The organism is Xanthomonas hortorum (genome assembly GCF_011305375.1).
Classification (GTDB): domain Bacteria; phylum Pseudomonadota; class Gammaproteobacteria; order Xanthomonadales; family Xanthomonadaceae; genus Xanthomonas; species Xanthomonas hortorum_E.
The window spans coordinates 57672-114682 of sequence record NZ_VCME01000011.1 but is presented as its reverse complement, the minus strand read 5'-3'; the positions used below and the strand labels follow the sequence as shown (position 1 = coordinate 114682).

General features: G+C 64.8%; 49 protein-coding genes (2 of these 49 cut by a window edge). 15 read left to right on the top strand and 34 right to left on the bottom strand.

Annotated features, from left to right (window positions below; all coding sequences use genetic code 11):
- Together mmuP and mmuM are read left to right on the top strand one after the other, a co-directional pair.
- Positions 1-1014, top strand: the 3' portion of a protein-coding gene (gene mmuP / locus FFY45_RS11915; protein ID WP_176340586.1) for an S-methylmethionine permease. 384 nt of this gene lie to the left of the window's left edge; the window shows 1014 of its 1398 coding nt (coding positions 385-1398); its start codon lies off the left edge, out of view; it ends in the stop codon at positions 1012-1014.
- A complete protein-coding gene (gene mmuM, locus FFY45_RS11910; protein ID WP_176340585.1) occupies positions 1011-1973 on the top strand; it encodes a homocysteine S-methyltransferase in 963 nt (320 codons plus the stop codon). Before mmuP ends, mmuM begins: the two co-directional genes overlap by 4 nt.
- 6 nt (positions 1974-1979) lie before the next feature.
- On the opposite strand, the gene FFY45_RS11905 is transcribed toward mmuM, so the two are convergent.
- The gene (locus tag FFY45_RS11905; RefSeq protein WP_176340584.1) at positions 1980-3920 is read right to left on the bottom strand and encodes a DUF885 domain-containing protein; all 1941 of its coding nucleotides are present in this window, start codon (positions 3918-3920) and stop codon (positions 1980-1982) included.
- Between the two features lie 326 nt (positions 3921-4246).
- Between FFY45_RS11905 and FFY45_RS11900 the strand changes: the two genes are divergently transcribed.
- The gene (locus FFY45_RS11900; RefSeq protein ID WP_176340583.1) at positions 4247-4978 is read left to right on the top strand and encodes an AraC family transcriptional regulator; all 732 of its coding nucleotides are present in this window, start codon (positions 4247-4249) and stop codon (positions 4976-4978) included.
- On the opposite strand, the gene FFY45_RS11895 is transcribed toward FFY45_RS11900, so the two are convergent.
- The 3 genes from FFY45_RS11895 to FFY45_RS11885 all read right to left on the bottom strand — a co-directional run bounded on the left by FFY45_RS11895 (position 4944) and on the right by FFY45_RS11885 (position 7219).
- The gene (locus FFY45_RS11895) at positions 4944-5534 is read right to left on the bottom strand and encodes a LysE family translocator (protein ID WP_176340582.1); all 591 of its coding nucleotides are present in this window, start codon (positions 5532-5534) and stop codon (positions 4944-4946) included. The genes FFY45_RS11900 and FFY45_RS11895 overlap by 35 nt on opposite strands.
- 229 nt (positions 5535-5763) lie before the next feature.
- Positions 5764-6540, bottom strand: coding sequence for a queuosine precursor transporter (locus FFY45_RS11890; RefSeq protein ID WP_176340581.1), 777 nt, complete (start codon positions 6538-6540; stop codon positions 5764-5766).
- Between the two features lie 4 nt (positions 6541-6544).
- Positions 6545-7219 carry a DUF502 domain-containing protein gene (locus tag FFY45_RS11885; protein WP_023903330.1) on the bottom strand — a complete coding sequence of 225 codons (675 nt, stop codon included), beginning with the start codon at positions 7217-7219 and terminating at the stop codon, positions 6545-6547.
- 155 nt (positions 7220-7374) lie between these two features.
- On the opposite strand from FFY45_RS11885, the gene FFY45_RS11880 reads away from it, so the two are divergent.
- Positions 7375-8742 (top strand): hypothetical protein, encoded by a 1368-nt coding sequence (locus tag FFY45_RS11880; RefSeq protein ID WP_176340580.1) that lies wholly within the window; start codon positions 7375-7377, stop codon positions 8740-8742.
- Between the two features lie 413 nt (positions 8743-9155).
- Here the strand turns inward: FFY45_RS11880 and FFY45_RS11875 are convergent, their stop codons facing one another.
- The gene (locus FFY45_RS11875) at positions 9156-10730 is read right to left on the bottom strand and encodes an alginate export family protein (RefSeq protein WP_176340579.1); all 1575 of its coding nucleotides are present in this window, start codon (positions 10728-10730) and stop codon (positions 9156-9158) included.
- A gap of 342 nt (positions 10731-11072) precedes the next feature.
- On the opposite strand from FFY45_RS11875, the gene FFY45_RS11870 reads away from it, so the two are divergent.
- Positions 11073-11435 carry a PadR family transcriptional regulator gene (locus tag FFY45_RS11870; RefSeq protein ID WP_162498259.1) on the top strand — a complete coding sequence of 121 codons (363 nt, stop codon included), beginning with the start codon at positions 11073-11075 and terminating at the stop codon, positions 11433-11435.
- Positions 11432-12343: a sensor domain-containing protein gene (locus FFY45_RS11865; RefSeq protein WP_176340578.1), complete on the top strand. Its 912-nt coding sequence runs from the start codon at positions 11432-11434 to the stop codon at positions 12341-12343. Before FFY45_RS11870 ends, FFY45_RS11865 begins: the two co-directional genes overlap by 4 nt.
- A gap of 707 nt (positions 12344-13050) precedes the next feature.
- Here the strand turns inward: FFY45_RS11865 and FFY45_RS11860 are convergent.
- Together FFY45_RS11860 and FFY45_RS11855 are read right to left on the bottom strand one after the other, a co-directional pair.
- Positions 13051-14394: a polyhydroxyalkanoate depolymerase gene (locus tag FFY45_RS11860; RefSeq protein ID WP_176340577.1), complete on the bottom strand. Its 1344-nt coding sequence runs from the start codon at positions 14392-14394 to the stop codon at positions 13051-13053.
- A 244-nt stretch (positions 14395-14638) separates the two neighbouring features.
- A complete protein-coding gene (locus tag FFY45_RS11855) occupies positions 14639-15241 on the bottom strand; it encodes a methyltransferase (protein WP_176340576.1) in 603 nt (200 codons plus the stop codon).
- Positions 15242-15314: 73 nt separating this feature from the next.
- Here FFY45_RS11855 and FFY45_RS11850 point away from each other — a divergent pair, with 73 nt between their 5' ends.
- Complete coding sequence (locus FFY45_RS11850) at positions 15315-15761, top strand: CopD family protein (protein ID WP_023903422.1); 447 nt, start codon at positions 15315-15317, stop codon at positions 15759-15761.
- A 74-nt stretch (positions 15762-15835) separates the two neighbouring features.
- Here FFY45_RS11850 and FFY45_RS11845 read toward each other — a convergent pair whose 3' ends face one another.
- The 8 genes from FFY45_RS11845 to lpxD all read right to left on the bottom strand — a co-directional run bounded on the left by FFY45_RS11845 (position 15836) and on the right by lpxD (position 25996).
- Complete coding sequence (locus FFY45_RS11845) at positions 15836-16591, bottom strand: tetratricopeptide repeat protein (protein WP_176340575.1); 756 nt, start codon at positions 16589-16591, stop codon at positions 15836-15838.
- A gap of 73 nt (positions 16592-16664) precedes the next feature.
- Positions 16665-17624, bottom strand: coding sequence for an acetyl-CoA carboxylase carboxyltransferase subunit alpha (locus FFY45_RS11840; RefSeq protein WP_023903424.1), 960 nt, complete (start codon positions 17622-17624; stop codon positions 16665-16667).
- 159 nt (positions 17625-17783) lie between these two features.
- Positions 17784-21374, bottom strand: a complete 3591-nt coding sequence (gene dnaE, locus FFY45_RS11835; protein ID WP_176340574.1) for a DNA polymerase III subunit alpha — start codon at positions 21372-21374, stop codon at positions 17784-17786.
- A gap of 295 nt (positions 21375-21669) precedes the next feature.
- Positions 21670-22398 carry a ribonuclease HII gene (gene rnhB / locus FFY45_RS11830; protein WP_176340573.1) on the bottom strand — a complete coding sequence of 243 codons (729 nt, stop codon included), beginning with the start codon at positions 22396-22398 and terminating at the stop codon, positions 21670-21672.
- Positions 22395-23714: a lipid-A-disaccharide synthase gene (lpxB, locus tag FFY45_RS11825; protein WP_217902549.1), complete on the bottom strand. Its 1320-nt coding sequence runs from the start codon at positions 23712-23714 to the stop codon at positions 22395-22397. The genes rnhB and lpxB overlap by 4 nt, the downstream gene beginning before the upstream one ends.
- Positions 23711-24502 (bottom strand): acyl-ACP--UDP-N-acetylglucosamine O-acyltransferase, encoded by a 792-nt coding sequence (gene lpxA / locus FFY45_RS11820; RefSeq protein ID WP_074057046.1) that lies wholly within the window; start codon positions 24500-24502, stop codon positions 23711-23713. The genes lpxB and lpxA overlap by 4 nt, the downstream gene beginning before the upstream one ends.
- A 25-nt stretch (positions 24503-24527) precedes the next feature.
- Positions 24528-24986, bottom strand: a complete 459-nt coding sequence (gene fabZ / locus FFY45_RS11815) for a 3-hydroxyacyl-ACP dehydratase FabZ (RefSeq protein WP_006452824.1) — start codon at positions 24984-24986, stop codon at positions 24528-24530.
- Complete coding sequence (lpxD, locus tag FFY45_RS11810; RefSeq protein ID WP_176340572.1) at positions 24983-25996, bottom strand: UDP-3-O-(3-hydroxymyristoyl)glucosamine N-acyltransferase; 1014 nt, start codon at positions 25994-25996, stop codon at positions 24983-24985. The genes fabZ and lpxD overlap by 4 nt, the downstream gene beginning before the upstream one ends.
- A 127-nt stretch (positions 25997-26123) precedes the next feature.
- On the opposite strand from lpxD, the gene FFY45_RS11805 reads away from it, so the two are divergent.
- Positions 26124-26315 carry a hypothetical protein gene (locus FFY45_RS11805; RefSeq protein ID WP_074057049.1) on the top strand — a complete coding sequence of 64 codons (192 nt, stop codon included), beginning with the start codon at positions 26124-26126 and terminating at the stop codon, positions 26313-26315.
- 79 nt (positions 26316-26394) lie between these two features.
- Here the strand turns inward: FFY45_RS11805 and bamA are convergent, their stop codons facing one another.
- The 16 genes from bamA to FFY45_RS11725 all read right to left on the bottom strand — a co-directional run bounded on the left by bamA (position 26395) and on the right by FFY45_RS11725 (position 44738).
- Positions 26395-28761 carry an outer membrane protein assembly factor BamA gene (gene bamA / locus FFY45_RS11800; protein WP_176340571.1) on the bottom strand — a complete coding sequence of 789 codons (2367 nt, stop codon included), beginning with the start codon at positions 28759-28761 and terminating at the stop codon, positions 26395-26397.
- A gap of 83 nt (positions 28762-28844) precedes the next feature.
- Positions 28845-30191, bottom strand: coding sequence for an RIP metalloprotease RseP (gene rseP, locus FFY45_RS11795; protein ID WP_176340570.1), 1347 nt, complete (start codon positions 30189-30191; stop codon positions 28845-28847).
- Positions 30192-30217: 26 nt separating this feature from the next.
- Positions 30218-31408, bottom strand: coding sequence for a 1-deoxy-D-xylulose-5-phosphate reductoisomerase (locus FFY45_RS11790; RefSeq protein ID WP_176340569.1), 1191 nt, complete (start codon positions 31406-31408; stop codon positions 30218-30220).
- 2 nt (positions 31409-31410) lie between these two features.
- Positions 31411-32238: a phosphatidate cytidylyltransferase gene (locus tag FFY45_RS11785; protein ID WP_104549366.1), complete on the bottom strand. Its 828-nt coding sequence runs from the start codon at positions 32236-32238 to the stop codon at positions 31411-31413.
- Positions 32235-32996: a polyprenyl diphosphate synthase gene (gene uppS, locus FFY45_RS11780; protein WP_162498262.1), complete on the bottom strand. Its 762-nt coding sequence runs from the start codon at positions 32994-32996 to the stop codon at positions 32235-32237. The genes FFY45_RS11785 and uppS overlap by 4 nt, the downstream gene beginning before the upstream one ends.
- Positions 32997-33013: 17 nt before the next feature.
- Positions 33014-33571, bottom strand: coding sequence for a ribosome recycling factor (gene frr / locus FFY45_RS11775; RefSeq protein WP_006452832.1), 558 nt, complete (start codon positions 33569-33571; stop codon positions 33014-33016).
- A 196-nt stretch (positions 33572-33767) separates the two neighbouring features.
- Positions 33768-34490 (bottom strand): UMP kinase, encoded by a 723-nt coding sequence (gene pyrH / locus FFY45_RS11770; protein ID WP_176340568.1) that lies wholly within the window; start codon positions 34488-34490, stop codon positions 33768-33770.
- Between the two features lie 107 nt (positions 34491-34597).
- Positions 34598-36121 (bottom strand): sensor domain-containing diguanylate cyclase, encoded by a 1524-nt coding sequence (locus FFY45_RS11765; protein WP_176340567.1) that lies wholly within the window; start codon positions 36119-36121, stop codon positions 34598-34600.
- A 280-nt stretch (positions 36122-36401) separates the two neighbouring features.
- On the bottom strand, positions 36402-37307 hold the full coding sequence (gene tsf / locus FFY45_RS11760) for a translation elongation factor Ts (protein WP_439333529.1): 906 nt from the start codon (positions 37305-37307) through the stop codon (positions 36402-36404).
- Between the two features lie 143 nt (positions 37308-37450).
- The gene (gene rpsB / locus FFY45_RS11755; protein ID WP_023903440.1) at positions 37451-38290 is read right to left on the bottom strand and encodes a 30S ribosomal protein S2; all 840 of its coding nucleotides are present in this window, start codon (positions 38288-38290) and stop codon (positions 37451-37453) included.
- 660 nt (positions 38291-38950) lie between these two features.
- The gene (locus FFY45_RS11750; protein WP_176340566.1) at positions 38951-39658 is read right to left on the bottom strand and encodes a fimbrial biogenesis chaperone; all 708 of its coding nucleotides are present in this window, start codon (positions 39656-39658) and stop codon (positions 38951-38953) included.
- A gap of 2 nt (positions 39659-39660) precedes the next feature.
- Positions 39661-39987 carry a hypothetical protein gene (locus FFY45_RS11745; RefSeq protein WP_176340565.1) on the bottom strand — a complete coding sequence of 109 codons (327 nt, stop codon included), beginning with the start codon at positions 39985-39987 and terminating at the stop codon, positions 39661-39663.
- Between the two features lie 48 nt (positions 39988-40035).
- Complete coding sequence (locus tag FFY45_RS11740; protein WP_176340564.1) at positions 40036-41070, bottom strand: Csu type fimbrial protein; 1035 nt, start codon at positions 41068-41070, stop codon at positions 40036-40038.
- Entirely contained in the window at positions 41067-43418 is a 2352-nt protein-coding gene (locus FFY45_RS11735) for a fimbria/pilus outer membrane usher protein (protein WP_176340563.1), read from the bottom strand. The genes FFY45_RS11740 and FFY45_RS11735 overlap by 4 nt, the downstream gene beginning before the upstream one ends.
- A gap of 16 nt (positions 43419-43434) precedes the next feature.
- A complete protein-coding gene (locus FFY45_RS11730) occupies positions 43435-44205 on the bottom strand; it encodes a fimbrial biogenesis chaperone (protein WP_104551763.1) in 771 nt (256 codons plus the stop codon).
- 8 nt (positions 44206-44213) lie between these two features.
- A complete protein-coding gene (locus FFY45_RS11725) occupies positions 44214-44738 on the bottom strand; it encodes a Csu type fimbrial protein (RefSeq protein WP_043909063.1) in 525 nt (174 codons plus the stop codon).
- A gap of 318 nt (positions 44739-45056) precedes the next feature.
- Here FFY45_RS11725 and map point away from each other — a divergent pair, with 318 nt between their 5' ends.
- From map to dapE, 6 genes are read left to right on the top strand one after another with little or no spacing between them, the layout of a single operon-like run.
- Positions 45057-45833 carry a type I methionyl aminopeptidase gene (gene map, locus FFY45_RS11720; RefSeq protein ID WP_115038029.1) on the top strand — a complete coding sequence of 259 codons (777 nt, stop codon included), beginning with the start codon at positions 45057-45059 and terminating at the stop codon, positions 45831-45833.
- Complete coding sequence (locus FFY45_RS11715; RefSeq protein ID WP_176340562.1) at positions 45830-48439, top strand: [protein-PII] uridylyltransferase; 2610 nt, start codon at positions 45830-45832, stop codon at positions 48437-48439. Before map ends, FFY45_RS11715 begins: the two co-directional genes overlap by 4 nt.
- 17 nt (positions 48440-48456) lie before the next feature.
- Positions 48457-49656: a 2,3,4,5-tetrahydropyridine-2,6-dicarboxylate N-succinyltransferase gene (dapD, locus tag FFY45_RS11710; protein ID WP_176340561.1), complete on the top strand. Its 1200-nt coding sequence runs from the start codon at positions 48457-48459 to the stop codon at positions 49654-49656.
- A gap of 14 nt (positions 49657-49670) precedes the next feature.
- Complete coding sequence (locus tag FFY45_RS11705; protein ID WP_343204098.1) at positions 49671-50123, top strand: hypothetical protein; 453 nt, start codon at positions 49671-49673, stop codon at positions 50121-50123.
- A 1-nt stretch (position 50124) separates the two neighbouring features.
- On the top strand, positions 50125-50481 hold the full coding sequence (locus FFY45_RS11700) for an arsenate reductase (RefSeq protein ID WP_006450834.1): 357 nt from the start codon (positions 50125-50127) through the stop codon (positions 50479-50481).
- Positions 50482-50525: 44 nt separating this feature from the next.
- Entirely contained in the window at positions 50526-51653 is a 1128-nt protein-coding gene (dapE, locus tag FFY45_RS11695) for a succinyl-diaminopimelate desuccinylase (RefSeq protein WP_176340559.1), read from the top strand.
- A gap of 194 nt (positions 51654-51847) precedes the next feature.
- Here the strand turns inward: dapE and FFY45_RS11690 are convergent, their stop codons facing one another.
- The gene (locus FFY45_RS11690) at positions 51848-52720 is read right to left on the bottom strand and encodes a tetratricopeptide repeat protein (RefSeq protein ID WP_176340558.1); all 873 of its coding nucleotides are present in this window, start codon (positions 52718-52720) and stop codon (positions 51848-51850) included.
- Positions 52721-53079: 359 nt separating this feature from the next.
- On the opposite strand from FFY45_RS11690, the gene asnB reads away from it, so the two are divergent.
- Positions 53080-54774 carry an asparagine synthase B gene (asnB, locus tag FFY45_RS11685; RefSeq protein ID WP_176340557.1) on the top strand — a complete coding sequence of 565 codons (1695 nt, stop codon included), beginning with the start codon at positions 53080-53082 and terminating at the stop codon, positions 54772-54774.
- A gap of 56 nt (positions 54775-54830) precedes the next feature.
- Here the strand turns inward: asnB and hpaM are convergent, their stop codons facing one another.
- The gene (hpaM, locus tag FFY45_RS11680) at positions 54831-55880 is read right to left on the bottom strand and encodes a type III secretion-associated outer membrane-bound protein HpaM (RefSeq protein WP_176340556.1); all 1050 of its coding nucleotides are present in this window, start codon (positions 55878-55880) and stop codon (positions 54831-54833) included.
- A 243-nt stretch (positions 55881-56123) separates the two neighbouring features.
- Positions 56124-57011, bottom strand: partial view of a TonB-dependent siderophore receptor gene (locus FFY45_RS11675; protein WP_176340555.1) — the end only. The gene runs 1254 nt beyond the window's last position; the window shows 888 of its 2142 coding nt (coding positions 1255-2142); its start codon lies beyond the right edge, outside the window — the gene reads right to left on this strand; its stop codon occupies positions 56124-56126.

The following is a 57011-nucleotide window of genomic DNA, read 5'->3' as shown; positions in this document are numbered from 1 at the left end:
GCATGGCCGTGGTGTCTTTTGTTCTGCGCGCTGATCTTCGGCTTGAACACGGTGTCGGCGCGCTGGTTTGCCGAAGGCGAATTCTGGTTTTCGTTGATCAAGGTGATCACCATTCTGGTGTTCATCGTGCTCGGTGGTGCTGCGGTGGTCGGCGTGTTGCCGTTGGCAGATGGTTCGCCGGCCCCCGGGCTGCGCCACCTGCGCGCCGATGGCTGGTTTGCACAGGGCACCTTGCCGATTTTGATGACGATGGTGGCGGTGAACTTCGCTTTCTCCGGCACCGAGTTGATCGGTGTTGCCGCCGGCGAAACCGCGCAGCCGGCACGTGCGATTCCGCTGGCGATCCGCACCACGCTGGTCCGGTTGGTGGTGTTGTTCGTTGGCACCGTGCTGGTGCTGGCCGCACTGTTACCGGCCGAGCAGGCAGCAGTGGAGACCAGCCCGTTCGTGCGCGCGTTCGAGTTGCTGGGCATTCCGTATGCGGCCGACATCTTGAATGCAGTGATCCTCACCGCGATCCTGTCGGCGGCCAATTCCGGCCTGTACGCAGCCGCGCGCATGCTGTGGTCGCTGGCCAACGAAGGCACGCTGCCGGCGCGGCTGGCGCGCCTGACCCGGCGCGGCATCCCGTTGCCGGCATTGGCGTTGAGCATGCTCGGTGGTCTGTTGGCGCTGCTCACCGGCGTGTACGCGGCCGACACCGTGTTCGTTGCGATCTCGGCAGTATCGGGTTTTGCGGTGGTAGTGGTGTGGCTGAGCATCTGCGCCTCGCATTACTTTTTTCGGCGCCAGTTGCTGCGCGACGGCATCGCGCCGGAGAGCCTGGCGTATCGCGCGCCGTGGTATCCGTGGACGCCGATCCTGGGGTTTTCGCTGTGTCTGCTGGCCTGTATCGGGCTGGCATTCGATCCGCAGCAACGCATCGCGCTGTGGTGCGGCATCCCGTTTGTGGCGCTGTGCTACGGCGCCTACGCACTCACACAATGGCTTGCGGCCCGGAGACAGCACGCATGACGATTCTTCCCCGCCGGCCGCGTGCCGACGCACCTTTCAGCCAGGCCCTGCAGCACGATGGCTATGTGCTGCTCGATGGCGCGCTAGCTACCGAACTGGAACAACGTGGCTGCGATCTCAACGATGCGCTGTGGTCGGCGCGCGTGCTGATGGAGCAGCCGGAGCTGATCTATCAAGTGCATCGCGACTATTTCGCCGCCGGCGCGCAGTGCGCCATCACCGCCAGTTACCAGGCCACACCGTTGGGCTTTGCCGCGCGCGGGCTGGACCTGGCGCAGTCGCAAGCACTGATCGCACGCAGCGTGGCATTGGCCGCGCAGGCGCGCACCGATCATCTGCTTGCCCATCCACAGGACGCGCCGTTATGGGTGGCCGGGTCGGTCGGGCCGTATGGCGCGTATCTGGCTGATGGTTCGGAATACCGTGGCGACTACGCTCTGCCGTTGGCACAGCTGATGGACTTTCATCGTCCACGTATCGCCGCGTTGGCCGAGGCGGGTGTGGATGTCCTGGCCTGCGAGACGCTGCCGTCTGCCAACGAGATCGTCGCGCTGCGCCTGCTGCTGGAAGAATTTCCACAGCTGCATGCATGGTTTTCCTTCACCTTGCGCGATGCCGCGCATCTGAGCGACGGCACGCCGTTGGCACAGGTCATCCCGGCGCTGGATGCTTGCAAGCAAGTGATTGCAGTGGGCATCAACTGCATTGCACTGGAACACGTCACCGCCGCCTTGCAGACGCTGTCCGCGCTGACAGCGCTGCCGCTGGTGGTGTATCCCAATTCGGGCGAGCACTACGATGCCAGCGACAAGCGCTGGCACGCAGGAAGCACGACGGCATGCAGCTTGGCCGACCAGCACGCACAGTGGCTGGCGGCCGGTGCGCGGTTGATCGGCGGTTGCTGCCGCACCACGCCGCGCGACATCGCCGCGTTGGCGGCTGCGCGCACGGCGGGCTGAGCTGCCTCAGCCTTTTTGCGTGGCGATCCAGCGCTGGATCTTGTCCTGCAGGATCTCCAGCGGCACCGAGCCATCCTTGAGCACTTCGGTGTGGAAGGCGCGCACGTCGAAGCGTGGCCCAAGTTCGCGTTGCGCCTGTTCGCGCAGCTGCGCGATCTTCATCTCGCCGACCTTGTAGGCCAGCGCCTGGCCGGGGATGGCCATGTAGCGGTCCACCTCGGCTTCGGCATCGGTGCGGCTCATGCCCGAGTTGTCCAGCATGTAGTCGATCGCCTGGGTGCGGCTCCAGCCCTTGCTGTGCAGGCCGGTGTCAGCCACCAGGCGAATCGAGCGCCACAGCGCGTTCTGCAGATAACCGTAGGTGTTGTACGGATCCTGATACAGCCCCAGCTCGCGCCCCAGCGACTCCGCGTACAGGCCCCAGCCTTCGATATACGCCGTCTCGCCGCCCAGGCGGCGGAACTTGGGCAGATCGGTCAGCTGCTGCTGTAGCCCGAGCTGGTAGTGATGGCCGGGAATGGCCTCGTGCAGATACAGGCTCTCGGCCTCCCAGGTCTTGCGCGAGGGCAGGTCGGAGGTGTTGACGTAGAAGATGCCCGGCGTGCTGCCGTCGCCGTTGGGGCGCATGTACGAGCCACTGGCGGCCGCCTGCGCGCGCTGCGCTTCCACCACACGCACTTCCAGCGCTGGCATGCCCTGGACATTGAACAGGCGCGGCACCGCCAGCTGTACGCGGCCCTGCAGCCCACGGTAATAACCCAGCAATTCGGTGTCGCTGCGGAACGCGAAGCGCCTGTCGGTCTGCATGAACTTGTAGAACTTGGGCAGGTTGCCGCGGAACTTGACCTGCTTGGCCAGCGCGGCGATCTCGCCCTGCAGGCGCGCCACCTCATCCAGCCCGATCTGATGGATCTGGTCCGGGGTCAGCTCGGAGGTGGTGCTCTGACGCACGTCGTAGGCGTACCAGGCCGCGCCATTGGGCAGCGCCGTCAGTCCGTCGGTATCGCGGCAGGCCGGCAGGTATTCGGTGGCGATGAAGCCGCGCAGCTCCCGGTAGGCCGGCATGATGCGCACTTCGATCAAACGCTTGTATTCGGCGGTGATGCGCTGCTTGTCGGCCTCGGGCATGTCTGCCGGCAGGTTGCGCACCGGGCCCCAGAACAGGCTGTCTTCGGCATTGCGCGCGATGATCGCGTCCAGCTGCGGCAGCACTTTTTGCATCAGCACCTTCGGCTGCACCACGCCGGCCTGCATGCCGGCGCGCATATTGGTGATCGCCTGGTCGAACAGCTCGGGAATGCCGACCGCACGCCGCGACCAGTTGTCGTAGTCCTTGACCGTCTTGAACGGCTGCGCACCGGTGCCCGAGCCCAGCACCACCGCGATGCTGGCGATGTTGTAGAACTGGTTGATCGGCAGCATCCAGCTGGGGAACTGCTCGGCTGCCAGTGCGCTGCGCGCGTCGCGCACGAAGATCTGATAGCTGAGCAGGTCCTGCCCGCTCAGGCCGTCCGGGCCCAACGCCTCGGCCTTGCCCAGCCACAGCACGGTGAAGTCGTGCGACTGTTGCCGGAACGCCGGCGACAGGAAGTTGGGCAACTGGTCGTTGTAGCGGGTTTCGCCCTGGAAGGTGGCCTGCAGCGGGTTGAGCTTGAGCGAGGCATCCCAGTACTGGTCGTAAAGCAGGTTGAGCTGTTGCGCCTTGGTCAGCACCACGGGCGCGGCGACGACGCGCGGCTTGGCCCTGGCGGCTTTGCCCCCTTTGGCAGCCTTGGTGGTCCTGGCCGCCGGCTTGGCGGTCTTCTTGCCTTTGCTCGCCTTCGCGCGCGTTTGCGAGGTCTGTGCCTTGCCGGTTTTCTTCTTGGCCGCATCGGCGGGCGCTGCCAGCGACAGGCTCATGATGGCGGCCATGGCCAGGGACAGCAGGCGGGAAAAGCTGAGGGGCATTACCGGCTCCGGGAACAAGCGAGCGGGGAGCTTGCCCGATCCGCACCGTTCAAGCCACCCACCCGCGACACCTGGCCCGCCTGAAATTCATGAAGCCCGCGCTGCAGATGGGTGACGCACACGCATGTTGCAGTGCGATAGTCTTGCGCGCATGCAACAGGATGAATCGACACGCGGGACGCAGTTGCCCCTGCAAGGCGGGCAGGGGTTCTGGCGCGATGCGGCATTGCCCTTCGTCGAACTCCGTCAGGTGATCAACAGCCGCACGCTCTGTTATGCGGCGCATACGCACGAGCAATGGTCGGTGGGTGCGGTGGATCGCGGGCTTGCGCGTTACCGTAATGGACGCGTGCGGGCGCAGGTGGGCGCAGGTGGGCGCGCAGTCGCTGACCTTGATCAACCCCGGCGATGTGCATGCCTGCAATCCGGATCCGCAGCAGGACTGGTCGTTCCGCATGCTGTATCTGGACGTGGCGTGGCTGCGCGAACAACAACGCGCACTCGGCCTGGCCGCCAATACGGATGTGCATATGCTGGCAGCGCCGTTGTGCCAGACGCCGGCAGCCTACGCCGCCTTCGACCGCATGCATGCGCTGCTGATCGACGACAACGCCGATGCGCTTGCACGCGAGAGCGCGTTGATCGCGTTCGTGGCGCGCCTGCATCTGCACGTGGAGCCGATGAGCCGTGCGGTTGCGGTCGATACCGGGCCGATGCGGCAGGTGGCCGAGTATCTGCAGACCCATCACGCGCGTGCGGTGTCGCTGCGCGAACTGTGCGCGCTGGCCGGGATGCCTGCGCCGCGCCTGATTCGCGGTTTTCGTCAGGCCCATGGTCTGACCCCGCACGCGTATCTGCTGGACTGCCGGTTCCAGCGTGCGCGTGAGGCCTTGCGTCGCGGTGGCGGCATTGCCGAGGTTGCCTATGCGCACGGGTACGCCGACCAAGCGCATCTGCAGCGCAGCTTCAAACGCGCCTGGGCGGTGACACCCGGGCACTATCGCAATGCCGGACCCCATGCCCTCAGCAGAAGTTCATCAGCAGATAGACGGCGCTGAGCACCAGTAGCGCGGCCAATATCCGGTTCAACCGGCGTAGCTGTTTCGGTACCTGCACATGCCGCCGCAGCACTGCGCCGGCCAGCAACCAGCACGCCAGCGAGGGATAGCAGATCAGCGCATACACCGCCGCAAAGCCGGCCAGTTGCGTGCTGCCTGCCGTTGCATACAGGGCCACGCCGGAGGTCGCCGCCAGCCAGGCTTTGGGGTTGAGCCATTGCATCGCCGCACCGTTCCAGAACGAGGCGCTCGGGCGCGGCCTGGAAGCGTCGATGACGCCATCGTCGCGCAGCAGGCGCCACGCCATGTAGAGCAGAAACGCCACCCCGGCCAGATGCAATGCGCGTCCGAGCAGCGGCCAGCGCACCAATACCTGCTGCAGCCCCATGCCGACCAACAGCAGCAGCGCCACGAAGCCCACGGTGGCCCCGATCACATGGGGATGCCCGGCACGCGCGCCGGCGCTGGCGCCGGTGCTCAGCGCGACCAGGTTGACCGGGCCGGGCGAAATCGAGCACACCAGCGCGAAGCTCGCCATTGCCACAAGATGGTCCATTGCGCGACGTCCATAGCGGGGCGCAACAGCATGGCCAGCGAGGGCGATGACGGATTGAACAAAATTTCGACGGGCGACTTTGGTCCGCTCGGAGTGGCTGACAAAACGGAGCTGGCAGTCGTGATGTGCACGGGGGGCGTGTTCTCGGAAACACGGCGTTCGAGTGCGACACGCCACTGCGGGCGCTGCGCGTACCTGGCGGTGAGCGCGTTCGTCTTGCCGGCCACGCTCAGTCGGCAGCGGCTTCCTCACGCAACTGCTCGGCGCGCGCAGCGCCCAGATACGCGCTGATGGCGCGCCGGGCCAGATACAGCAGCGGGATCAGCGCGACCGCAAAACCCATCTTGTAGAGGTAGTTGAGCGTGCTCACCGCCAGAAACTGGTCGGTGGACCAATGCTGCGGGCCAAGCACAAAGGCGATGTAGATCACCACAAAGCTGTCCACCAACTGCGACACCGCCGTGGAGCCGGTGGCGCGCAGCCACACGTGCTTTTCGCCGGTGGCGCGGCGGATGCGGTGGAACACCGACACATCGATCAATTGGCCGAACAGAAACGCCACCAGCGACCCACCGATCGTCCATAACCCTTGCCCGAACACCGCCGCGAACGCCGCCTGATAATCGGGCACGCCCTGGCTCTGCGCCGCAGTGACCCACCAACCGGCCGGCGCCAGCGCGATCGCCGCGAACGCAAACACGAAGCCGTAGCCGATCAGCGCCACCGCCACCCACGAGATGAAACGCACCCCGCGGCTGCCGAAGAACTCGTTGATGGTGTCGGTCATGATGAACACCACCGGCCACAGCAGGGTGCCGGCGGTGAAGCTGAGCGAGCCGGTCTGGCCGAACAGATTCCAGTTCAGCGGTGCGATGCCGAGCGTGTCTTCCAGCGCGAAGATCTTGACGCCGATGAACTCGGCCAGCGCCGCGTTGACGCAGAAGAACGCCGCCAGCGCAATGAATAGGCGGACCGCACGATCGTCGAGGGTACGCACCTGTGTCATGGCGTTAGCGATCCGCAGTACGGGTGAAGGGCACCGACTCCGGCGCCACCGCGCCGCCGGAGATGATGAAGCTCATTGCCTGATCCACGGTCCAGTCGGTCGGTGTGAGCAACTCCACCGGCACGATCTCCAGATAGCCGGAGGTCGGGTTGGGTGTGGTCGGCACATACACCGCCGCCAGCTCGCGGCCGGTGCCTTGTTCCTTGATCACGCGCGTGACCAGGCCCACCGACTTCATGTCGCGATGCGGGAAGTCGATCAGCACCACGCGCTGGGTGCTGCCAGGCTGGGTCTGCAGGATGTCGAGCAGTTTGCGCGCGCTGTCGTAGACCACGCTGGCCAACGGGATGCGCCGCATGATCGCCTCGAACCAGCGCAACAGGCGCTGGCCGATCACGCGCCGGCTCAGGATGCCGACGAACAGGATCACGCCCACGGTGGCGATCAGCGCGATGGTGTTCTGCACCCACAGCGCCTTGATCCAGCCCAGATAGTCGGGGAACGAGGCGGCGATGCGTTCGGACAACGGCACCACCCACGGGCTGCTGATGCCAGAGAGCAGCGAGAACACGAACTTCACCACCACCCAGGTCAACCAGACCGGCAGCAGGGTGAGCAAACCGGTCAGAAAGACCCGTTGCAGGGAAGGGCGGGGATGCGGAGTGGGGGATTCGGACATCCGCGCATTGTAGGCACTCGGCCGGGTCCGGTGCAGACCCGAGGCAGTGCTTGTTCGCTCGGGAGACGGCAAGTGCGCATACGCGTTATGGCACGCGTGAGCCGGTGCCTGCCGCTCTAAGATGGCGCAGTTCATCCACGGAAGGTTGCAAACGCATGCTCGCCAGATTCCTCAAGTCGGCCCTGCTGGGGCTCTGCATTCTGGTTGCCCTACTGGTGGCCCTGTACGCGATCTCCGCACGCTGGCCGATTCCTGAGGCACAACGCCAGGCGTTGGCGCAACTGCGTCAACCGCCGCTGCCGCTGCGTGGGCCCAACATGTTTGTCGCGCTATGGTCGTTGCCGTACGCGGTGCCGGATGCACAGCGTGAAGCGCTGCTTGCGCAGGATGTGCAGCGGTTCGAAGGCTTGCCCGCCGGCATGCTGTTGCAAAGCGCCGCCACACGCTATCCACGCCGGCCGGATTGGCCTGCGTCGGCCCCGGAACTGTGTACGCGCTATGACGGGTGCCTGGACCGCGTGCGTCAACGGCCGCAAGCCTATGCCGACGCGCTAGCCACACAGACGCGGCAGTTGATCACGTTGCGCGATCTTGCGGGCTATGCAGATTACCGCAGCCCGTTCCCGCCCAGCGCCACCGCCCCGCTACCGACACTGCCGCGGTTCAAGCTGTCGATGACCAGCAACGCGCTGGACTTCGTCCAAGGACGCACCGAGCAGGCGCTGGCGGGCGTCTGCGCCGATGCACGGATTGCGCGGGTACTGCTGCGTAGCGGCGACAACCTCATCATGCCGATGGTTGGTGCGGCGATGCTGCGTACCAGCGCGCATCTGTTTGCTGAAATGCTGGCCGAGCTGCCTGCAAAGCATCCGTTACCCGCGCAATGCCTCACTGCATTCGCGCCGCTTGCGGTCGATGAGGTCTCGCTGTGCAATGCCTTGCACGGCGAATCGCGAATGGTGCTGTCGATGCTCGAGACAGAGGTTCGCAAGGACCCGGCAACCGATCTGTCCTGGGACGAACGGTTGTCGCTGCGTCTGCTCGACCACGAGCGTACCCGTGCGCTGATGGCGCCGACCTATACCTGGGCGTGTAGCGCGCCGGTGCGGACCTTGCTGGCGCAGGATCAAGCGGTGCCGCAGGCAATGATTCCAGTGCCGGACACGGTGTCGATGGGCTGTATTGCCAATGCGGTGGGGTGTCTGTTGGCGGGTATGGCACGCCCTGACTATGCGCAGTACCAGCACAAGCTCCAGGACACCGCGGCTGCATTGCGCGCGCTGTCGGCAGTGCTGTGGTTACGCGATCATCCCAATGATGCGCAGACACTGGAGCAGCGCCTTGCCGGCTTGCCGCCAGCGCTGCGCGGACAAGCGCGACCACTCCAGCCCGGTGCCGATGGCCGGAGCGTGCAGCTGCGTCAATACGCCAGGCCCGAGGAGAAGGTGGTGGAAGATCAGTGGCCGCTGGCCGGCAGCAAGCGGCCGCCTGAGCCGGCGGCGATATCGATCAAACGGAGTTAGTGGCGTTTAGATGCAGTCAAAAACCGAGTCGGTCGAGCGCGCGGTGCCCTCACCGCTCGCGGGACACGCCGCAAGTACGTCCATGTAGGCTCGGTGGCGGCATCCATGCCGCCACACGGTCCCGCAAGCGGCGAGGACACCGCACCAGAAAGTTTGCTGGCTGTTTTATTTAAAGCTACGCACACCGACCATCTTGACTGGTCCTTGCCCGCCCACCGTCGCGGGACCTTACGCGGCATGGATGCCGCGTAAGAGCTTACAGGGACGTACTTGCAGCGTGTCCCGCGATGGTGGGCGGGCAAGGGCCCTGCAGCAAACCCGCAGATCAGCCGCTATAAAAACCGACACATTCATCGCGTCCGATTGCAGGGCGCAGATCAGTGCAGAACAGCGATCGGGACCGTACTGCTTACTCAGAACCGGAAGTTCAACCACCCCATCACGAAGGTCGAATCGCCGTAACCGGCCTTGGTCAGCGCGGGGCCGGCGATCAGGTGTTCGGCGCGGAAGGTCACCGACCAGTTCGGGTCGATATTCCAGGTCGCGTTGATGCGCGGCATGGTGCCGATGCGGCGCTCGCCGGTGCTCTGCGTGCGTGCATAGGCGCGCGCCTGGTTGTTGTAGATCGCATCACTGGTGGTCTGGCGCCACAAGGTTTCCCATTCCAGGTTCACGGTGAGCTTGGGCGTGGGCGAGAAGATGAGCGTCGGTGCAGCAGTGACCAGATTGACCGGGCCGAAGAACGTCGCCCAGCTGAAGTAGATCGTGTTGCCGTAGAGAAAATTGTTATTGCGCAAGGTGCCGGTGCCGGAGGTACCGCCGCCACCGGAGGCGATTTCGCTGTGAAACCCCACACGTGGCTTCCAGCCGCTGTCGCTCAACGTCCAGGCATTGGAGGTGCTGGCCATGTAGGCACGCAGATCGCGTCCGCCAAAACTGCCGCGCTGCACGGTCACGAACGAATCGGTGCGCAGCTTGCCCACATTGCCCCACAGGCGCAGGCCGTAGTAATTGCGGTTTTCTTCGGCGGTCTGCCGGCCCCACAACTGATTGTCGTTGCGGAACTGATAGAAGAACGGCTCCAGATACATCGGCTTGGCGGTCGGCAGGCGATACCCGCCAACCACGCCGCGGAAATGCCGCGAGCGGTCGATGCGATCGTCGCCCAACCCTTCGGTGCCATCCAGATTGAAGTTGAAATCGAACACGTCCACACGGGTCTTTTCGCCGATCGCCCAGGCGCGCACACCGTTGAAGGTCACGAAGATATCGGTGTTGTCGCGCAGCGCCATCAATGTGGTCGGGCCGTCGACGAACACCTGACGGCCCACACGCAGACCGGTGTCGGCGCCGCCGATGTTGCCCTTCACGTCGAAGAACACCTGCTGCAGGATCGCGTTGTTTTCCTGCGTGCCGGTCTTGGCGCCTTCGTTGCGCCCATCCAGGCTGCCATGCGCCAGCTCGGTATACAGACGGAAATGCTCGCCGACATGGAAGTCGGCGCCGAAGAATGCACGGAACAGATACTGCTGCTGCGAATGGCTGCCCGGAATCAGCCCGGGATTAGTGATGGTGTTGCTGCGTACGCGCAGCTCGTTGCTGAGCGACACGTAGACATCGCCGGATTCGCTGAGCGGGATGTACTTGAGCGGATCGAACGGGCTCTTGCGCTTGGACGGATCTTTCAGATACGACCAGTCTTCAACCCAGCGCACCTGCCACATGTTGCCGCCCTGTTTGGCACCCCAACCCTGCGCTTCGAGCGGGTAACCCTTGGATGCAGCGGGCGCAGCAGGGACAGCAGGTGCTGCAGCAGGCGCTTGCGATTTGCGGGTGTCCGGCTGAGTCTGCTCGGCATTGACCGGCGCTGTCTGCGCCTGTGCAACGCTCACGCCAGGCAGCGACAACCCGATCGCAAGGCAGAGGCGCCGGGTGGTACCAAAGGAAGTGTCAGCCATGGCCGGTCGTGCCAAACGCGCAAGTCGCATCGTGTCGCCCTATCTAAAAGTGAGTCGCCTGAGCACGGTGTATCGGCTCAGTGCCCAAGGACTGTAGTGGAGCCATGCCGTAAAGGCAGTAACCCAATGGTTCTAAGTACATGAGCCGGAATTTGTCATTGGGGATTGGGGATTCGCAACAGCAGGCGTGTCGATTGCTGTGCCAATTCTTCTTCAGTTCGCTTGAGTCGATGCACGGAAATTCTCGGCCTGCATGCCTTTGCGAAGCCGGAATCCCGAATCCCGACTGACATAACCCGCCTCCATGACTAACAGCACATCCGCTATACCTAACTTCTCACTAGTATCGTCTTCGACCTAGCGGAGATGGCGATGAGCGAGCCGGATGCCTACCTACGAAAATTTCAGAAAGAACTGAGCGCCGGCACCGTGTCGCTGGCGTTGCTGGCAGTGCTGGCGCAGGCCGACGAGCCGCTGTATGGCTACCTGATCGCCAAGCGCCTGGAGCGATTGGATGGCGTGCTGAGCGGCAAGCAGAGCGCGCTGTATCCGGTGCTGCGCAATCTGGAAGCGGCAGGGCTGCTGCAGAGCCATGTCGAGCCCTCTGCGTCCGGTCCGCCGCGGCGCTACTACCGCATCACCCAAACCGGGCGTGATTGCCTGCGCGACTGGACCGCCGCCTGGCGCGCCACCCGCGATTCCGTTGATTCAGTGCTTGAGGGGACTCACCCATGACGACCATTGCGCAGACACGTCCGTTGCCGACCACCATTCCCGATTACCTGACGCAGTTGCGCCAGGCCTTAGCCGGCGCGGATCCGGCGATGATCCAGGACGCACTTTACGACGCCGAGGAATACCTGCGCGCCGAACTGGCCGAGCAGGCTGGCAAGAGCGAGGCCGAGGTGATCGCCGGCGTGGCCAGCAGCTACGGCGCGCCGGATGAAGTGGCCGAGATTTATCGCGAGACCGAAGTGACGGTGACGCGCGCACTGCGTCCGCCGCTACCGCCCAAACGCAGTTCCTGGGTGGGCAAGTTCTTCGGCGTCGCGGCCGACCCGCGCACATACGGCGCATTGTTCTACATGCTGCTGTCGCTGGTCACCGGCGTGTTCTATTTCACCTGGGTGGTGACCGGCGCGAGTCTGTCGGCGGGCCTGTTGATCCTGATCATCGGTGTGCCGCTGCTGGTGCTGTTTTTCGGGTCGGTGCGCGTGCTGTCGCTGGTGGAAGGCCGCGTGGTGGAGACGCTGCTGGGTGTGCGCATGCCGCGTCGTCCCGCCCATCCCGGGCCGCAAGGTGGCTGGCTGCAACGCATCGGTGCGATGTTCACTGATGCGCGCACCTGGAGCACGATGCTGTACTTCCTGCTGATGCTGCCGCTGGGCGTGATCTACTTCAGCGTGTTCACCACGTTGTTGTCGCTGTCGCTGGGCTTGGCCGCTTCACCGTTGGCACTGTTGTTCGATAACACGGCGGTGCTGACCTGGGATGGCGTGGATGTCACCAGCCCCTGGCTGACGCTGCCGTTGTTTGTCGTGGGCGTGCTGCTGCTGTTCGTCACGCTGCATCTGGCGCGCGCCTTCGGCAAGCTGCATGGCATGTTCGCCAAGCACTTGCTGGTCAAAAGTGGCGAAAGTTGAGTGCACTGCGCGACTGCGTGATTGCGCGTTGTGCGACACGCGGCTGCGATCGCTGCAGTACCAAGTCGGCAGCGCACGCAGTTTCAACGAAACAACCAGCAACCTTCCATGTGCGGTTAGGGCTCCGCGCGCTCGATTGACTGGCTTTTGACCTAATGACACTACGACTTGAAATTCAGGTTGTCGTGGAAGTGACTGGACAGTGCGGATAGATCAGTTGCAGAGCGGCTGATCTTCCACTTGGCTGCGGGGCCCTTGCCCGCCCACCATCGCGGGACACGCCGCAAGTACGTCCGTGTAGGCTCTTACGCGGCATCCATGCCGCGTGAGAGCCCGCGACGGTGGGTGGGCAAGGACCAGTCGAGATGGTCGGTATGCATGGTTGCAAGCAAGGCATGACATGCGCTGTCTGGATAACTGCGCGTCCGATCAGCTTCGCAACGCAACGAGATCAACAGGCAGGCTTTCAACAAAGCAACCGACTAACTTTCTGGTGCGGTGTCCTTGCCGATTGCGGGACCGTGTGGCGGCATGGATGCCGCCACCGAGCCTACATGGACGTACTTGCGGCGTGTCCCGCGGGCGGCGAGGGCACCGCGCACGCGACCGCGCGATCACGCACTATTCTGTCTTCGCTTGAACCAAGAATCTGTCCATAAAAAAAGCGCCTTGATCGAGATCGATCAAGGCGCTTTTTTTTCACCTGATCAAGCGCGTTTGCCGCGCTTGCGGATCGGGGTGACGGTGGCCGGATCGCGGCTACCGACCGGGTCTGCGTCGTAGCGGGCGATGAATTCGCGCACCTGCGGATACACCACTTCGCGCCAGCGACGGCCGCTGAAGATGCCGTAATGGCCGGCGCCTTCCACCACCAGATGACGGCGATGCGCCGCATCGATGCCGGTGCACAGATCGTGCACCGCTTCGGTCTGACCGAGGCCGGCAATATCGTCCAGTTCGCCCTCGATGCTGAGCAGCGCGGTGTTGCGGATCGCCGATGGCTTCACCAACTGACCGTCCACTTTCCACTTGCCCTGCGGCAGCAAAAAGTCCTGGAACACCACGCGAATCGTGTCCAGGTAATACTCGGCCGGCATGTCGAGCACGGCGTTGTATTCGTCGTAGAACTGCCGGTGCGCCTGCGCATCCTGCAGGTCGCCCTTGACCAGATCGGTGTAGAAATCCCAGTGCGACATCACGTGCCGGTTGGGATTCATCGACAGGAAACCGGCGTGCTGCAGGAAGCCCGGATACACCTGCCGGCCATGCCCCGGATAGGGAAACGGCACGGTGTGGATCAGGTTGTTCTGGAACCACTCGATGCCGTTCTCGGTGGCCAGGTTGTTGACCTGGGTCGGGCTGCGGCGTGCATCGATCGGCCCGCCCATCATCACCAGCGAGCGCGGCGTGGGCTCATCGTTGGTGGCCATCAGCGATACCGCCGCGAGCACCGGCACGGTGGGCTGGCACACGCTCACCACATGCAGGCGGTCGGCGCCGATGTGGCGGATGAATTCCTGGATGTAGCTGATGTAGTCCTCGAGCCGGAAAGCACCGGCTTCCAGCGGCACCATGCGCGCGTCGACCCAGTCGGTCACGTAGACCTTGTGGTTGCGCAGCAGGGTACGCACGGTGTCGCGCAGCAGGGTGGCGTGGTGGCCGGACAATGGCGCCACCACCAGCACGGCAGGCTGCTGCTTCATCGTGCCGATCAGCTCGACATGGTCGCTGAAACGCTTGAAGCGCAGCAGGCGGCAGAACGGCTTGCTCAGGACTTCGCGTTCGATGATCGGCAGCGAGTGGCCGTCGACCTCGACATCGTCGAGCGCCCAGGCGGGCTTTTCGTATTCCTTGCCGAGGCGGTGGAACAGCTCATTGCTGGCTGCCATGCGTTCGGCACCCGGGAGCGAGGCCCACAGACTGTCGGGGTCGGAGAACATCTTGGCGTTCGCCTGGGCCTGATGCACCCAGGGGGCGAGCAGATTACGGGTTAGCTCGTGCAGTTGATAAAGCATTCCACCCATCCGTGCGGCTTTGCTGCCACGCAGCATACCCGCTTTGGCGCATTTGCACCTTAATGGGGCTGCGGACGGTAGAGGTTGTCATAGGAGATATGGCAAGCGTAAGCAGCTTCATCTGCCGCCATTTGTGATCTTCCGAACGGCTTAGCGCTACGGGGAAGATCGCGTTAATAGTAGGACCATCGAAGCCCCTCTCCTGCGGGAGAGGGGTTGGGGTGAGGGTACGGGGCAAAGCCACACGCGGTAAGTCATTCAAGCAACCAACGGACGACCCTCAACCGCGCTCCAGTGCCGATGCCTCCCCACCCAACTGCGGCGACAACCAGCAATGCGACCCCAGCGCCGCAAAGCCCACGCTGGCGAAGCGGCGCCGATACCAGCGCGCCTGGCGCGGCTGAAAACCATCGTGATCGCCTTCGAAGGCATCCTCCTGCGCAAACGTCTCCAGAAACGCCACGCCTGCGCACATCTCGGCCAATCCGGGCAGACCCTGATTGAGCTCACGCGTGGGCACGTAATGCAGCACGTCCGAGCAGATCAGCAGATCCACCGGTGCGCACGGGCGCAGCCAGGCGAAGTCGCCGAAGCGGGCAGGGTGGATCTGCCGGCTGCGCCCGTAGCGCTGCACCGCATAGGCGCTGCTGTCGAAACCCAGATAACTGAGCTTTGGCCGTAGCGCCAGCAACGGTGCGCGCCACGCGGCCTCGCCACAGCCGATGTCCAGCACGCTGCGGATCGGGCGCTCCAGGTAGTACTCGGCCTGGCTCACCGCGAGTGCGACCTTGCGTCGCAGGCGCGCCGGGTCGGCTAAGCCCGCATCGCGATACCAGCGGCTGAAATAGTGGGCGTCGTACTGTTTGTCGTCGGGCTGATGCATGGACGGATGTGCTTTCGCGCGAGCGGATAGGTGAAAATGCGGGCCATCCTACGCCAGCCAGCGAAGCCAGCCCATGACCCTGTATCTGTGGATCAAGACCTTCCACCTGTTGTTCGTCATCGCCTGGATGGCCGCGGTGTTCTACCTGCCGCGCATCCTGGTCAATATCGCCGAAGCCGGCGCCGAACCCGCAGTGCGCACGCGACTGGTGCTGATGGGGCGGCGCCTCTACAAGTTCGGCCACAGCATGCTGGGTCTGGCGCTGGTGCTGGGTGCGGTGTTGTGGCAAGGCTATCGGGTGATTCCTGACTTCCCGACGATGGTGGCTGGCGGCTGGATGCACGCGAAACTCTTTGCAGTGGCGCTGATTCTGGCGCACTACATCGTGTCCGGGCGCTGGTTGAAGGGCGTGGACCAGGGGCGCGCCGTGCCCAGCGGCCGTGCACTGCGGTTGTTCAACGAAGTGCCGGTGTTCTTGTTGGTCGGCGTGATCTGGCTGGTGCTCGCCAAGCCGTTTTGAGCGCTGTTGACGAACAGACGGCGTGTGCCGAGCCGAGGCGCTGGCCGACGCAGGTTGACTGGGTCAGGTAGCAGTTACGCGTCGACGCCCAGCTCGCTCAGACCTTTGCGTGCGATGTCGATCCAGGCGCGTTGTTCGCGCTGGTAATGCTTGGGCGAGGCGGCCGCGTGGCGCAGCACCTGCTCGAAGATGGCCTTGGCCTCCTGCTGGCGCGCAGCGCGCAGCAGCAATTGCGCATAGCGCACGCGTGCTTCTTCGCCCGGATAGCCTTGCGCAAGCGTCTCGTACTCGTGCAGCGCCTCGTCGATGCTGCCGCTGTCTTCGACCGCGCGTGCATACAGCAGATGCCCGTCGTGCGAACGGTAGTTGGGATTGGCGGCGATCAATGCGTCCAGGGTCTTGCGTGTTTCCGCCGCCTGGCCCAGCCCGTACTGCGCCTTGGCCAGGCCCAGCATCAAGTCTGGATCGTCGCGGTAGATGCCACGCAGCGCGCCCTGGTAGAGCTCTGCCGCACGCGTGTAATCGCCTTGTTCCAGCAGCGTCTGCGCGAGCCGACGGCGGTTTTCCGGAGTGTCGGCCACATCCAGTTGCCGCGAGGCGTCGCGTTGTTCGCGTTGCGGATCGATGCGCTGACGCACCTTGCGCAAACCGCGGCGGGCGGTCGGGTCGTTGCGCAGATCCGGAATCACCGCCACCACGATGTAGACCAGCGTCGCCAGAAAAGGCAGTACCAGCAGGATGAAGATCCAGTACAGCGGGCGGCCGCTGCGGACCACGTGCACGCAGCAGGCGGCCTGTAACACCAGCGATAAAAGCAGCAGCGGGCTCATTGTGCGGACATCCTTTTCATGCGTGCCTGGCGGTGCGATGGCGCGTTCTGCGCCATCGTGAGTCAACCGCCGATCAATTGCCTTCGTAGGCGCCGTAGCTGCGCAGGCGCTCGTAACGCTGCTGCAGCAGGGCGTCGACCGGGATCTTTTCCAGCGCATCCAGCTCGTTGAGCAGTACCGCTTTTAGGCGCTTGCCCATCTGCTCGGGATTGCGATGCGCGCCACCGGTGGGCTCGCGGATCACCTTGTCGACCAGGCCCAGGCCTTTCAGGCGCTTGGCGGTGAGACCGAGCTGCTCGGCGGCGTCCTTGGCCTTGGCGGCGTCCTTCCACAGGATGGAGGCGCAGCCTTCCGGCGAAATTACCGAATAGGTGCCGTATTCCAGCATCAAGGTGCGGTCGCCCACACCGATCGCCAGCGCGCCGCCGGAGCCGCCTTCGCCGATCACGGTGCAGATCACCGGCACTTTCAATTCGGCCATTTCGAGCAAATTGCGCGCGATCGCTTCGGACTGCCCGCGCTCTTCGGCGCCGATGCCAGGATAGGCACCCGGGGTGTCGATGAAGGTCAGCAGCGGCAGGCGGAAGCGGTCGGCCAGCTTCATCAGGCGCAGCGCCTTGCGGTAGCCCTCGGGACGCGGCATGCCGAAGTTGCGTGCAACCTTGGTCTTGGTGTCGCGGCCTTTCTGGTGACCGATGATGACCACCGGGCGGCCATTGATGCGGCCCAGGCCACCGACGATCGCCTTGTCATCGGAATAGGCGCGGTCGCCGGCCAGTTCCTGGAATTCGTCGCAGATGGTGTTGATGTAGTCCAGCGTGTACGGGCGCTGCGGGTGGCGCGCCAGCTGCGAGACCTGCCAGGCGGAGAGGTCGCGGAAGATCTGTGCGGTGCGTATGCGCAGCTTGTCGCGCAGCGCACGCACTTCGGTGTCCACGTTGACTGCAGGGCCGGTGCTGGCCTTGCGCAGTTCCTGGATCTTGGCTTCCAGATCGGCGATGGGTTGCTCGAAGTCGAGGTAGTTAGGATTCATGCAGTGGTGTCGTCAACGTAAGGCGGGAAGTGTAGCGGAATGCGTCCGATGAACCCGTACGGTGGGGTTGGGAGAGGAATCGGGAATGGAGAATCGGGAATCAGAGCAAGGTATCCGACCGCCTCGCTCTTGCGATTCCCCACTCCCGATTCTCCATTCTCACGCCCACGGTGGGCTGTACTTGATCTTCAAGGTGCGCACTGCCGGGTCGGCGCGCAGGCTGTCCATCAAGTGCTGGTCGATGCGTACCGAGTGGCTGCCGTTGAGGTCGAGCATGCCGGCCACGCCGCCGCTTTGGGCGCGTAGCAGCAGGTCCAGGCGCAGCGGCGTCTTGCCGGGGCGGTGCTTGGCCAGCAGGGCGTCGATGCGCTTCCAGGCCTGTTTTTCGCGCAGGTCCAGGCGCAGCGACAGCCGTTGCGCGTGGTCGGCACAGATCTGCTCGTAGTCCCAGCATTGGCGGATGCGCAGGCTGTAGCCGCCGTTGAATTCGTCCTCGCGCAGGCCGCCCTTGACGATCAGGATGCGGTCGCGGGTGAGCAGATGCCCGAACTCGGCCATCGCATCGGAGAACGCGCTGCACTCGACCCGGCCACGGCCGTCTTCCAGTTGCACGAACACCTGGCTGTCGCCCTTGCGGCGCACGCCGACCACCAGGCCAGCGAGAATGGCACTGACTTCCGGGCGCCAGGCACGTTTTTCGCCATCGCCGCCGCCTCCACCGCCGCCACGTTGTTGCGAGGCGAGGATCTTTTCCAGCGCCCCCAGATCACAGCCGACCAGTTCGCGCACTTCGTCGCGGTGCGGGTCGAACGGGTGGCCGCTGAGATAAAAGCCCAGCGTTTCGCGCTCGCCGGTGAGCAGTTGGCCCAGCGGCCATTCCTTGCTTTCGGGCAGGTCCAGACGCAGTGCCGGTGCACTCGGGTCCGGCCCGCCGAACAGCGAGTTCTGCCCCGAGGCGCGCTCGCGCGCCATCTGCTCGGTGGCTTTCATCACCTCCGGCAGCTGCAGCATCAGCGAGGCGCGGTTCTTGCCCAGGCCGTCCATCGCGCCGGCATTGACCATCGCTTCCAGCGTGCGCCGGTTGAGCTTTGCGGTGCCCACACGCGTGCAGAAATCCAGCAGCGTGGTGTAAGGACCGCCGCGCTGGCGTTCTTCGATGATCGCCTCGCACGCGCCCTGGCCGACGCCCTTGATCGCGCCCAGGCCGTATTGAATCGTGTCCGGGGTGGCGGCCTCGAACATGTAGGCCGATTCGTTGACGCGCGGCGGCTTGACGGTCAAGCCGAGGTTGCGCACCTCATCGAGGAAGCCGACCACCTTGTCGGTGTTGTCCATGTCCGAAGACAGCGTGGCGGCCATGAACTCGGCCGGGTAATGCCGTTTCAGCCAGGCGGTCTGGTAACTGACCAGCGCATAGGCGGCGGCGTGCGACTTGTTGAAGCCGTAGCCGGCGAACTTCTCCATCAGGTCGAAGATTTCGTCGGCCTTGTGCGCGCTCACGCCGCCCTTGGCGGCGCCCTCGCGGAATATCTCGCGGTGCTTGGCCATTTCGGCCGGCACTTTCTTGCCCATCGCGCGGCGCAGCAGGTCGGCGCCGCCCAGCGAATAATCGCCGACGATCTGCGCCATCTGCATCACCTGCTCCTGGTACACCATGATCCCGTAGGTGTCCTTGAGAATGGCCTCGGTGCGCGGATCCGGGTAGATGATCTCCTGCTGGCCGTGCTTGCGCGCGTTGAAGTCCGGGATCAGATCCATCGGGCCGGGGCGGTACAGCGACACCAGCGCGATCAGGTCTTCGAAACGGTCCGGCCGCGCGTCCTTGAGCAGGCGGCGCATGCCCGAGGATTCGAACTGGAACACCGCGCCGGTATTGCCCGAGGCGAACACGCCCTTGTAGGTGGGCACGTCGTCGAGCGGCAGGGTGGTGATGTCGACCGGGTCGATGCCGGCGCGCGCGTGGCGCACGTTGATCGCCTTGACCGCCCAATCGATGATGGTCAGCGTGCGCAGGCCGAGGAAGTCGAACTTCACCAGGCCGACCGCTTCGACGTCGTCCTTGTCGAACTGGGTGACCTGATTCTTGCCGCGCCCGCCCTCGTCGTGTTCGGCAAACAGCGGGCAGAACTCGGAGAGCGGCTCGGGCGCGATCACCACGCCGCCGGCGTGCTTGCCGGCGTTGCGGGTGAGGTCTTCGAGCTGGCGCGCCAAGTCCATCAGGTCGCGCACGTCGTCTTCGACCTGATAGCGCTGGATCAGGTCCGGCGAGGCCATCTCCGAATCCTTGCCTTCGCCCATCGCATCCTTGAGCGTGATGCCCAGGATGTTGGGGATCAGCTTGGCCACGCTGTCGACCAGGCCATAGGTGAAGCCGAGCACGCGCCCGGCGTCGCGCACCACCGCCTTGGCCGCCATGGTGCCGTAGGTGATGATTTGGCTGACCCGCTCGCGCCCGTACTTGCGCGCCACGTAGTCGATCACCTCGTCGCGGCGATCCATGCAGAAGTCGATGTCGAAGTCGGGCATCGACACGCGTTCGGGATTGAGGAAGCGCTCGAACAGCAGGTTGTACGGCAGCGGATCCAGATCGGTGATCTGCAGCGCCCAGGCCACCAGCGAGCCGGCGCCGGAACCGCGGCCCGGGCCGATCGGAATGCCCTGGTTCTTGCCCCACTGGATGAAGTCGGCAACGATCAGGAAGTAGCCGGGGAAGCCCATCTTGATGATGGTGTCCAGCTCGAATTCGAGCCGGTCGACATAGTCCTGGCGGGTCTTGCCGGGGGCGATCGGGCTTTTTTCCAGGCGTGCGGCCAGACCGTCGCGCGCCTGGCTGCGGATCCAGCTGTCCAGCGTCTCGTCTTCCGGCACCGGATAGGCGGGCAGGAAGTAGGTCCCCAGGCGCATTTCGATATTGCAGCGTTGCGCCAGCGCGTGGGTGTTGTCGATCGCGTCGGGCACGTCGGCGAACAGCGCGGCCATCTCGTCGGCAGACTTCAGGTACTGCTGGTCGCTGTACTCGCGCGGGCGCTTGGGATCGTCGAGCACGCGGCCGGACGAAATGCACACGCGCGCTTCGTGCGCATTGAAGTCGCTGGCGTACAGAAAGCGCACATCGTTGCTGGCCACCACCGGCAGGCCGCGCACACCGGCCGCATGCAGGGCGAACTGGTTGAAGCGTTCTTCGCCCTCGCGCCCGGTGCGGGTGAGCTCCAGATGCAGGCCATCGCCGAATACGCGTTGCCAGTCGGCCAGTTGCTGCTCGGCCAGATCGGCGCGGCCTTCGCCAAACAGGCGCCCGGCCAGGCTGTCGCGGCCGGCCAGGGCGAACAGGTTGGCGTGGCCGCTCTGCAGCCATTCGGGGTGGATCGCCACGCCGCCTTCGGGGCGGTGGCCTTCCATCCAGGCACGGGTGAGTAGCCGAGACAAGCTCAGGTAGCCTTCGCGGTCGCGGCACAGCAGGGTCATGCGCCAGGGCGTCATGTCCGGTGTGGCGATCATCACGTCGGCGCCGGCGATCGGCTTGATGCCCACGCCTTCGGCGGCCTTGTAGAACTTGACCAGCGCGAACAGGTTGTTGAGGTCGGTGACCGCCAGCGCGGGCATGTCGAGTTCGACCGCGCGGCTCAGCAGGTTGGCCTGCTTGGCCTTTTTCGGGTCAGCCTGATCCGGTTTCTCGGGCACACGGATGGTGGAATCCGCCAGCGAGAACTCGGTGTGGACGTGCAGATGGACGAAGCGGGAAGTGGACATGCGAGACCGGAATAATGCGCGGTCAGGGTAGCGACCGTGGCCGGGCCGAACAAGGCTTGACAGCACCGGTACGGGGCTGCGGCCAGACGCCACGGGGGCTGGCCGGTGCAGCCGATTCAGGGTTCGGCTAGCTGCGTGGAGCGCGCTGGCGGCGATTGCGCGGATCGGGGGGCGTGCGGGGCTACGCGAGTACAACGTCCGCTGCGCGAAGCCACGGCCGAAGCGGGCCGCATGCGCGCGGATGGATGGCACCGATACCGGGCCAGGTCCCCTGGATCCCCTGGACTGCGGTCAGTCAGTCGGCCAGCAGCAGGCCATCGGCAGGGTCCACGCAGGGCACGTCCCAGTTCGACGGTGCGGCGGTCTCGATCCACAGCGCACGCCGCACCGGTGCAAAGCTGCGGCGATGCTGCGGGCACGGCCCGTGGGTCTGCAGCGCGGCCAGATGTACCGGCGTGGCGTAGCCCTTGTGCTGGTCGAAGCGGTATTCGGGATGCTGCGCGTGCAACTCATGCATCAAACGGTCGCGGGTGACCTTGGCCACGATCGAGGCGGCCATGATGGCGCGATCGAGCGCATCGCCACCGATCAAGGCCTCGGCCGGGCAGGGCAGCCCTTTGGGCACGCGGTTGCCGTCGATACGCGCGAACCCGGCCACATGCGCCACCCCTTCCACCGCGCGCCGCATGCCCAGCATGGTCGCCTGATAGATGTTGATGCGGTCGATCTCTTCGCTGTCGATCAAGACCACCGACCAGGCCAGCGCCCGCTCGACGATGCGCGCGTACAACTGCTCACGCCTCTCGGCACTCAGTTGCTTGGAATCATCCAGCCCGTTGATGCGCGGCTTGCTCGGGTCGAACACCACCGCAGCCACCGCAACCGGGCCGGCGAGCGGGCCGCGGCCGGCTTCGTCGACGCCGGCGATCAAGCGCGAATCGGGAATCGGGATTGGGGAATCGTGGAAGAGCGCGTCCTGCGCCGTCGGAACGACAATGGCACCGTGAGAGCTTGACCGCTTCATGGCCCGGCTCCTGCCGATTCCCGATTCCCGATTCTCGATTCCGGCTGCGTCAGCAGTCCGGCCACCGCATCGGCCGCGCGCGCCGATGCATCGCGGCGTAGCTCTGCGTGCAGGGCCAGATACCGCGGCTGCAGCGCGGCGACTTTCTCCGGGTGCTTGAACCAGTCCAGCAGGGCCACGCACAGGCGCTCCGGGGTGCACTCGTCCTGCATCAGCTCGGGCGCCAGGTCATCGTTGGCCAGGATGTTGGGCAGCGCATAGCGGTTGACCTTGAGCAGGCCCAGCGTCTTGACGATGCGGTAGGTGAGCGGGGCGACCTTGTAGCCGACCACCATCGGGCGCTTGACCAGCATCGCCTCCAGCGTGGCGGTGCCCGACGCAAGCAACACCACGTCGGCAGCCAGCATCGCGGTGCGCGCCTGGCCGTCAAGCAGGTGCGAGCGCAGCACCGGCAGCGACGAGTGCGACAGCTGTTCGGCCAGCAATTGCTTGCAGCCAGGGTTGGCTGCCGGTACCAGCACGTGCAGGTTGGGCAGATGTTCGGACACCAGCCAGGCGGCCTGGAAAAACGTATCGCCGAGCTTGCTGATTTCGCCATGCCGGCTACCTGGCAACACCGCCAGCACGGTGCTGGAGGCAGACAGGCCCAACTTGGCGCGCGCGGCCGCGCGATCGGCCTGGTAGGCGATATCGTCGGCCATCGGGTGGCCGACAAACCGCGCATCGATGCCGTGCCGGGCGTAGATCGGCGGCTCCATCGGAAACAGGCACAGCACCAGGTCGGCGCTGGCACCGATCTTTTCCGCACGCTTCTCGCGCCATGCCCACACCGAGGGGCTGACGTAATGCACGGTGCGCACGCCACGCTGCTTGAGCCAGCGCTCGACCGAAAGATTGAAGTCGGGCGCGTCGATACCGATGAACACATCCGGCTTCCAGGCCAGCACACGCTCACGAAACGCACGGCGCAGCTTCAGCAGCCGCGGCAGATGCTGCAGCACTTCGGTCAGGCCCATCACCGCCAGCTCGCTGGCATCGAACCAGGTCTGGCAGCCAGCGCCGCGCATCGCATCGCCACCGATGCCGACGAACTCGGCAGTCGGATAGCGGCGCCGCAACTGGTCGATCAACCCGGCACCCAGGATGTCGCCGGAGGCTTCGCCGGCGATCAGCGCGATGCGTGGAGCGCGCGCGCGCGCGCTGGGAATCGGGAGTGGGGAATGGGGAATCGGCAGTGCCGTCGGGTGGCCGACGACAGACGCGTCGTCGTGCGCGCCTGCATCGATTCCCGACTCCCGATTCCCGATTCCCGTCATCGCAACAACGGCCTTTCCGCCGCTTCGATGAACTCGAGCAGCCCGCGCACGTCCTCGCTGCTCTTGGCCTGTTCGGCCAGCTGCAGTTTGGCCTCGCTCAGCGGCAGGCCGGCGACGTACAGCGTGCGGTAGGCGCGCTTGATCGCGGTGATGCGCTCGGCATCGAAGCCGCGACGCTTGAGCCCTTCGCTATTGATGCCGCGTGGGCGGCCCAGCGATTCGCTGCCGACCATGGTGAACGGCGGCACGTCGCCGTTGGTCAGCGCGCCCATGCCCAGGAAGGCGTGCGCGCCGATCCGGCAGAACTGATGCGCGCCGGCAAAGCCGCTGATGATCACGTAGTCGCCGACGGTGACGTGGCCGGCCAGCGTGGTGTTGTTGGAAAACACGCAGTGATTGCCCACATGGCAGTCGTGCGCCACGTGCGTGTAGGCCAGCATCCAGTTGTCGTCGCCGACCACGGTGATGCCGCCACCGCCGCCGGTGCCGCGATTGATGGTGACGAATTCGCGGATCACATTGCCGTGCCCGATCACCAGTTCGGTGCGCTCGCCGGCGTATTTCTTGTCCTGCGGCTCACCGCCGATCGCCGCGTGGCCGATGAAGCGGTTATTGCGGCCGATCCGGGTCGGGCCATGGATCGAGCAATGCGGCCCGACCTCGGTGCCCGCGCCGATCTCCACATCGGCGCCGATCAGCGAAAACGCGCCGACGCGGACGTCGTCGGCCAGCGTTGCCGAGGGATCGATGACCGCCGTGGGATGAATCAAAGGTGTCGAATCACGCATCGTGTCTTACTCCGAAAGCGGGTTATTACCTGGCGCCGGCGCACATCACCTCGGCACTGGCCACCACTTCGCCATCGACCTTGGCCTCGCCGTAGAAGCATCCCACGTTACGGATCAGGCGCTTCATCTTCACCTCCATGATCAACACATCGCCTGGGATCACCTGCTTGTTGAAGCGGGCGTTGTCGACCTTGACCATGTAGAACAACTGCGACAACGCATCGCGGCCCAAACCGAGTTGGGTCATCACGCCACCGACCTGCGCCAGCGCCTCGATGATCAGCACGCCAGGCATCACCGGACGGTTCGGGAAGTGGCCCTGGAAGAACGGCTCGTTGATGGTGACGTTCTTCTGCGCCACGATCCACTTGGTTTCCAGATCGAGTTCGAGGACCCGGTCGACCAGCAGAAACGGGTAACGATGCGGGAGCAGCGTCTGGATCTGACTGACGTCGATCGGCAGCTCATACGTGGGGTAACTCATTCTTTCTCCTTGCCCACAGCCAGAATGCGCCTTGCCAGCACATCGAGTTGTTTGAAGCGCGCGGCATTCTTGCGCCACGTGCGATTGTCGGTGAGAGGGGTGCCGGACGAATACTCGCCCGGCTCATGGATGGAATTGCGCACCACCGATTTGCCGGTGATCACGACCTTGTCGCAGATCTCCAGGTGGCCGACCACGCCGACATGCCCGCCGAGCAGACAGTAACGGCCGATCTTGGCGCTGCCGGCAATGCCGGTGCAGCCGGCGATCGCGCTATGCGCACCGATATGGCAGTTGTGCGCAATCTGCACCAGGTTATCCACGCGCACGTCTTCTTCCAGCACGGTGTCTTCCAGCGCGCCGCGGTCGATGCAGGTGTTGGCGCCAATCTCGCAGTCGTCGCCGATCACCACGCCGCCCAGTTGCGGGACCTTGATCCAGTGGCCGGCATCCATCGCCAGGCCGAAGCCATCGGCGCCGATCACCGCGCCGGGGTGAATGCGCACCCGCTTGCCCAACCGCACGCGGGTCACCAGGGTGACGCGGGCGATCAGTTCGCTGCCGGCATCCACCACGCAGTCTTCGCCGATGATGCTGCCGGTGCCGATCACGCAACCATCGCCCACGCGGCTGCGCGCACCGATGCTGACGAACGGGCCGACATGCGCGCTTGGGGAGACCTGAGCGGTGGGGTCGATCACCGCCAACGGATGAATGCCCGGTTCGCGCACCGGCGCCACATCGAACAAGGCGGCGATCTTGGCGAACGCGGTATAGGGATCCTTGGCGACCAACGCGGTGCCGCGTGCGGCTTGCGCATCGTCGGCACGCAGGACAACGATGGCTGCTTGAGTGTCAGCCAGCTGCGGCCGATAGCGTGGGTTGGACAGGAAGCTCAGCTGCCCCGCGCCGGCATGCGCCAGGGTGGCGACACCGGTGACTTCGGTGGTGCCGTCGCCAACGACGGTCAACCCAAATTGTTCGGCAATCGCACTGGCGGTCAAGCGCATCAGGGTGAACCTCGCGTAAACAGTAAGTGGCTGGTTTTACGGAAAAAAAACGTTGCCAAATGTTTGCCAAACAGTCGGGCGTATCTCTGGCTGGGCCGCAACTGTGCGGCGAACCCAGGAAAAGCATATGAAAACTGTCCTCTCCATTTTCGGAAGCGTGATCCTGCTGGGCGCGGTTGCCAGTGCCTCGGCCGACGATTTCACAGAACAGCGCGCCAACGCTCAGGGCTTCTGGGACCAGCAGATCCAGTGCGTGGACTCGTCCGATTGGGGCGCCACCGCCACCTGCCTGGGCAACGTCTGGAACACCTACTTCTAAGTCCGGGTTTCAGACAGGAAGCAGTCAAACAAACAATGGCGGCCCGAAGTTCGGGCCGCCATTGTTTTGCCTGCAGCTCTTAGAACTGGCCGCCGAAGGTGAACTGCAGACGTTCGATCTCGTCGTTGTCTTCCTTCTTCAGCGGAAACGCGTAGCTGATCGAGATGGGGCCGACCGGTGCGCGCCACAGCAACGCCACGCCGGTGGACGCGCGCAGTTCATTGGCCTTGAAGTTGTCCACGCCGCTATACACGTTACCGAAGTCGAAGAATGCCGACACACGCGCCGACGGACTGTCGAACAGCTTCGGGAAATACATTTCCACCGAGCCCACGGTCTTGAACGAGCCACCCAGCGGCTGGCCGCGATTGAAGCCGTTGATGGTTTCCGAACGCGGGCCCAGGGTGTTGTCTTCGAAGCCGCGCACCGAGTTGGTGCCGCCGGCGTAGAAGTTCTCGTAGAACGGCAGGCCGGTGGCGGTGATGGTGCGTGACACGCCATTGCCATCGGTCACCACCCGCGTGCTGTCGTTGCCGTAGCTGTCGCCATAGCCCAGTTCGAAGCGCGTGTTCAACACGATCGCCGGAATGATCGGCCAGTAGTTGGAGATCTGATAATTGAGCTTGTAGTACTCGACCGTGGAGCCGGGCAGGGTGGTTTCCAGACCCACGCGCTGGTACATGCCGCGGGTTGGCATGAAGAAGTCGTTGCGGGTATCGCGCGCCCAGCCCAGCTCGGTACGCCAGGCGTGGAAGGTACGGGTGCCGATCGCATCGATGTAATCGATGATTGCCCGCGGCGTGGTGCCCGGGAAGGTGGTGATCTGATTGCTGTCGATGCCGACCATTGCCGAGACGGTATCGTTCTCGGTGATCGGCACGCCGAACACCACCTGCGCCGAACCATTCTTGCTGTTGAACTGCGCGGTGTTGAAGTCCGAGTAGTCGAGTGCGCGCCAGGACAGGTTGTAGCCCAGAGACACGCCGTCGTCGGTAAAGAACGGGTTGGTGTAGGAGAACGCGTAACGCTGCTGGAAGGTGCTGCGCGAGGCTTCCACCGCCACGCGGTTACCGCCGCCCAGGAAGTTGTTCTGCGACAACTGCACCGAGGTGGTCACACCGAAGCTCTGCGAGTAACCCAGGCCAAACACGAAGCTGCCGGAGGTGGTTTCCTTGACGTTGTAGACCACATCGACCTGGTCGTTGCTGCCCGGCACGGCTGGCGTTTCCACGTCCACGCTCTCGAAGTAGCCCAGGCGCTGCAGACGGATCTTGGAACGGTCGATCGCCGCCTGCGAGTACCAGGTGTTTTCGAACTGGCGCATTTCGCGGCGCAACACTTCGTCGGAGGTGCGGCTGTTGCCCTTGTACAGGATGCGGCGCACGGTCACGCGCGGGCCCGGTACTACCTGCAGGTTCACCGCAACGGTGCGGTCCTCGCGGTTCGGCGTCGGGATCGGGTTGACCTTGGCGAACGCGTAACCGACGTTGCTCAGCGTGTTGATGATCGCATCGGAGGTGTATTCCAGCAACGCACGCGAGAAGATGTCGCCGGCCTTGGGAATCACCAGGCGCTCGATATCGGCCTGCGGCAACACGGTGTCGCCGGTGACCTTGATCTCGGAAATCTTGTACTGCTCGCCCTCGGTGACGCCGGCGCTGACGAACATGTCGCGCTTGTCGGGGCTGATCGCCACCTGGGTGGAGTCGATGCTGAAGTCCACGTAGCCGCGGTCCAGGTACCAGGAGTTGAGCTTCTCCAGGTCGCCGGACATCTTTTCCTTGGAGTACTGGTCGTCGCGGCGATACCACGAGGCCCAGTTGTGCTCCTTGGATTCCCAGTTTTCCAGGATGTCCTCGTTGGCGAACTTTTCGGTGCCGATCAGGTTGACGTGGCGGATCTTGGCCGCCTTGCCTTCCTTGATCGCGATGGCCACGTCCACGCGGTTGCGATCCAGCGGGCTCACCGTCGGGGTGATCTCGACGTTGTACTTGCCGCGGTTATTGTACTGGCGAGTCAGTTCCTGGGTCACGCGGTCCAGGCTCAGCCGGTCGAAGGTGCCGCCTTCGGTCAGGCCGATATCGCCCAGGCCCTTGAGCAGCTCCTCGGACTTGATGTCCTTGTTGCCGGTCACGGTGAGCTTGTTGATCGCCGGGCGCTCCTTGACCGTGATCACCAGGATGTTGCCCTGGCGATCCAGCTGCACGTCTTCGAAGAAGCCAGTGCGGTACAGCGCGCGGATCGAGTCGGCAACCTTGCCATCGTCCACGGTGTCGCCGCGATTCACCGGCAGATAGGTGAACACGGTGCCAGAGGCAATGCGCTGCAGGCCGTCGACGCGGATGTCGCTGGCAACGAACGGCTCGGCCGCCAGGGCGAGGGCTGGCAGGCTGAGGCCGGCGGCAAGAGCGAGGGCAAGCAGGCGGCGAGTGGGAAGACGCGTCATGTCACATCCGGTTGGAGTCGATTTCGGGTGTTGCTGGATGCCGACGTATGACGACGACAACAGGCGGAAAGGGTGGAGCGGTTTCATCGTGGAAGCAGGCCGAGGATGTCGTTGTAGAACGCCAGTCCCATCAGCCCTGCCAGGAGCGCCAGGCCGACATATTGCCCGGCAATCATGGCCCGTTCGCTGATCGGGCTGCCCTTGATCAACTCGATAAGGTAATACAGCAGATGCCCACCGTCCAAGATCGGGATGGGCATCAGGTTGATGATCGCCAGGCTGAGCGACAGCAATCCCAGGAAATACAGGAACCAGTCGAGCCCGCGTTCGGCCGAGGCATTGGCGGCGCGCGCAATTGTGACCGGGCCGGAGATGTTTTTCACCGAGGCCTGGCCGGTCAGCATGCGCTTCATCATGCCCAGCGAATCGGCGGTCATCTTGCCGGTTTCGCGGATGGCGGCAGGGACGGCGGCGAACAGGCCGTATTGCTGGCGGCTGTCGTAGGCCGGGGCTGGTGCGGGGGCAAAGCCCACGCCCAGCATCCACTGTCCTTGCGGCGACTTGCGCGGAGCAATTTCCAGCGCCAGTCGGTCTTCGCCGCGTGCGACCTCGATCATGCCGTTCCCGCCCTGCGCGCCCAGCGTCTGCAGCTGGGCAGGAATCTCGTCGGCCGAGCGGATCGGCTGGCCATCGATGGCGACAATGCGGTCGCCCGGCTTGAGCAGGCCTTCGGCCGCAGAGCCGGCGACCACCTGACCCACCACCGGCGGTTGCAGCATGAACTGCCAGCCGATGCCGGCCAGCGTGGCCACGCGGCGCTCGTCGAAACCGGCCGGCAGCTGCGACAGGCGCAGGGTGTGCTCGCTGTTGCCGGCGCCCTCGGCGGCGGTCAACACGCGGATATCGCGCCTGTCCATCGCTGCGGTGGTGAGCTGCATGCTCGCATCGCTCCAGCTGCTCACGTTGCGGTCGTCGATCCGCACGATGCGCTCGCCAGGCGTCAGCCCGGCTTCGGCAGCCAGGCCATCGGCACGGCCGACGGTGGCCGAATAATCCTGCTTGCCGACCACGAACATCGCCCACAGCATCGCCATGCACAGCAACAGGTTGGCGATCGGGCCGGCCGCGACAATGGCGATGCGTTGCCACACCGTCTTGCGATTGAAGGCCTGATCCTTCTCGGCCGGATGCACCTCGCCTTCGCGCTCGTCGAGCATCTTGACGTAGCCGCCCAACGGAATCGCGGCGATCGCGAACTCGGTGCCGTGGCGGTCGCGGCGCATCCACAACGGCTTGCCGAAACCCACCGAAAAGCGCAGCACCTTGACGCCGCAGCGCCGCGCGACCCAGAAGTGTCCGAATTCGTGAAACGTCACCAACACGCCCAGGCTGACGATCATCCACCAGACCGAACCGATGAAATCACCCATGGATGCAACTCGGCTGCGTGGATCGATCAGGCATGAAAGGAATGATGGGCGAGGGCGCGTTCAGTGATCTGCCGTGCTTGGGCATCGGCAGAAAGAAGGGTGTCGAGGGTGTCGGCATTGTGCCGTGGGAGCGTTGTCAGTGTGTGTTCGACCAACGCTGGGATCGCTAGGAAACCCACTTTGCCCTGAAGAAAGGCTGAAACAGCCACTTCGTTGGCCGCGTTCAGGATCGCTGGCGCGGTTCCACCGGCCTCCAGTGCCTCCCAGGCCAGCCGCAGACACGGAAATGCGGCCGTGTCCGGCGCCTCGAAATCCAGTCGCCCCTGGGTCAGCAGGTCCAGCCCGGCAACGCCCGATTCGACCCGCTCCGGCCACGCCAGGCCGACTGCCAGGGTGGTGCGCATGTCCGGCAGGCCTAGCTGGGCCAGGGTGGAGCCGTCGACGAATTCGACCAGCGAATGCACCAGGCTTTGCGGGTGCACCAGCACATCGATCTGCGCGCCAGGCAGGCCGAACAGATGGTGCGCCTCGATAACCTCCAGGCCTTTATTCATCAGGGTCGCCGAATCCACCGAAATCTTCGGGCCCATCGACCATTTGGGATGTGCGACCGCTTGCGCCGGGGTGACCGCGCCCAGCGCGGCGCGCTCCCAGCCACGGAACGGGCCGCCGGAGGCGGTCAGGATCACCCGACGCACGCCACGGCTGGCGTCGCAGGAGCGCAGGCACTGGAAGATGGCGCTGTGCTCGCTGTCGATCGGGATGATCTCCGCGCCCGCCGCCGCCGCGGTGCGGGTCAGCAGCTCGCCGGCCAGCACCAGCGATTCCTTGTTGGCCAGCAGCAGGCGCTTGCCGGCGCGGGCGGCAGCCAGGGTCGAAGGCAGGCCGGCGGCGCCCACGATGGCGGCAACCACGGTATCGCAGGCATCGCTGCCGGCCAGTGCATCCAGTGCTTCGCTACCGGCATGCGCCTGCGTGGCCAGGCCTGCCGCACGCAGGCCATCGCGCAGCACCGGGTACAGGGAGTGGTCGGCAATCACCGCATGCGCGGGCCGATGCGCGGCGCATAGCGCCAGCAATGCCTCGACCTTGTTACCGGCCGACAGCACGCTGGCGCGCAGCCGCTCGGGGTGACGGGCGATCACATCCAAGGCCGACGCACCGATCGAGCCGGTGGCGCCGAACACGGCGACCTGACGGAGAGAAGAGCCAGCCATGCCTAGAATCCGAGAATTTCCTTGCCGAGTGCGAACACCGGCAGGGCGGCGAGCACGCCATCGATGCGATCCAGTACGCCGCCGTGGCCCGGAATCACCGCGCCCGAGTCCTTGGCGCCGGCGTGGCGCTTGAGCAGGCTCTCGAACAGGTCGCCCAGCACCGAGGCCAGCACCGCAATGGCAGAGACCAGCATCAGCTGTGGCACATGCGCCAGGGTCAGACCGGCTAGCCAGCCGAATGCGCAGGCGACCACGATGCCGGCAAGCATGCCGCCGAGCAGTCCTTCGATGGTCTTGTTCGGGCTGACCCGCGGCGCCAGCTTGTGCTTGCCGAACGCGCGGCCGGCGAAATACGCGCCCGAATCGGCCGCCCACACCATGGTCAGCGCGGTCAGTAACCATAGATTGCCCTTGTCCGGATTGGCATGCAGCAGCACCAGCGCGGCCCAGGCCGGCAGCACCGCCAGCGTGCCGGCGGCCAGCTTGAGCGCACGCGCCTGGCCGTTGCCGTGGTCTGCGCCAAAGGTGAAAAAGCGCAGCCAGAGCAAGGCCAGCAGCCACCAGGCGACACCCACCAACGCGGCAATCTGGAACAGCACCATGGAGCCGGCCGACGCCCACACCATCAGCACCATCAGCAGCAGATTGAGCATCAGCAGCACGGTGCGCGGCAGGCTGTCGTCGATGCCGGACAGCTTGAGCCACTCCCACAGGCCGGTCAGGAACAGGATCGCCGCCAGCGCTGCCAGCCATTGGGTCGGCAGTAGTACGATCGCGCAGATGGCGAGCGGCGCCATGATCAACGCGGCAATCACGCGGGTCCTGGTCATGCGGAGGAGGTCTCTGTCGCCTTGTCGGCAATCTGGGCGCTGGTCAGGCCGAAGCGACGTTCGCGCCCGGCGTAGTCGTCCAGTGCCTGCTGCAGCACCGCGGCATCGAACTCTGGCCACAGGGTTTCGGTGAACCACAGTTCGGTGTAGGCCAGCTGCCACAACAGGAAATTGCTGATGCGGGTGTCGCCACCGGTGCGGATGAACAGATCCGGCGCCGGCAGGTCGGCCAGTGCGATCCGGCTGGCCAGCAGGGCTTCGTCGATCTGCTGCGGCTGCAGACGGCCGGCAGCCACTTCTTCGGCCAGTGCACGTGCGGCGAGCGCGATGTCCTGGCGGCCGCCGTAGCTGGCAGCGATGCTCAGCACCAGCCGCGAGTTGGCGGCGGTGATGCGTTCGGCGCCGGCCATGCGCTCGCGCAACGGCGCGGCAAAGCGGCTGCGGTCGCCGATGAAACGCACTTGCACGCCACGCCGCTGCAGTTCGTCGACCTCGCGATCAAGCGCATGCAGGAACAACTTCATCAAGGCATCGACTTCCTCCTGCGGGCGGCCCCAGTTTTCACTGGAGAACGCAAACAGGGTCAGCGCCGAGACGCCTTTTTCCAGGCAGAAGTCGATGGTGCGATTGACCGCACGCGCGCCCGCGCGATGGCCGATCATGCGCGGACGGCGCCGACGCTGCGCCCAACGCCCATTGCCATCCATGATGATGGCAATGTGGCGCGGCACGGCGGCAGCGGAGGGTTCTGGATGCATGGCAGGCGATGCCACGATCAGACCGTCATCAGTTCCTGTTCCTTGCCCTTGACGACCTCATCCACGTCCTTGATGGCCTTGTCGGTGAGCTTCTGGATGTCGTCTTCGGCGCTGCGCGCCTCGTCTTCGGTGACTGCCTTGTCCTTGAGCAGATCCTTGACCTGCTGGTTGGCATCGCGACGGATGTTGCGGATGGCCACCTTGCTGTCTTCGCCTTCGCCATGCACGGACTTGCTGAGCTCCTTGCGGCGCTCCTCGGTCAGCGGCGGCAGGTTCAGACGGATCACGGTGCCGACCACGGTCGGGGTCAGGCCCAGATCCGAGGCATAGATCGCTTTTTCGACGTCCTTGATCATGCCCTTGTCGAACAGGCTGATGACCAGCGAGCGGCCTTCGGAGACGCTGATGCTGGCAACCTGATTCAAGGGGGTGTCGGTGCCGTATGCCTTGACCTTGATGTTGTCCAGCAGCGCCGGAGAGGCGCGGCCGGTACGCACGGTGGTCAGGGAATGGCGCAGAGCATCGATGCTCTTGGTCATGCGCGTGAGCGCGTCTTGTTTGATCTGGTTGAGCATCGCCGGAATCCGTGTGGAGCTGAATCCGGGGATTATAGCCGGGACTGCGTTTTGAGACTTGCCGGCTGGCAGGGTCCTGCGCAGCCGGTTCACTTGCGGCGCCGCTTCAGCCCGGCGGCGCTATCGGTCAGGTATCAGCGCAGTTCCTGGAACGGCGCTTTTGCGATTCCCCAATCCCGATTCCCGATTCCCAACCTCAGCTCCGGCCCTGAACCAGCGTGCCGATCTGCTCGCCGTGCAGGATGCGCAGCAGCACGCCGGGCTCGCTCATGCCGAAGATGCGCAGCGGCAGGTCGCTGTCGCGTGCCAGGGCGAAGGCGGCGGTGTCCATCACTTCCAGGCCCTGCATGATGACCTGGTCGTAGGTCAGGGTGTCGTAACGCACCGCATCGGCGTGCTTCTTCGGGTCCTTGTCGTAGACGCCGTCGACCTTGGTTGCCTTGAGCAGCAGGTCGGCACCGATCTCGATCGCGCGCAGCGCCGCACCCGAGTCGGTGGTGAAGAACGGGTTGCCGGTGCCGGCGGCGAAGATTGCGATGCGGCCCTTTTCCAGATGACGGATCGCGCGCCGGCGGATGAAGTCTTCGCACACGTCGTTGATCTTGATCGCGCTCATCACGCGCACCTTGGCGCCGAGCTTTTCCAGCGCGTCCTGCATGGCCAGTGCGTTGATCACCGTGGCCAGCATGCCCATGTGGTCGCCGGTGACGCGGTCCATGCCGCTGGCCGCCAGACCTGCGCCGCGGAAGATGTTGCCGCCGCCGATCACCAGTGCGATCTGCGCGCCGGCCTGCTGCGCTTCGATCACTTCATGGGCGAGGCGATTGATGACTTTGGGGTCGATGCCGTAATCCCCGTCTCCCATCAGCGCCTCCCCGGAAAGTTTGAGAAGAATGCGGCGATAGGGAAGTGCAGACATGGGGGAAACCTCGGTGTGGGGGATCGGCAAACGCCGGCAAGTCTAGCGGAAGCCTGTCACCGGGCGTGGTAAAAATTCGCTTGTCGGGGCGTGACGTGATGCGTTGCTCAGTGCGCGCGCGGCGGCTGCGGGGCTGGCACATCGGTCGCATCGTAAGCGGTGACACGGTTGCGGCCGCGATGCTTGGAGCGATACAGCGTGCTGTCGGCAGCCTGCAATAAATGCTCGATGCTCTCGAACTGGCGGCCGCCGCCGCCATGCGTGGCCAGCCCTGCGGAGAAGGTGATGTGCAGCGGGCCGCTCTGCAATTGCGCCATCGGCGTGCGTGCGGTTTCGACCAGGATGCGCTCGATCACCATCAACGCCGCGTCGGCTGTGGTGTTGGGCAGGATCACCAGAAATTCTTCGCCGCCGTAGCGTGCGACCAGGTCGCTGGTGCGCACCATCCGCTGCAGTGTCTGCGCAAAATTGCGCAGCACCTCGTCGCCGATCAGATGCCCATGCGAGTCGTTGACGCGCTTGAACTCGTCCAGATCGATGAAGGCGATCGACAGCGGCCAGCTCTGGCGTGATGCAAGCTCGAATTCGTGCTCGAGCGCAGTGCCGAGCTGGTGCCGATTGAACACACCGGTGAGTGCGTCGCGGCTGGCCTGTTCGGCCAGATGACGCATGCGGTTTTCCGATTCGTCGGCATGCCGGCGCGCTTCGGCCACATCCTGCAACTCGCGCAGGCTGCGCAGCATCGCCAACTCGCGGGCCTGCTCGAAGATCATCTGGATGTGCTCGGGCTGCGGCACGCGAATGTCGAACAAGGCTTCCAGTTCGGGCAGCGATTCGGCGATGCGCTCGATCACTTTTTCGAAGCGTTCGGCGTCCAGTTCCAGCACCTGCTGGGCCTGCTGTTGCGCGTGTTCGGTGGCGGTGACTGCGCTGGCCGACAGCCAGATATCGGCCAGTCGCCCGGACAGCGCGACACAGGCCATGAACGGTTCCAGGCTGGCCGGCTCCTGTTCGCTTTGCGCGATCGCGTTCTGCAGATACGGCGGCAACTGCCATTGATGCGCAAGCCAGGCGCCGACCTCGGCATGGGTTGCGCCCAGGTGCTCGCGCTCGGCTTCCAGCAACGCGGTGTTGTCCGGTGCCTGTTCCAGCAGCGGTGCATACAGCGCGGGTGCGCCTTGCAGCAGGGCCAGTTTGCCGATGTCCTGCAGCAGGCCGGCCAGCATCAATTCTTCGGGTTTGCGGATGCCGTAGGCCTGCCCGAGGATGCGGCTGGCCAGTGCGCACAAGCCGGCACGCCGCCAGATACGATCGTGCAGCGGATGCGCGGTGAAGGTGCTGCGCACGCCGTGCACCATCGAAAACCCAAGTGCCAGGCTCAAGGTGGCGTTGAGGCCGAGCATGGTCAGCGCCTGGCCGAGGTTGTCGATGCGGCGGCGGCTGGCGTACAGCGGCGAATTGGCAACGCGCAGCATGCGTGCGCTCAATGCCATGTCCATGCCGATGACATTGGCCGTCGCGGTCATGTCCACATCGGGGTCTTGCGCAAGTTCAATGATGCGCAGCGCAACGCCGGGCGGCGATGGCAGATTGCGGCAGTAGTGCAGGGCGGCTTGGAGGTCTGGTTGCATGATTCATCGCCGACAGTGAGCGCAAGCATACAGCTGCGTTCGTTGAGTGGGGCACGCCAAGCTTTGCCATCGCTGCGCTGCGATATGCGCGTTCTGGACGCTGAGAGCCTTGTCGGCATTCAGATTTAGCGGCCACCGTCACAACATCTGTAGAGTCGAGGTCGGTTGTCGGTGCGGTGTATGCGTGCGCTTCAGCTTCAGAAGTCACTGCGAATGCGCATCAGATTTCAGGCAAAAAAAAGCCGCGGCATGCCGCGGCTTTTTTTGCGTGTGGCGAAGATCAGGCCAGGCCGGCCTGCTTCATCACTTCGGCGGCGTAGTCTTCCACCACCTTCTCGATGCCTTCGCCAACGGCCAGGCGCTGGAAGCCGATCACCTCTGCACCGGCCGCCTTGACGGCCTGCTCGACGGTCTGATCGGTGTTCAGCACGTACGGCTGACCGTACAGCGTGACTTCGTTGATGATCTTGCTGATCTTGCCGCTGATGATCTTTTCCAGGATCTCGGCCGGCTTGGACTTGTCCTTCTCGGACATCTTGGCCAGTTCGATTTCCTTTTCCTTGGCAACGAACTCGGCCGGAACGTCGGAGGCCTTGACGTGCGGCGGGTTCATCGCGGCGATGTGCATGGCGATGCCGCGTGCCAGCTCGATATCGCCACCCTTCAGCTCGACCAGCACGCCGATGCGGCCGCCGTGCACGTAGGCCGCGACGTTGTTGGCGCTGTCGATACGCACCAGGCGACGCACCTGCAGGTTCTCGCCGACCTTGGCAATGACCGCAGCGCGGCGTTCTTCGATGGTCTCGCCGCTGTCGAGCTTGACGCTCTTCAGCGCTTCGGCATCGGCCGCATCCGAGTTCAACGCAGCGGTGGCCACGGTCTCGGTGAAGGCCAGGAAGTTCTCATCCTTGGCGACAAAGTCGGTTTCGGAATTGATTTCGACCAGGACGGCCTTGCCGCCGGCCTGGGCGGTCGCGATGCGGCCTTCGGCGGCAACACGGTCGGCCTTCTTGTCGGCCTTGGCCAGGCCCGACTTGCGCAGCCATTCGGCAGCGGCGTCGATGTCGCCAGCGTTTTCGACGAGTGCCTTCTTGCACTCCATCATGCCGGCGCCAGTGCGCTCACGCAGTTCCTTGACCAGGGAAGCAGTGATTTCCATGGAATTACCTCGTTTGGACGAATGCATGCGGCGGAGATGTTCCGCCAATGAGGAGACGGCGCAATGTGCTGGCCGCCCCCGTAGATGTCTTCAGTGGCCCGGGCGACGGGACGCCATGGTCCCGTCGGGGCTGCGGCCGCACAGCATGGTGCGGCCGCATTGCAGGCCGATTACTCGGCAGCAGGAGCAGCCGGAGCTGCGGCATCGGCCGGAGCGTCAGCCTTCTTTTCGGTCTTCTCGGCCTTCTTGGCCGGGGCGCGACGGCCCTTGCCTTCGTCGGCGGATTCGGCCGAGAACTCTTCTTCGCGCACGGAGGCGGAGTTCGGGGCAGCAGCCTTGCCTTCCAGCACGGCGTCGGCAGCGGCGCGTGCATACAGCTGCACGGCGCGGATGGCGTCGTCGTTACCCGGGATGGCGTAGTCGACCAGGGCCGGGTCGTAGTTGGTATCGACCACGGCGATCACCGGGATGCCGAGCTTCTTGGCTTCCTTAATGGCGATGTCTTCATGGCCGATGTCGATCACGAAGATCGCGTCGGGCAGGCGGTTCATTTCCTTGATGCCGCCCAGCGAGGCGTCCAGCTTCTCGCGCTCGCGACGCAGGCCCAGCACTTCGTGCTTGACCAGCTTCTCGAAGGTGCCATCGGTCTCGGCCGCTTCCAGTTCCTTCAGGCGCGCAACCGACTGCTTGACGGTGCGGAAGTTGGTCAGCGTGCCGCCCAGCCAGCGCTGGGTCATGAACGGCATGTTGCAACGTTCGGCTTCTTCCTTGATGGACTCGCGCGCGCTGCGCTTGGTGCCCAGGAACAGGATGGTGCCGCGCTTCTGCGCGATCGAGGAGAGGAAGTTCATCGCGTCGTTGAAGAGCGGAACGGTCTTCTCGAGGTTGATGATGTGGATCTTGCCGCGCGCGCCGAAGATGTACGGCGCCATCTTGGGGTTCCAATAACGGGTCTGGTGACCGAAATGGACGCCGGCTTCCAGCATCTGACGCATGGTGACTTGGGGCATTGGAGTAACTCCTGAAAGCGGAATCGCCGTGCGCGGCTTGTTGTTGAAAAGTCCGCACATGGATGTGCGGGCTGTTGCGAGGGACTCGCATCAAAACGCACATGATTCCGGGGTTGGGCTTCCCTGTCGCCTCCGTGTCGAACCCCTCGCGGGGCACCCCGGCACGGATGGCGGCGGCAGGTGTGAATTCGTCGGTGACGTCCGACGTGGACGACGCAATGCGTAAAGACGCAAAACAGCCGGCGGAGTATAGCTGGCAGGGCGCGTCTGCGCAATTGGTCGGCTTGGAGACGTCCAGCTGCGCTGAAGCTCAACAGCTTGGGCGCCTTGAGAGGTTCATTGGAGGTGTGGATGCGTTGGGGCAGAGCGGCTGGTCTGTTGATTGGCTGCAGGGTCCTTGCCCGCCCACCATCGCGGGACACGCCGCAAGTACGTCCGTGTAGGCTCTTACGCGGCATCCATGCCGCGTAAGGTCCCGCGACGGTGGGCGGGCAAGGACCAGTCGAGATGGTCGGTGCGCATGGTTGCGAGCAGTGAATGCGACGCGGCGGTCAGATGCGGTGCGGCCTGATCAGCTCAGTTCGATCCAAACAACTGAGCGGTTTCGTCAGCCACTCTAATGCTGCCCCGATTCCCAATTCCCGATTCCCGATTCCCGATTCATGGCTCAAGCGTCAGCGTGGTCTCGATGTCGCTGTTGATGCGCGCCACGAAGCGGCCGCTGCCGGTGGGCAGGTTAGCCGGCAGTGCCCATTGGCGGGTTTGGCCTGGCAACACGTAACCGGCCAGATCATCGCGGATGCTGCGGCGGGTGCCGCCGGCATCGATGTAGGCCAGATCGGCCAGCCGTGCATGGCTGAGCCCGGCATTGTGCACGCTCAGTGCGCGTCCGCCGCCGTGGCCGGACAGGGTGGTCCGCAGCACCGGATTTGGCGCGGCGGGCTGGCTGGGCAGGGCGAATACCGGGGTGGAATAACGCAGCAACTCGGTTTCGTCGCCGGTGGCGTGTTGGGTCACCACCAGTCGATAGCTGTCTTCGGTCTGCACCGGGCTGGGGCCGAGCCGGATCACCCGCAACAGCTGGCGCCCTTGCGACGGGATCTCGAAATGATTCGGGCTGACCGTGGCGCCGGTGGCGGGTTCAAGTACTTCGCGCTCGCCATCCTGCCGCCAGCGGTAGAGCTTGGCTTCGGCGCGCCATGGCAGCGCGGCTTGGTTGTAGAGCCAGACCGTTGCCTGATCGCTATCGGCCGGGATATGCGCAGTGGTCGGTGCGATGGCGATCTCGGCAGCGATGGCGCCGCCGTCGATTGCGACACAGGCCAGCGCAACTGCGAGCCAGCAATGAAGGGAGCGTCGCGTGGTCATGGTCAGAACGCGATCGTGGTGATGCGTGCGGTGGTTGCCGGTGCCGGGCCTGCCAATGCGCTGGCGTCCTGGCCGGTGCTTGCGATGGCCGGTGTTTCGGCGGCACGCGCCGGCTGGGCGATCGCCATCGGCGTGCCTCTGGAGCAACTGGCGCGCGGCGGCGTGGTGCGCAGCTCGCAACCGCTGAGCAGGCGCAGGCCGATGTGCAGGGTGGAATTTTCCGGGCCGCGGCTGGCCGCAGCATTGGCCACAGACGCGCTGCAGAACAGAGCAAGCAGCATCAGGCGCTTCAGGAGGGTGACCGGCATCATGAAGGCAATCGTTTGCATTGGAGACGTAACAAATAGCGACGCCCCGGATGCGAACTTGATTAACTGTCAATAAGTGATGGAGACGGTCACCGTGTCGTTGTAGTCGCCTGCGATGGGCAGTTGCGGTGCGGGCGCGCGGCCGTAAACGGTCACCGTCTGGGCCACTCCGTTGCCGGTGCCGCTGAGCGTATCGACGCCGATGCTGGTCCCCCAACGGCTGCCGCGGCCGACGTCTCTGTAAAGCTCATAGGCGATGTAATTGGCGCTGCTGGAATGCCGCATGCGGCGGACGCTGCCAGTGGCGTTGATGCCGTCGCCCAGCCCGATGTTCCAGGCGGTCCGGTTGGTGCAGGTCAGGCTGATGGTGGAGCTGCGGTCGATGGCGGTGCTGATGGTGCCGGCAATGCTGCCGAAATCCAGATCGGTGGTGACGTAGGTATTGCAGCGTGCCGGTACGTTGGCCGAGGCGGTGAACGGGAAGGCGTTGCTGGCGGTCTTGGCGCCGCTGCCGCCGGCCATGCAACTGCCCGGAAGCGGTGGGATGCCGATGATGCTTTCGTTGTAGGCATAGCGCAGCACGGTGTCGGCGCCGCCGAAACTGCTGGTGTGGTTGCCGACCGACAGGATCTGGTTGGCTGGAATGCGTCCGTACAGCGTGATGGTGGCCGTCTGCGAGCCACCGGTGATCAAGGGGACGCCGTACGACAGCGTCAAGGTGCGCGGCGAGGGCGTTGTGGATCCGGTGGCGCCCCAGATCTGGGTGCGTGTTGCGTCGCTGTAGACCTGGAAGTCCAGGCTGTCGCTGGTGGAGTTGAGCATGCGGCGCGGTGCATACAGCCCGCTGCTGGCGCTGCCTGGCCCCAGGTCCAGGCAAAGGCTCACTTGTGCATAGCCCAGGACGCTGAGCGCGGCGGTTGCGCAGGAGACGTTGAGCGTTGCCACTGCATCGGTGGTGCCATTGGCTGCCACATTGCCGAACGCCAACGGCGTGCCCAGCGTGACGGTACACGTGGTGTCGGCCTGCGCGCGCTGGCTTGGTGCCAGCCATAACATCGCGATAGCCAGTGCAATCACCAGGCGCCAGATGCGGTGCAGGTTCATGGCGTTTTCTGCTCGGTGACGCATTGCAGCGGCCCCACCCGCGGAATGCCGCTCGGGTTGGCCGGATAGGTGAACTGCGCGCTGCAGCGGCCCTGCGGCAAGTCGACCAGCAGGCGGTTGTCGCTCTGCAGATTGTCCAGATAGGTTTCGCCGTCGTAGCCGACCACGACGCGCTCGGCATCGCCCTCGCGCTGCACCACGCTGCCCACCGGCAGCGGGGCGCCTTGTGCGTCGTGCAATACGATGATCGCCGCACGCACGCGGGTGATGCCGAAGCGCACCGCGACGCCGGATTGCTGGCGCGGCGTCACTGCGGTATCGACGCGGTCCACGCGCAGATCTGCCGGCAGGTTCAAGGTGTCGATCGACAACTGGTTGCGCTGCCACGATTGCAGCGGGGTGACCAGCAGCGTGCCGCGCGCATCGGTGACGCCGATCAGGCGATTCTCCAGCCGCACCGGAATGCCGGCCTGGCCGTCGGTGGACACCACCGCAAACGCATCCTGGATATCGCGCGCGGCAAAGCCACGCCCGTTCATCCACACCAGGCTGCCGCTGGCGCTGGCGTAGCCGAAGTTGTCGCCATCCTGATTGGCTGCGCCGAGGTTGTAGCGGCCGACCCGGTTCAACCAGCCAAGTTCGGCCAGCCCGCCGCTGGCATCGTCGCCGGCACGCCCCTGCAGGCGCCAGCCGATGCCGCCCAGGTCGCCGTCGCCCGGCAACGGCTGGCTGACATCAGCCACAAATCCGGTGCGGTTGCCGTTGCGCTGCATCGAGGCGCTGGCCTGACGCAGCTCGCCGAAGGTGGTCGATAGCGACAGATACAGGCTGCGATCGCTGCGCACGTCCAGGTTCTGATTGCCGGACAGATTGGCGGCCCAGTTGCGCCCGAAACTGCGCGACCAGAACACGCTGGCATAGCGCGAGGTGTCGCCTTGCGGATAGCTCAGCCGCACGTAGCTGGTGCCGAGCGAGCCGATCGGAGCGACGTTGACGCCGAACACCGCGCGGTCGCTGATGCGTGCCGGCAATGCGCCCTGCAGCGCGCCCAGGTCGCGGTAGTCACCGTGGGTGCGCTGGGTGCCGAGATTGAAGTTGAAGCGACGGTTGTTCCAGGCGTAACCCAGTACGTACTGGCCGCCGTGCAGGTCGTCCATCTGGCTGTGCGCATAGGCGAGGTTGAACACGCCGCCCACGCCAAGCAGCCAGATGCCGCCAGCACCGGCGTTGACCACACCGCCGCCGGCTTCGGCATGCGCCTCGATGGTGAAATCGTCGCGCAGGCCCTTGCGCAGGGTGGCGCTGGCGACCGTGCGTGCATCGTAGGAAAACGAGCGCACGCCGTAGTCCTGGCGCAGGTGGCCGATCCCGGCCGACCATTCGGAAATGCCGCGCGCCAGCAGTTGCGGGGTGCCGTAGAACGCGAAGTCCAGCCGGCGCACGCGGCCGAACGCATCGGTCACCACGATCTGCGCCTGGCCGGTGCCGCTGATGCCCGGCTGTGCGGCCAGCTGAAACGGCCCGGCCGGCACCTGGCCGCTGTATTGGCGCAGACCATCGACGTACAGCTCGATGGTCGAAGGCACCGCCGCTTCGCCCAGAAAACTCGGCGTCGGCGTCAACACGCGATAGGGCTGCAAGGCGTAATTGCGGCCGATCTGCACGCCGCCCAGGCGGATCGAGCGGCTCCAGTCGACAAAGCCGCTGTAGAAGTCGCCGACCGTTAGGCTGGTGGCTGTGTCCGGGAAATCCATCTGCCAGGCGCTGTCCAGGCGCACCGCTTCGCTGCGCCAGCGCTGGTCCTGCGGGCGGTCGTAGGCCAGGAACACGGCGGTGGTGTCGACCATGCCGCGGCCGATGCCGAAGCCGCGCAGTTCGGTCGCCAACGACACGCTGCTGGCACCGGCATTGCGCGTGGCATAGACGTCGTAATTGAGCAGCATGCCCGGGGAGGCGGTGGCGCTGGGCGGGGCGACTTCTTCGGCTTTCAATACCGTGGTGGAGAGCGACAGCTGCGCCAGCGGCACCTGCAGCGCCAGCCGCTGCAGCGCGGCGTCGTAGCGCACTTCCACATCGGGCAGGCGATCCAGATCGACCAGCTCGCCGGCGCTGCGGTCGGCCAGGATGAAACCGAGCTTGCGCAGCGTTTCGACCGACCCACGCAGGTGGCCGTCCACCAGTTCGAACGGCGCCAGGCCGCGGTCGGCCTGATTCAGGGTGACATCCAGGTACAGCGTCTGCGGCAGTGCGCTGGCGCTTTGCGGGGTTTGATCGGGCAGCGCGGCAACGTCGGCCAGATCGACAGCCGCGGCGCTTCCCAGGCAGGTGGCGGTCGCGAGCAGCGTCATCGCCAGCCGGGCCGTGTCACGGCGCTGTCGGCGTTGCCAACAGGGTGCGTTCGTCCGCCTCACCATTGATCCTTGCGATGATGGTGCCGCGGGCGAACTGCGCCAGCGGTGCACCCAGCGACCAGCGCATGGTCTGGCCGGGCAGTACATAGCCCACCAGTCCGTTCAATGTGGTCTTGGTCGCGCCATCGACGCGATGCTGCAGGTCGGCGACCTGGGCATGCCCATTGCCGGTGTTGCTGATCTGGATCTGCGCATTGCCGTCGCTGCCGGCCACCACTTGCGTGCTCAAGGTCGGCGTGGGCTCGGCTTTTCCAGGCGGCAGCACGAAGATCGGCACCGAGTAGCGCAGCACGAACTGCATGCCCTTGCGGTCGGCATCGGCATTAGGCAATTCGTCGACGATGATGCGGTAGCAGACTTCCTGGCTGGTCGGCGCAGGCCCGGCGCGGATCACCCGGATCAGCTGGCGCTCGCCGGCGGCCAGGGTCCGCATCGGTGGGCTGACCAGCAGTTCCTGGGTCGGGTCGAGCTGGTCCTGCCCGTCGCGCTGGGTCCAGCGATAGGCGCGGGTCTGCACCTGCACCGGCACGCCGCCGCTGTTGCTCAGCCACAGTCCGTCGGCGGACTGTTCTGCGCTCAGCGTCAGCGAGGTCGGTGCCAATTGCAGGCTCGCTGCGCGCGCCGATAGCAGCGGCCAGGCGCTGCTCAGTGCGAGCGTCAAGACCATTGCGGTCGTGACCAGCCACGCCGGCATGCGAGACGACAGGCGGTGGTGCAAGGGCATGCGCGCGCTCAATAGACGATCGTGGCGGTGATCGTGTCCTGGTACGCACCGGTTGCCGGATTGTTGGCGGACGGGTTGGTCACACGGCCGTAGACCGGATAGACCTGGTTGATGCCGGTGGCGGTACGACTCAGCGTATTGGTGCCGCTGGTGCTGCCCCACACCGTGCTGCGTCCCAGATCCTGGTACAGCTGGTAGGCGATGAAGTTGTTGGTGGTGACCAGCGCATCGGTGTTCTTCATGCGGCGGGTGGTGACGTCGTTGGCGGTGCCGGCATTGCTGCCTGCGCTCAAGGCGATGTTGTACGGCGTCAACGCGGTGCACTGTGCGGTAACGCTGCCGTTGGCGTCGGCATTGGCGGTCGAGGTGGACAACACCGAGCCGAAGTCGACGTCCGTCGCAGACGCCGCCGTGATGGTGCAGGCCTTGGTGACGGCGATCTTGACGTTGAATGTGGTGGTATCGGCTGCTGTGGCAACGCCAATGGTCGAGAGCAGGCCGAGGGACAGCAGGACAGGACGGACAGTACGCATGGACATTTCCTTGACCGGTCTGGTCATTGGTGACGCGACGACGTGTCGCCCTCCCTCCAATGCATCAGCTGTGCCAAACGATAACGCCGAATTCACGCGCTATCTAGCTGTTTAATCTGGTTCTTTTCGCAAAATTGGGATGTCATGCGGATGACTCCGTTAATGGAGACTTTGACGCTCCTCGAACTACGTCACACATGAATGCGCAGTGACGCCAGTTTTTTGCTGCACCGCCCGCTTCCGCCGTAACGGCGTGTTTTGCAAAAAACGGCTGTGCGGGTCGTTCAGATTCAGCCCGAATCGGCGATAATCCGGACCATGAGCGTCAATCTAAAAACCAAAGAAGAAATCGAACTGATGCGCGTCGCCGGCCGCCTGGCCGCCGAGGTGCTCGACATCGTGGCCCCGCACGTGCAACCGGGCGTGACCACTGCCGAGCTCGACCGCATCTGCCACGACCACATCGTCAACGTGCAGGGGACCATTCCTGCCAATGTCGGTTATCGCGGCTTCCCCAAGAGCGTGTGCACCTCGGTCAATAACGTGATCTGTCACGGCATCCCGAGCGCGGCCAAAGTCCTGAAGGAAGGCGACATCGTCAATATCGATGTCACCGTCATCAAAGACGGCTGGCACGGCGATACCAGCCGCATGTATTACGTCGGCACGCCGTCAGTGATGGCCAAGCGCCTGGTCGATACCACCTACGAAGCGATGTGGCGCGGCATCCGTGCGGTCAAGCCGGGTGCGACGCTGGGAGATGTGGGCCATGCGATCCAGAAGTTCGCCGAGGCCGAGCGCTTCAGCGTGGTGCGCGATTACTGCGGCCACGGTATTGGCAAGGTCTATCACGACGAGCCGCAGGTGATGCATTACGGCCGTCCCGGCGAAGGCCTGGTGCTCAAGCCCGGCATGACCTTCACCATCGAGCCGATGATCAACGAAGGCACCTACCACCATAAGACGCTGCCCGATGGCTGGACTGTGGTCACCAAGGACCGCAAGTTGTCCGCGCAGTGGGAACACATGGTCGCAGTGACCGAAGACGGCGTGGATGTGCTGACGCTGTCGCCGAACGCGCCCGCCCCGGTATGACGGCCACGCCGGCGGATCGACCCGACCCGGGTGTCGCCGGCGATGCCGAGTGGGCCGCGCAGGCCCGTCCGCTGCTGGTGCATGCGGACATGCGGCTGTGCAAGCGCTTCGATCAGGGTGAACCGATCGAACGCCTGGTGGCCTTGCGCGCACGCGCGGTCGACCAATTGATGCGCAATGCCTGGACGCGCTGCATCCCGGCCGATGCCGGGTTGTCGCTGCATGCGGTTGGCGGTTACGGGCGTGGCGAACTGTTTCCGCGTTCGGACGTGGATGTGCTGGTGCTGGGCGAAAGCGCGGTGCAGCAACAGCATGAGCAGGCCCTGGCGCGCTTGTTCGCGTTGCTGTGGGATGTGGGCCTGCCGATCAGTCATGCGGTGCGCTCCGCTGCGCAGTGCACCGCCGCTGCAGCCGACCAGACCGTGCTGACCGCATTGATCGAATCGCGCCCGCTGGTTGCAGGGAGCGAGGCGCGCGCGGCACTGGCCGCAGCGATCGCCCCGCAACGGGTGTGGCCGGCGCGCGAATTCTTCCAGGCCAAGCGCGAAGAACTGCTGGCGCGGCATCAGCGCTTTGGCGACACCGCCGACAATCTGGAACCGGACATCAAGGACGGCCCTGGCGGCTTGCGTGATCTGCAAACGCTGGGCTGGATGGCGCTGCGCGCCTTCGGCGTCAAGGATCTGGAAGCGCTGGTCGGGCTTGGCCATGTCGGCTTCGACGAGGCTGCGGCGCTGCGGCGCGAGCGCGAAGAACTGGCGCGGCTGCGGTTCGGTTTGCATATCGTCGCCAACCGGCCGGAAGAACGCCTGCGTTTCGACTATCAAAAGACCCTGGCGCAGCGGCTGGGGTTTGCCGACGACCCGGAAAGCCTGGGCGTGGAAAAGATGATGCAGCGCTTCTATCGCAGCGCTGCATTGATCCGCCGCATTAGCGACCGGTTGTTGCAGCGCTTCGAAGAACAATTCGATGGCGAAGCGGTACCGGAACCGCTCGGTGGCGGCTTCAGCCTGCGCCGCGGCTATCTGGCGGCCGACGCGGATGATTGGCCGGCCGGCGATGTGCTGCAGGTGTTTGCCTTGTTCGCGCAGTGGGCGGCGCATCGCGAGGTGCGCGGCCTGCATTCGCTGACCGCGCGCGCGCTGGCCGAGGTGCTGCGCGAGCTGCCGGCTTACGACGTGGCCGACGCCACCGCGCGCGACCGTTTCATGGGGCTGCTGCGCGGCCCGCGTGCGATGGAAACGCTCAATCGCATGGCGCGCCTGGGCGTGCTGGGGCAGTGGATTCCCGCATTCGCCAGCGTGTCCGGGCGCATGCAGTTCGACCTGTTTCATGTCTACACGGTGGACCAGCACACGCTGATGGTGCTGCGGAATATCGCGCTGTTTGCGGCCGGTCGCGCCGACGAACGTTTTTCGATCACGCACGAAGTCTGGCCGCGCTTGCGCAAGCCGGAATTGCTGCTGCTGGCCGGTCTGTTTCACGACATCGCCAAGGGCCGTGGCGGCGATCATTCCGAGTTGGGTGCGGTGGATGCGCGCGCGTTCTGCCAGGCGCATCGGCTCAGCGAAGGCGATACCGCGCTGGTGGCCTGGCTGGTGGAGCAGCATCTGCGCATGTCGGTGACCGCGCAGAAGCAGGACATCTCCGACCCGGAGGTGATCCATCGTTTCGCCATGCTGGTGGGCACGCGCGAGCGGCTGGACTATCTGTATCTGCTGACCTGCGCCGACATCGCCGGCACCAGCCCCAAATTGTGGAATGCATGGAAGGACCGGCTGCTGGCCGATCTGTATTTCGCTGCGCGCCGCGCGCTGCGCGAAGGTCTGGAACATCCGCCGCCGCGCGAAGAACGCCTGCGCGAAGCGCGCGAGTCCGCGCGCGCGCTGATGCAGGCGCAAGGGCACGACGATGCCACCATCGATCGTCAGTTCGCTGGCATGCCGGACGAGAATTTCCTGCGTTTCCGTCCCGAGCAACTGGCCTGGCAGGCGGTGTCGTTGATCGAAGTGCAGATCGGCCAGACCACGGTCAAGGCGCGGCGCGCAGTGCCGGACAACGATGCACTGGAAGTGTTTGTGTACTCGCGCGACCGGGACGGGTTGTTCTCGGCGATCGTCTCCACGCTGGATCGCAAGGGCTACGGCATCCACCGCGCACGCGTGCTGGATGCACCCAACGATGCCATCTTCGACGTGTTCGAAGTGCTGCCGCAGGACAGCTCTGCCGATGGCGACCCGCAGCGTCTGGCTGCAGCCTTGCGGCAGGTGCTGGCCGGCGACCTGCAGAAGGTGCGTCCCTCGCGGCGTGCGGTGCCGCGCCAGCTGCGGCATTTCCGCTTTGCGCCGCGCGTGGAATTCAGCGAAAGCGCTGGCGGCCGCCGCACCCGCATCAGCCTGGTCGCACCTGATCGCCCCGGCTTGCTGGCCGACGTGGCCAACGTGCTGCGCCTGCAACACCTGCGCGTGCACGACGCGCGCATTGCCACGTTTGGCGAGCGCGCCGAAGACCAGTTCCAGATCACCGACGAGCACGACCGTCCGTTGTCCGAATCCGCCCGGCAGGCGCTGCGCGATGCGCTGTGCGCCTGTCTCGATCCCACCTAGCACCTCCGGAGACCCCCATGGCTACCAAGAAGACTGCGCGCAAGCAGAGCGCGACCACGACCAGCGCAGCGCCTGCGCGCGCGACCGCAAAGAGCAGCAAGGCGAGTGGCAAGCCGAGTGACAACAAGTCGGTCGGCAAGCCGGTAAGTAAGGCAGTCAGTAAGTCAGGCAAGCTGCCTGTTGCGCGCAAGGCCACCGCTGTCGCAGCTGCCGACACCAAGGCTGCTGCCAAGAAGAGCGTTGCAAAGAAAGTCGCCGCCAGCGCACCGCGCGTGGCCAAGCAGCCGACCAGCGTGGTGTCTGCGCCGGCGGCCAAAAAGGCTGCCGCTGCCAAGAAACTGCCGATCGCCGAAAAGGCCGTGCACAGCGTTGCCGCGCAGGTGGGCACTGACGAACTCAAATTCGGTATCGAGAGTGCATTCGAGCGCCGCGCCAGCTTGACCATCGACGAAATCGACGGCTCTACCCGCGCCATCGTCACCCGCGTCATCGACGGATTGGAGAGCGGCGAGTTCCGCGTCGCCGAGCCGGACGGGCAGGGTGGCTGGACCGTCAACGAGTGGCTGAAAAAGGCGGTGCTGCTGTATTTCCGTGTCAACGAGATGGCGGTGATCGAGGCGCAGCCGGCGCCGTTCTGGGACAAGGTGGAATCGCGTTTTGCCGGCTTCAACGAGGCCGAGTTCCGCAAGGCCGGAGTGCGTGTGGTGCCGGGCGCGGTGGCGCGTCGCGGCAGCTATTTCGGCAAGGACGTGGTGCTGATGCCGAGCTTCACCAATATCGGCGCGTACGTCGGCGAAGGCAGCATGGTCGACACCTGGGCCACGGTGGGTTCGTGTGCGCAGATCGGCAAGCACTGCCATCTGTCCGGCGGCGCCGGCATTGGCGGCGTGCTGGAGCCGCTGCAGGCCAGCCCGACCATCATCGAAGATCATTGCTTCATCGGCGCGCGTTCGGAAGTGGTGGAAGGCGTGGTGGTGGGGCATCACAGCGTGATCGGCATGGGCGTGTTCATCGGCCAGAGCACGCGCATCTACAACCGTGCCACCGGCGAAATCTCGTATGGTTATGTGCCGCCGTATAGCGTGGTGGTGTCCGGGCAGCTGCCGTCCAAGGATGGCTCGCACTCGCTGTATTGCGCGGTGATCGTCAAGCAGGTGGATGCCAAGACGCGCAGCAAGACCAGCGTCAATGAGCTGCTGCGTGGCCTTGCCGATTGAGCACGCAACCGAACGTGCACCAGGACATCCTGTCCAGGGCCGCATCGCGCTGGGTGCGGTGGGGCATCCCGGCATTCTGGCTGGGCTGGGGCGTGCTTTACACGGTCGGCGTGCTGACCCGGGATCCTAGGGTCACAACCGGCGGGCCGTGGCATTGGATCGTGCCGGCGCTGGTGGTGGCGATGGCCCTGCGTTGGCTGCGGCAACCGGCGCGCTGGGCGCAGATCTACGACGTCGGCGATGCCTTGTTGGTCGAGCGCCAGGGACGGCGGCAGCGCATCGACCTGCGTGACCTGCGCGCAGTCGAGCCGGCCTGGCTGATTCCGCCGGTGCGCCTGGCACTGCAGGTGCAGGCCGGCGACGCACCGGTGATCTTCCTGCCTGCCCGCGGGCAGTCGGCCGAACTGCTTGCCACCGACCTGATGGCGCGCGCCGATGCGCGCCGCGCAACCACAGGAACTGCATGACATGACCACGCTATACGGACTCAAAAACTGCGACACCTGCAAAAAAGCCACCAAGTGGCTGGACCGCTTCGATGTCGCCTACACCTTCGTCGATTACCGCGATCACAAGCCCGAGCCGGAGACGCTGGTGGCGTGGGCCGAGCAGGCCGGCGGATTCGATGCGCTGATCAACAAGTCGTCGACCACCTGGCGGCAACTGCCGGACAACCGCAAGGCCGCTGCCAGCGCAGCCGAATGGAAACTGCTGCTGCGCGAGTATCCGCAACTGATCCGCCGCCCGGTGGTCATCACCGATGACGGCCAGCTCAGCCAGGGATTTTCGGACAACGGTTTCAAGCAGCGCTTCGGCGTTGCGTGAGCCAGTGCTGCCGCAGCTCCCCACTTCTACAGTGATTCCCGATCATGTCCGACATTGTTGACCTCACCTGTGAACTGATTTCCCGCCCGTCGGTGACGCCGGACGATGCCGGCTGCCAGGAACTGATCGCGCAGCGGCTCACGCGCGCCGGCTTTGCTATCGAACACCTGCGTCTGGGCGAGGTGGACAATCTATGGGCCACGCATGGCAGCGGTGCGCCGGTGCTGGTGCTGCTCGGGCATACCGATGTGGTGCCGCCGGGGCCGCGCGAGGCGTGGACCAGCGATCCGTTCGACCCGCAGATTCGCGATGGTGTGCTGTACGGGCGCGGCGCCGCCGACATGAAGAGTGGAGTGGCCGCATTCGTGGTCGCCGCCGAACAGTTCGTTGCCGCGCATCCGCAGCACACCGGCACGCTGGCGCTGCTGCTGACCTCCGACGAAGAAGGCGATGCCATCGATGGCGTGCGGCGGGTGGCCGAGCTGTTCCGCGAGCGTGGGCAGGCGATCGATTGGTGCATCACCGGCGAGCCGTCGTCCACCGAGCGGTTGGGCGACCTGCTGCGGGTCGGCCGCCGCGGCAGCCTGTCCGGCACGCTGACGGTGAAAGGCGTGCAGGGGCATGTGGCGTATCCGCACAAGGCGCGCAATCCGATCCATCTGGCAGCCCCGGCCTTGGCCGAACTGGTTGCGCGGCAATGGGACGATGGCTTCGAAAGTTTTCCGCCGACTAGCCTGCAGATCTCCAATATCCATGCCGGCACCGGCGCCAACAACGTGATCCCCGGCGAGCTGCAGGTGGCCTTCAATCTGCGTTACACCCCGCATTGGGATGCGCCGCGTCTGGAAGCGGAGATTGCCGCAGTGCTGGATCGTCACGCGCTGGAGTATTCGCTGCGCTGGCATCGCAGCGGCGAGCCGTTCTACACCCCGGAAGGGCGCCTGCGCAGCGTCGCGCGCGAGGTGCTGGGCCAGTTTGCGGGAGCGCCGCCGGAAGAGAGCACTGGCGGCGGTACCTCCGATGCGCGCTTCATCGCGCCGCTGGGTGCGCAATGCATTGAGGTCGGCCCGGTCAACGCCAGCATCCACCAGGTCGACGAGCATGTGCGCGTGGCCGATCTGGAAGCGCTGCCGGCGTTGTACCGCACACTGATCGAACGCCTGCTGGTCTGAATTGCCGGGCCATGCCCATGCCATGCGCTGGTTTGCACACTACGCAGTCAGCGCCACGGCATGCGGTCACCTGCGGCATGCCGATGCTGCTGCGCGACGCGGGCATCGCCAAGCTGCACTAAGACCTTTTGGATTGCAGCAGCATCTCGCTTGCATTGCGCAGCTAAGTGGCATGGACGCACAAGGCTCGGGGGCTAGTCGAACGTCCAGAACGGCGGTTTGATCGCCTCGCGCCAATGCGATTCGTCGGCGATATAGAACGTCTGTGCGGACGCCTTGGCAAACCAGGTTGCCGCCGTCTCCACGTCGCGCGTCACGCCACTGCTGCCGCGTCCGAGCAGCAGACCGGAGAAATACTGACCATACACATTGCCCTGGTCCGCCGCGCGCCGGTACCAGCGCAGCGCCTCCGTACCGTCTCTGTCCACGCCACCCATTCCTTTTTCATGGAGCGCGCCAAGATCGACCAGCGCCTCGGCATCGCCGTTACGGGCGCGGCGCTGGATGTCGCGTACCAGCGGGTGCAATGCACCGCCGCTTGGCGCGATGGCGGCGGGAAGCCCCGACGATCCTGATGCGGAGCGCTCATAGATCGTCGCGCGCAGATCCCAGCGCAACGCTGCAGCCGCCTCTCCACGGTCGCGGTGGAACTTGGCGAGCTCGGCGATGGCATACGGGTTTCCATGCATGGCCGCTGCCAGGTACCAGCGCTCGCCCTTGCGCGGCGACGCGCGTAATGCGACGCGCTGGTCGATGTACGGGCTCTCGGGATGGAAGAGCGTCCCGCTTGCCCAGATTCGTCCCAGCGCCAGTTCGGCGCGGGTGTTGCGGAACGTCCACGGGGTGATCGCCGCGGCACGTTCGTACCAGTGGATGGCGCGCGGGTCGTTGCGTGCCTCCAGGCGTTCGGCCGCATTCCACGCGCTGTCGAAACTGCCATCGGCCGCCTGTTGTTCCAGCTGTTGCAGATAGACTGGATCGGTGCGCGGAGGGGTGCTGCTGCAGGCCTGCAGCAACACTGCAAGCAACAGGGCCAGGGGCGGCATGCGTCCGATGCGTGGGGTCATTCCATTACTGCCGATTGTTGGGGCGGTCATTATCCTCGCAATGCGCCGGTGCGACCGCGGCGTGGTCTGCGATGCCGGGCTTGGTTGCCATCGCAACAGTTGCGCCGCCGTCGAAAGCGGGATACGGTCGAGTCATGTCATCGCTCCTGCCCAACCTCGTCAATAACGCCAACCGCAACAATCTGCGCGCGAATAATCGTGCGCGGCCGATGCGGATCTGCGACTAGGCGAAGTACAGCAAACGCCCAGGAATCAGAAAACCCGCATCGGCCGATGCGGGTTTTTTTATGGGTGTCATTCTCGTGCAGCACGCTCTTCCACCGGCCGCCAACCCCCGCAGTTTCATCAGGAGTGTTTCCATGTGTTCCATCTTCGGTATTTTCGGCCTGCAACCCGGTGACGATCTGCAGGCATTGCGCCGGCAGGCACTGGAATGTTCGCAGCGGCAGCGCCATCGCGGTCCCGACTGGAGCGGCGTGTATGTCGATACCGGCGCGATCCTGGTGCATGAGCGCCTGGCTATCGTCGATCCGGCTGGTGGTTCGCAGCCGTTGCTGTCCGAAGATGGGCAGCTCGCCCTCGCGGTGAACGGTGAGATCTACAACCATCGCGAGCTCAAGCAGGAACTGACGCAGCCGTACGCGTTCCAGACCGGCTCCGATTGCGAGGTGATCAACGCACTGTATCGCGAAGACGCGCCGGCCTCGTACCTCAACCGTCTCAACGGCATCTTTGCGTTCGCGCTATGGGACAAGGCAGCAGGGCGGGTGATCATCGCGCGCGACCCGATCGGTGTAGTGCCGCTGTATTGGGGCCATGATCGCGAAGGCCGCTTGCGGGTGGCCTCCGAACTGAAATCGCTGGTCGACGATTGCGCCGATGCCGCGCAGTTCCCGCCCGGTCATTGGTACGATAGCGCCACCGGCGCATTGAGCCGCTACTACGAGCGTGCCTGGCGCGAATACGCCGAAGTGGAAGGCGTGCAGGTGCAGTTGCAGGAATTGCGCGAGGCGTTCGAGCGTGCAGTGCATCGCCAGTTGATGACCGACGTGCCGTACGGCGTGCTGTTGTCTGGCGGCTTGGATTCGTCGCTGGTCGCCGCCGTTGCCGCGCGCTACGCACGTCATCGCATCGAAGAGAACGACACCACCGAAGCCTGGTGGCCGCGCCTGCATTCGTTCGCGATCGGTTTGAAGGGCTCGCCGGATCTGGCCGCCGCCGAAGTTGCCGCCGCCGCGCTGGGCACCGTGCATCACGGCTTCGAATACACGTTCGAAGAAGGTCTGGATGCGCTGCCGGAAGTCATCCGTCATATCGAGACCTACGACGTCACCACCATTCGCGCGTCCACGCCGATGTTCCTGCTGGCGCGGCGCATCAAGGCGATGGGCGTCAAGATGGTGCTGTCCGGCGAAGGTAGCGACGAAATCTTCGGCGGCTATCTGTACTTCCACAAGGCGCCGAACGCGCGCGAATTCCATGAGGAACTGGTGCGCAAGCTCGACGCGCTTAACAACTTCGATTGCCTGCGCGCCAACAAGTCGATGATGGCCTGGGGCGTGGAGCCGCGCGTGCCGTTCCTGGATCGCGAGTTCCTGGATGTGGCGATGCGCATGGATGCCAGTTTCAAGATGATCGACAAGACCAGCAGCGGCGCCATGCGCATGGAAAAGTGCGTGTTGCGCGAAGCCTTCGCCGGCTATCTGCCCGAGTCGATTCTGTGGCGACAGAAAGAGCAGTTCAGCGATGGCGTGGGCTATGGCTGGATCGATGGACTCAAGGCGCATGCCGCCGCGCATGTGAGCGATCGCGAGTTGGCCGCGGCCGACAAGCGCTTCCCGGTCAACCCGCCGCAGACCAAGGAAGCGTATTTCTATCGCACGCTGTTTGCGCAGTTCTTCCCCAGCCAGGCGGCTGCGGAGACAGTGCCTGGCGGCAAGTCGATCGCGTGTTCGTCGCCGACCGCGATTGCCTGGGATGCGAGTTTTGCCGCGATGGCCGACCCGTCCGGCCGTGCGATTGCCGGCGTGCACGAACAGGCGTTGGCTTCGTAACGTTGCTGCAGTGCAGTGGCCGGCATGCGCTTGCGCACTGCCGGCCACTGTTGCGATCACTCGTGGCGTACGCAATAGCCGTAGCGCTGCGGCTCGATATCCACACCGGCCACATCGGCCTGGTTGTTGCGCCACAGGTTCGGCTTGAAGTCGCCCGCAGTGCAGTTGGCGGCGCGGTCCACGCCGATGGTGTAGGTGAACGGATTGCTGGCAAAGCGGTTGTTCTCGAACACGTTGTCCTGGCTCATGCTGTTGTCCCAGCACAGGATTTCCGGGGTGCGGTAGCGAATCGCACAGGCCAGAAAGATGCCGGCGACCTTGTTGCCTTCGAACTGATTGTTGCTGAAGCGGTTGCGCCGCGCATCCGACAGATAGATGCCCTGGCTGCCATTGCGCTCGAAGCGGTTGTTGCGGATTTCGCTGTCTTCCAGGTGCTCGGTGGTCAGGCCTGCCGCCACGTTGTCGTGGATGTAGTTGTTGACCATCGTGACCTTGGCGGTGCGGTTGAACGACACGCCATCCCAGATCGCACCGGAGACATCGTTGTTTTCGATGGTGATCTCGCGCGTGTCGTACTCGCTCAGCAAGCAGGCGCTGCGGCACTTGTTGACCTGCAGGCCGGCAAGCCGGATGCCCTGGCCGGAACGCACCACCACCGCGCTATTGCTCAGATACGGGCGCTCGGGCATGAATTCCTTGTCGCCGGTGCTGGCGACGATCTGCATGTCTTCGATGCTGACGTTGCGGATCACACCGATCGGCTGCTGATTTTCGTAATCGCCGACCACCAGCGCCGGCTGCTGCACGCCATCGGCCATGCGCAGCACGGTGGTCGGGCCCTTGCCGCGCAAGGTGAGATTGCCGCGGTGGATCGAGACCAGGCCGTTGAGCGGAAATTCGCCTTTTTCCAGGCACAACACCGCAGGCGTATCGCTTTGTGGAAGCTTGTCGATGGCTTTTTGCAGATCCTGGCCGGGGCGCACTTTGGCGGTGCACGCGGCGACGGGCGCGTCCGGTGGGCCCGCTTGTGCGGGTGGCGCAGCCGAGCAGGCAGTGGCAATGAACAATGGCAACAGGGCGGCAACGGAGCGGGCAAGCTGAGGCATGCGGATTCCGGTCAGTGGGGGGAGGGGAGCGATGGTGTGGAGATGAACTCCATATCGCCACGGCCTCTAGTGTGTCCCACCGAACGTTAAGGTCTGGCTGATTCCGGCATGCGCGATTCTGCGCAGGTTCATTGCGTCGCTGTGGTGGAGGCCGCAACGGCGTGTGCGGCACGCCGGAGTGGCTGACGAACGTCACAGTTGAGCGTAGCGATCAAGAGCTGAGCACGTGCGCGGTTGCCACGCTTAAAAACTGTGAGCCAGCTGCGCATAGATGCGACGCGGTTCGCCCGGAAAATGCCCGGTGCGTTCGGTGAAACCGCTCACTGCATAGACCTTGTCGAACAGGTTCTTGACGTTGACCTGCAGCTTCCACGCATCCCACTGCGTCTGCCAACTGATGTCGAAGATCGCATACGGTTTGACGCGCTGGCCTTCCAGGCTGACCCGCTCGCCCACGTAATCGGCACCAAAGGCGATTGCCGATTTCCAGGCCGGCAGGTCATAGCGCGTCCACAGGCCGAAGGTGTTGCGCGGTGCATTGGCGAAGCGGTCCCCGGAGGCATTGGTGATGCCGTTGGTGCCTGCATCGAGCACGCGCGCATCGTTGTAGGCGTAGGTCAGATTGAGCACCCAGCGCTCGGTGAGGTCGGCCAGCAGATCCACTTCCAGGCCTTCGCTGCGCACCAGGCCGAGCGCGGAGAGCTGATTGACGCCATCGACGATGCTGCCGTTGGCTTGCACGATATTGCTGCGTTCGATGCGGTACAGCGCAGTATTGAGCGTGAGCCCGCCATCGTTGAGCGCGGTTTTCAGACCGACTTCCCATTGCGTGCTGCGCTCGGGATCGAATGGCCCGCCGACGCTGCTGTCCTGATTTGCCGCCTCCTGCGGCAGAAAACCGCTGGCATAACTTGCGTAGGCATTGACGCCATCGCGCAGCACGAAGGTGCTGCCCACGCGCCAACTGAGATCGTTGCCGGTGACACGCGAGCCATCCAGCAGGTTGTCGTCCTTGAAGCCGTCCCAGCGCAGCCCGGCCATCGCATACCAGCGCGGCGTCAGCGTGAGTTCGTCCTGCAGATAGGCGCCATAGCGCTGACTGCGGGTGCTGGTGGCGCGCCAGGGCAGGCT

Bases quoted from the DNA above. Each gene is read 5' to 3' on its own strand.
- mmuM (WP_176340585.1), top strand. From the start codon at position 1,011: ATGACGATTCTTCCCCGCCGGCCGCGTGCCGACGCACCTTTCAGCCAG.
- FFY45_RS11905 (WP_176340584.1), bottom strand. From the start codon at position 3,920: ATGCCCCTCAGCTTTTCCCGCCTGCTGTCCCTGGCCATGGCCGCCATC.
- FFY45_RS11895 (WP_176340582.1), bottom strand. From the start codon at position 5,534: ATGGACCATCTTGTGGCAATGGCGAGCTTCGCGCTGGTGTGCTCGATT.
- FFY45_RS11890 (WP_176340581.1), bottom strand. From the start codon at position 6,540: ATGACACAGGTGCGTACCCTCGACGATCGTGCGGTCCGCCTATTCATT.
- FFY45_RS11885 (WP_023903330.1), bottom strand. From the start codon at position 7,219: ATGTCCGAATCCCCCACTCCGCATCCCCGCCCTTCCCTGCAACGGGTC.
- FFY45_RS11880 (WP_176340580.1), top strand. From the start codon at position 7,375: ATGCTCGCCAGATTCCTCAAGTCGGCCCTGCTGGGGCTCTGCATTCTG.
- FFY45_RS11875 (WP_176340579.1), bottom strand. From the start codon at position 10,730: ATGCGACTTGCGCGTTTGGCACGACCGGCCATGGCTGACACTTCCTTT.
- FFY45_RS11870 (WP_162498259.1), top strand. From the start codon at position 11,073: ATGAGCGAGCCGGATGCCTACCTACGAAAATTTCAGAAAGAACTGAGC.
- FFY45_RS11865 (WP_176340578.1), top strand. From the start codon at position 11,432: ATGACGACCATTGCGCAGACACGTCCGTTGCCGACCACCATTCCCGAT.
- FFY45_RS11860 (WP_176340577.1), bottom strand. From the start codon at position 14,394: ATGCTGCGTGGCAGCAAAGCCGCACGGATGGGTGGAATGCTTTATCAA.
- FFY45_RS11855 (WP_176340576.1), bottom strand. From the start codon at position 15,241: ATGCATCAGCCCGACGACAAACAGTACGACGCCCACTATTTCAGCCGC.
- FFY45_RS11850 (WP_023903422.1), top strand. From the start codon at position 15,315: ATGACCCTGTATCTGTGGATCAAGACCTTCCACCTGTTGTTCGTCATC.
- FFY45_RS11845 (WP_176340575.1), bottom strand. From the start codon at position 16,591: ATGAGCCCGCTGCTGCTTTTATCGCTGGTGTTACAGGCCGCCTGCTGC.
- FFY45_RS11840 (WP_023903424.1), bottom strand. From the start codon at position 17,624: ATGAATCCTAACTACCTCGACTTCGAGCAACCCATCGCCGATCTGGAA.
- dnaE (WP_176340574.1), bottom strand. From the start codon at position 21,374: ATGTCCACTTCCCGCTTCGTCCATCTGCACGTCCACACCGAGTTCTCG.
- rnhB (WP_176340573.1), bottom strand. From the start codon at position 22,398: ATGAAGCGGTCAAGCTCTCACGGTGCCATTGTCGTTCCGACGGCGCAG.
- lpxB (WP_217902549.1), bottom strand. From the start codon at position 23,714: ATGACGGGAATCGGGAATCGGGAGTCGGGAATCGATGCAGGCGCGCAC.
- lpxA (WP_074057046.1), bottom strand. From the start codon at position 24,502: ATGCGTGATTCGACACCTTTGATTCATCCCACGGCGGTCATCGATCCC.
- fabZ (WP_006452824.1), bottom strand. From the start codon at position 24,986: ATGAGTTACCCCACGTATGAGCTGCCGATCGACGTCAGTCAGATCCAG.
- lpxD (WP_176340572.1), bottom strand. From the start codon at position 25,996: ATGCGCTTGACCGCCAGTGCGATTGCCGAACAATTTGGGTTGACCGTC.
- FFY45_RS11805 (WP_074057049.1), top strand. From the start codon at position 26,124: ATGAAAACTGTCCTCTCCATTTTCGGAAGCGTGATCCTGCTGGGCGCG.
- bamA (WP_176340571.1), bottom strand. From the start codon at position 28,761: ATGACGCGTCTTCCCACTCGCCGCCTGCTTGCCCTCGCTCTTGCCGCC.
- rseP (WP_176340570.1), bottom strand. From the start codon at position 30,191: ATGGGTGATTTCATCGGTTCGGTCTGGTGGATGATCGTCAGCCTGGGC.
- FFY45_RS11790 (WP_176340569.1), bottom strand. From the start codon at position 31,408: ATGGCTGGCTCTTCTCTCCGTCAGGTCGCCGTGTTCGGCGCCACCGGC.
- FFY45_RS11785 (WP_104549366.1), bottom strand. From the start codon at position 32,238: ATGACCAGGACCCGCGTGATTGCCGCGTTGATCATGGCGCCGCTCGCC.
- uppS (WP_162498262.1), bottom strand. From the start codon at position 32,996: ATGCATCCAGAACCCTCCGCTGCCGCCGTGCCGCGCCACATTGCCATC.
- frr (WP_006452832.1), bottom strand. From the start codon at position 33,571: ATGCTCAACCAGATCAAACAAGACGCGCTCACGCGCATGACCAAGAGC.
- pyrH (WP_176340568.1), bottom strand. From the start codon at position 34,490: ATGTCTGCACTTCCCTATCGCCGCATTCTTCTCAAACTTTCCGGGGAG.
- FFY45_RS11765 (WP_176340567.1), bottom strand. From the start codon at position 36,121: ATGCAACCAGACCTCCAAGCCGCCCTGCACTACTGCCGCAATCTGCCA.
- tsf (WP_439333529.1), bottom strand. From the start codon at position 37,307: ATGCATTCGTCCAAACGAGGTAATTCCATGGAAATCACTGCTTCCCTG.
- rpsB (WP_023903440.1), bottom strand. From the start codon at position 38,290: ATGCCCCAAGTCACCATGCGTCAGATGCTGGAAGCCGGCGTCCATTTC.
- FFY45_RS11750 (WP_176340566.1), bottom strand. From the start codon at position 39,658: ATGACCACGCGACGCTCCCTTCATTGCTGGCTCGCAGTTGCGCTGGCC.
- FFY45_RS11745 (WP_176340565.1), bottom strand. From the start codon at position 39,987: ATGCAAACGATTGCCTTCATGATGCCGGTCACCCTCCTGAAGCGCCTG.
- FFY45_RS11740 (WP_176340564.1), bottom strand. From the start codon at position 41,070: ATGAACCTGCACCGCATCTGGCGCCTGGTGATTGCACTGGCTATCGCG.
- FFY45_RS11735 (WP_176340563.1), bottom strand. From the start codon at position 43,418: ATGACGCTGCTCGCGACCGCCACCTGCCTGGGAAGCGCCGCGGCTGTC.
- FFY45_RS11730 (WP_104551763.1), bottom strand. From the start codon at position 44,205: ATGCCCTTGCACCACCGCCTGTCGTCTCGCATGCCGGCGTGGCTGGTC.
- FFY45_RS11725 (WP_043909063.1), bottom strand. From the start codon at position 44,738: ATGCGTACTGTCCGTCCTGTCCTGCTGTCCCTCGGCCTGCTCTCGACC.
- map (WP_115038029.1), top strand. From the start codon at position 45,057: ATGAGCGTCAATCTAAAAACCAAAGAAGAAATCGAACTGATGCGCGTC.
- FFY45_RS11715 (WP_176340562.1), top strand. From the start codon at position 45,830: ATGACGGCCACGCCGGCGGATCGACCCGACCCGGGTGTCGCCGGCGAT.
- dapD (WP_176340561.1), top strand. From the start codon at position 48,457: ATGGCTACCAAGAAGACTGCGCGCAAGCAGAGCGCGACCACGACCAGC.
- FFY45_RS11700 (WP_006450834.1), top strand. From the start codon at position 50,125: ATGACCACGCTATACGGACTCAAAAACTGCGACACCTGCAAAAAAGCC.
- dapE (WP_176340559.1), top strand. From the start codon at position 50,526: ATGTCCGACATTGTTGACCTCACCTGTGAACTGATTTCCCGCCCGTCG.
- FFY45_RS11690 (WP_176340558.1), bottom strand. From the start codon at position 52,720: ATGACCCCACGCATCGGACGCATGCCGCCCCTGGCCCTGTTGCTTGCA.
- asnB (WP_176340557.1), top strand. From the start codon at position 53,080: ATGTGTTCCATCTTCGGTATTTTCGGCCTGCAACCCGGTGACGATCTG.
- hpaM (WP_176340556.1), bottom strand. From the start codon at position 55,880: ATGCCTCAGCTTGCCCGCTCCGTTGCCGCCCTGTTGCCATTGTTCATT.